Origin of the sequence: Brevundimonas sp. (assembly GCF_035626975.1) — a bacterium.
Taxonomy (GTDB): domain Bacteria; phylum Pseudomonadota; class Alphaproteobacteria; order Caulobacterales; family Caulobacteraceae; genus Brevundimonas.
Window position 1 is genome coordinate 1 of the sequence record NZ_DASPMQ010000041.1, and the last position, 54,269, is coordinate 54,269.

At 66.9% G+C, this 54,269-nt stretch carries 33 protein-coding genes, 1 tRNA gene and 1 pseudogene; 18 read left to right on the forward strand and 17 right to left on the reverse strand.

Annotated elements, in window-relative coordinates; all coding sequences use genetic code 11:
• Window positions 1-300: 300 nt before the first annotated feature.
• The gene (locus VEB62_RS11185; RefSeq protein ID WP_324799417.1) at window positions 301-2,115 is read left to right on the forward strand and encodes an aminopeptidase P family protein; all 1,815 of its coding nucleotides are present in this window, start codon (window positions 301-303) and stop codon (window positions 2,113-2,115) included.
• 72 nt (window positions 2,116-2,187) lie between these two features.
• Window positions 2,188-3,177 carry an aldo/keto reductase gene (locus VEB62_RS11190; RefSeq protein WP_324799420.1) on the forward strand — a complete coding sequence of 330 codons (990 nt, stop codon included), beginning with the start codon at window positions 2,188-2,190 and terminating at the stop codon, window positions 3,175-3,177.
• 3 nt (window positions 3,178-3,180) lie between these two features.
• Here VEB62_RS11190 and VEB62_RS11195 read toward each other — a convergent pair whose 3' ends face one another.
• Both VEB62_RS11195 and ligA read right to left on the reverse strand, forming a co-directional pair.
• On the reverse strand, window positions 3,181-3,603 hold the full coding sequence (locus VEB62_RS11195) for a DUF2147 domain-containing protein (protein WP_324799422.1): 423 nt from the start codon (window positions 3,601-3,603) through the stop codon (window positions 3,181-3,183).
• Window positions 3,604-3,621: 18 nt separating this feature from the next.
• Window positions 3,622-5,961: an NAD-dependent DNA ligase LigA gene (gene ligA / locus VEB62_RS11200; protein ID WP_324799425.1), complete on the reverse strand. Its 2,340-nt coding sequence runs from the start codon at window positions 5,959-5,961 to the stop codon at window positions 3,622-3,624.
• Between the two features lie 157 nt (window positions 5,962-6,118).
• Here ligA and VEB62_RS11205 point away from each other — a divergent pair, with 157 nt between their 5' ends.
• Together VEB62_RS11205 and VEB62_RS11210 are read left to right on the forward strand one after the other, a co-directional pair.
• Window positions 6,119-7,078, forward strand: coding sequence for a M28 family peptidase (locus tag VEB62_RS11205; RefSeq protein WP_324799428.1), 960 nt, complete (start codon window positions 6,119-6,121; stop codon window positions 7,076-7,078).
• Window positions 7,079-7,127: 49 nt separating this feature from the next.
• A complete protein-coding gene (locus tag VEB62_RS11210) occupies window positions 7,128-7,679 on the forward strand; it encodes a hypothetical protein (protein ID WP_324799430.1) in 552 nt (183 codons plus the stop codon).
• A 7-nt stretch (window positions 7,680-7,686) separates the two neighbouring features.
• On the opposite strand, the gene VEB62_RS11215 is transcribed toward VEB62_RS11210, so the two are convergent.
• The 3 genes from VEB62_RS11215 to VEB62_RS11225 form a co-directional block, all read right to left on the reverse strand.
• Window positions 7,687-9,195, reverse strand: coding sequence for a Ppx/GppA phosphatase family protein (locus VEB62_RS11215; RefSeq protein ID WP_324799433.1), 1,509 nt, complete (start codon window positions 9,193-9,195; stop codon window positions 7,687-7,689).
• Window positions 9,195-11,417: an RNA degradosome polyphosphate kinase gene (locus VEB62_RS11220; protein WP_324799435.1), complete on the reverse strand. Its 2,223-nt coding sequence runs from the start codon at window positions 11,415-11,417 to the stop codon at window positions 9,195-9,197. Before VEB62_RS11220 ends, VEB62_RS11215 begins: the two co-directional genes overlap by 1 nt.
• Before the next feature lie 106 nt (window positions 11,418-11,523).
• Window positions 11,524-12,387 carry an RcnB family protein gene (locus VEB62_RS11225; RefSeq protein ID WP_324799437.1) on the reverse strand — a complete coding sequence of 288 codons (864 nt, stop codon included), beginning with the start codon at window positions 12,385-12,387 and terminating at the stop codon, window positions 11,524-11,526.
• A gap of 480 nt (window positions 12,388-12,867) precedes the next feature.
• On the opposite strand from VEB62_RS11225, the gene VEB62_RS11230 reads away from it, so the two are divergent.
• Entirely contained in the window at window positions 12,868-13,170 is a 303-nt protein-coding gene (locus tag VEB62_RS11230) for a sel1 repeat family protein (RefSeq protein ID WP_324799440.1), read from the forward strand.
• A gap of 81 nt (window positions 13,171-13,251) precedes the next feature.
• Window positions 13,252-13,512, forward strand: coding sequence for a PilZ domain-containing protein (locus tag VEB62_RS11235; protein WP_324799442.1), 261 nt, complete (start codon window positions 13,252-13,254; stop codon window positions 13,510-13,512).
• Between the two features lie 30 nt (window positions 13,513-13,542).
• On the opposite strand, the gene VEB62_RS11240 is transcribed toward VEB62_RS11235, so the two are convergent.
• On the reverse strand, window positions 13,543-14,301 hold the full coding sequence (locus VEB62_RS11240) for a polysaccharide biosynthesis/export family protein (RefSeq protein ID WP_324799444.1): 759 nt from the start codon (window positions 14,299-14,301) through the stop codon (window positions 13,543-13,545).
• A 123-nt stretch (window positions 14,302-14,424) separates the two neighbouring features.
• Between VEB62_RS11240 and VEB62_RS11245 the strand changes: the two genes are divergently transcribed.
• Window positions 14,425-15,867 carry a GumC family protein gene (locus VEB62_RS11245; protein WP_324799447.1) on the forward strand — a complete coding sequence of 481 codons (1,443 nt, stop codon included), beginning with the start codon at window positions 14,425-14,427 and terminating at the stop codon, window positions 15,865-15,867.
• A 60-nt stretch (window positions 15,868-15,927) separates the two neighbouring features.
• A complete protein-coding gene (locus VEB62_RS11250) occupies window positions 15,928-16,629 on the forward strand; it encodes a P-loop NTPase family protein (RefSeq protein ID WP_324799450.1) in 702 nt (233 codons plus the stop codon).
• Between the two features lie 181 nt (window positions 16,630-16,810).
• Here the strand turns inward: VEB62_RS11250 and VEB62_RS11255 are convergent, their stop codons facing one another.
• From VEB62_RS11255 to VEB62_RS11270, 4 genes are read right to left on the reverse strand one after another with little or no spacing between them, the layout of a single operon-like run.
• Window positions 16,811-17,752, reverse strand: coding sequence for a glycosyltransferase family 2 protein (locus VEB62_RS11255; RefSeq protein ID WP_324799453.1), 942 nt, complete (start codon window positions 17,750-17,752; stop codon window positions 16,811-16,813).
• The gene (locus VEB62_RS11260; RefSeq protein WP_324799454.1) at window positions 17,752-18,690 is read right to left on the reverse strand and encodes a glycosyltransferase family 2 protein; all 939 of its coding nucleotides are present in this window, start codon (window positions 18,688-18,690) and stop codon (window positions 17,752-17,754) included. Before VEB62_RS11260 ends, VEB62_RS11255 begins: the two co-directional genes overlap by 1 nt.
• Window positions 18,687-20,138, reverse strand: coding sequence for an oligosaccharide flippase family protein (locus tag VEB62_RS11265; protein WP_324799457.1), 1,452 nt, complete (start codon window positions 20,136-20,138; stop codon window positions 18,687-18,689). The genes VEB62_RS11260 and VEB62_RS11265 overlap by 4 nt, the downstream gene beginning before the upstream one ends.
• 13 nt (window positions 20,139-20,151) lie before the next feature.
• On the reverse strand, window positions 20,152-21,735 hold the full coding sequence (locus VEB62_RS11270) for an exopolysaccharide biosynthesis polyprenyl glycosylphosphotransferase (RefSeq protein ID WP_324799460.1): 1,584 nt from the start codon (window positions 21,733-21,735) through the stop codon (window positions 20,152-20,154).
• Between the two features lie 134 nt (window positions 21,736-21,869).
• Between VEB62_RS11270 and VEB62_RS11275 the strand changes: the two genes are divergently transcribed.
• From VEB62_RS11275 to VEB62_RS11300, 6 genes are all read left to right on the forward strand, one after another.
• Window positions 21,870-21,961, forward strand: a tRNA-Ser gene (locus tag VEB62_RS11275).
• 652 nt (window positions 21,962-22,613) lie between these two features.
• Window positions 22,614-23,759 (forward strand): hypothetical protein, encoded by a 1,146-nt coding sequence (locus VEB62_RS11280; RefSeq protein ID WP_324799463.1) that lies wholly within the window; start codon window positions 22,614-22,616, stop codon window positions 23,757-23,759.
• Between the two features lie 274 nt (window positions 23,760-24,033).
• A complete protein-coding gene (locus tag VEB62_RS11285; RefSeq protein ID WP_324799466.1) occupies window positions 24,034-24,999 on the forward strand; it encodes a HamA C-terminal domain-containing protein in 966 nt (321 codons plus the stop codon).
• A 9-nt stretch (window positions 25,000-25,008) separates the two neighbouring features.
• A complete protein-coding gene (locus VEB62_RS11290) occupies window positions 25,009-27,567 on the forward strand; it encodes a DEAD/DEAH box helicase (protein WP_324799470.1) in 2,559 nt (852 codons plus the stop codon).
• 187 nt (window positions 27,568-27,754) lie between these two features.
• Window positions 27,755-28,522 (forward strand): Hachiman antiphage defense system protein HamA, encoded by a 768-nt coding sequence (locus VEB62_RS11295; protein ID WP_324799472.1) that lies wholly within the window; start codon window positions 27,755-27,757, stop codon window positions 28,520-28,522.
• Between the two features lie 85 nt (window positions 28,523-28,607).
• Window positions 28,608-32,009: a DEAD/DEAH box helicase gene (locus tag VEB62_RS11300; RefSeq protein ID WP_324799475.1), complete on the forward strand. Its 3,402-nt coding sequence runs from the start codon at window positions 28,608-28,610 to the stop codon at window positions 32,007-32,009.
• Window positions 32,010-32,340: 331 nt separating this feature from the next.
• Here the strand turns inward: VEB62_RS11300 and VEB62_RS11305 are convergent, their stop codons facing one another.
• Complete coding sequence (locus VEB62_RS11305) at window positions 32,341-34,017, reverse strand: endonuclease NucS domain-containing protein (RefSeq protein WP_324799478.1); 1,677 nt, start codon at window positions 34,015-34,017, stop codon at window positions 32,341-32,343.
• A gap of 321 nt (window positions 34,018-34,338) precedes the next feature.
• Here VEB62_RS11305 and VEB62_RS11310 point away from each other — a divergent pair, with 321 nt between their 5' ends.
• Both VEB62_RS11310 and VEB62_RS11315 read left to right on the forward strand, forming a co-directional pair.
• A complete protein-coding gene (locus tag VEB62_RS11310; protein WP_324799481.1) occupies window positions 34,339-35,526 on the forward strand; it encodes an Ig-like domain-containing protein in 1,188 nt (395 codons plus the stop codon).
• A 2-nt stretch (window positions 35,527-35,528) separates the two neighbouring features.
• Window positions 35,529-42,023, forward strand: coding sequence for an RHS repeat-associated core domain-containing protein (locus tag VEB62_RS11315; RefSeq protein ID WP_324799484.1), 6,495 nt, complete (start codon window positions 35,529-35,531; stop codon window positions 42,021-42,023).
• A gap of 642 nt (window positions 42,024-42,665) precedes the next feature.
• On the opposite strand, the gene VEB62_RS11320 is transcribed toward VEB62_RS11315, so the two are convergent.
• The 5 genes from VEB62_RS11320 to galA (VEB62_RS11335) form a co-directional block, all read right to left on the reverse strand.
• Window positions 42,666-43,322 carry a hypothetical protein gene (locus VEB62_RS11320; protein ID WP_324799487.1) on the reverse strand — a complete coding sequence of 219 codons (657 nt, stop codon included), beginning with the start codon at window positions 43,320-43,322 and terminating at the stop codon, window positions 42,666-42,668.
• Between the two features lie 904 nt (window positions 43,323-44,226).
• Window positions 44,227-44,442 (reverse strand): helix-turn-helix transcriptional regulator, encoded by a 216-nt coding sequence (locus VEB62_RS16730; RefSeq protein WP_414642038.1) that lies wholly within the window; start codon window positions 44,440-44,442, stop codon window positions 44,227-44,229.
• An 83-nt stretch (window positions 44,443-44,525) separates the two neighbouring features.
• Window positions 44,526-44,939 carry a hypothetical protein gene (locus VEB62_RS11325; protein ID WP_324799489.1) on the reverse strand — a complete coding sequence of 138 codons (414 nt, stop codon included), beginning with the start codon at window positions 44,937-44,939 and terminating at the stop codon, window positions 44,526-44,528.
• A complete protein-coding gene (locus VEB62_RS11330) occupies window positions 44,936-46,168 on the reverse strand; it encodes a tyrosine-type recombinase/integrase (RefSeq protein WP_324799492.1) in 1,233 nt (410 codons plus the stop codon). Before VEB62_RS11330 ends, VEB62_RS11325 begins: the two co-directional genes overlap by 4 nt.
• A gap of 342 nt (window positions 46,169-46,510) precedes the next feature.
• Window positions 46,511-49,381 carry a beta-galactosidase GalA gene (gene galA / locus VEB62_RS11335; RefSeq protein WP_324799495.1) on the reverse strand — a complete coding sequence of 957 codons (2,871 nt, stop codon included), beginning with the start codon at window positions 49,379-49,381 and terminating at the stop codon, window positions 46,511-46,513.
• 268 nt (window positions 49,382-49,649) lie between these two features.
• Here galA (VEB62_RS11335) and VEB62_RS11340 point away from each other — a divergent pair, with 268 nt between their 5' ends.
• Window positions 49,650-51,269, forward strand: a complete 1,620-nt coding sequence (locus VEB62_RS11340; protein ID WP_414642039.1) for a DUF5597 domain-containing protein — start codon at window positions 49,650-49,652, stop codon at window positions 51,267-51,269.
• Window positions 51,270-51,333: 64 nt separating this feature from the next.
• Window positions 51,334-53,850, forward strand: a complete 2,517-nt coding sequence (gene galA, locus VEB62_RS11345; protein ID WP_324799501.1) for a beta-galactosidase GalA — start codon at window positions 51,334-51,336, stop codon at window positions 53,848-53,850.
• Between the two features lie 162 nt (window positions 53,851-54,012).
• On the opposite strand, the pseudogene VEB62_RS11350 reads toward galA (VEB62_RS11345), so the two are convergent.
• Window positions 54,013-54,269, reverse strand: a pseudogene (locus VEB62_RS11350) (sugar MFS transporter); the annotation flags it as partial.

A 54,269-nucleotide genomic window follows, 5' to 3' on the forward strand; every position in this document is an offset into this window, starting at 1 on the left:
GTGACCGCTGTTCGCCCACGGGCAGGACAAGTCCGTCCCACGGCCGGTCCGCAAGGACGACGGGCCGGCGAGTCGAGGAGGTCCGAGAAGGGCCGGCAATCGACGGGCGGGTGGAAAACGGCCACGCGGGGCGGCCTGTCTTGTCGAAACGGTAAAACACATTCAGCACCGGGCGAGGCCCGGCCGCCCCGCACCCTCCCCAACTTGCGTCGGTCCGCCGCCGGAGGACGCGAACCGCTGTCCACCGCCCGGCGCGCGAGGGCACTCCCCAACCGCTTCGGCGAAGGCTATCTAACCCCGATGCGCCAGTCCTTCGATGAAACCACCGACCCGTCCTTCGGGGCCAGACACCTGCCGCGCGTTCGCGCGAAGATGGCCGAGCAGGGCCTCGACGGCCTGCTGGTCCCGCACGAGGACGAGCACCAGAACGAATACCTGCCGGAGGCCAACGACCGGCTGGCGTGGCTGACCGGCTTCACCGGCTCGGCCGGCGCGGGCGTGGTGCTCAGGGACCGCGCCGCGGTGTTCGCCGACGGCCGCTACACGGTGCAGGTCCGGGCCCAGGTCGACCCGGCGCAATTCGAGATTCTCGGCCTCGAGGGCGACGGCGTCGCCCGCTACCTCGAGGGCGCGCCCAGGGGGGCGGTGATCGGCTACGACCCGCGCCTGCACAGCCCGGACGCCCTGGCGACGCTGAAGCGGGCGGCCGCGAAGGCCGGCGCCGGGCTCAGGCCGGTCGAGCCCAATCCGCTCGATCTCGCCTGGGCCGACGAGCGGCCGGAGCAGCCGGCCGCGCCGGTCGTGCCGCACGAGGACCGCTACACCGGCGAAACCGGCGTCTCGAAGCGCGCCCGCATCGGCGACGCCATCGCGAAGGCGGGCGCCGCGGCCGCCGTCCTGACCGCGCCGGCCTCGATCGCCTGGCTGTTCAACATCCGCGGCGGCGACGTGATCCGCACGCCCCTGCCGCTGGCGCAGGCGATCGTGAAGGCGGACGGGACGGCCAGCCTGTTCATGGACCCGCGCAAGGTCACCAATGCGCTGCCCGGCTGGCTCGGCGACGCCGTGACGCTCGAGGCGCCCGAGGCGCTGCCCGGCGTGCTGGACAGCCTGTCCGGCCAGCCGGTGCTGATCGATCCGGGCCAGTCCCCGGCCTGGTATTTCGACCGGCTGGAGGCCGCCGGCGCGACGATCGTGCGCGGCATGGACCCCTGCACCCTGCCGCGCGCCTGCAAGAATCCGGTCGAGATCGAAGGCTCGCGGCAGGCCCACATCCGCGACGGCGCCGCCCTGACGCGGTTCCTGCACTGGGTCGACACCGTGGCCCAGCAAACCCTGCCGACCGAGCGCGAGATCGCCGAAAAGCTGGAGGGCTTCCGCGAGGCCACCGGCGCGCTCAAGGACCTGTCGTTCGACACCATCGCCGGGGCCGGTCCGAACGGCGCCCTGCCGCATTACAAGCCGGTCGGCGACAAGATCCGCCGCATCGAGAAGGGCAGCCTGCTGCTCGTCGACGGCGGCGGCCAGTATCTGGACGGCACCACCGACGTGACCCGGACCATGGCCGTCGGCGAGCCGACCGCGGACCAGCGCCGCATGTTCACCCTCGTGCTCAAGGGCCATATCGCCATGGCCGTGGTCCGCTTCCCGGCCGGGACGACCGGGCACCAGCTCGACGCCCTCGCGCGCCTGCCGATGTGGATGGCGGGCCTCGATTACGACCACGGCACCGGTCATGGCGTCGGCAGCTACCTCGGCGTCCACGAGGGGCCGCAGCGCATCGCCAAGGCGGTGAATACGCAGCCGCTGCTGACCGGGATGATCGTGTCCAACGAGCCCGGCTACTACCGCGAAGGCCACTGGGGCATCCGCATCGAGACCCTGCAGGTGGTGACGCCGCCCGAGCCGATCCCCGGCGGCGAGCGGCCGATGCACGGCTTCGAACAGCTGACCCTGGCCCCGCTCGACCGCCGCCTGATCGACGTCGCCCTTCTGACAGAGGCCGAGCGCGCCTACGTCGACGCCTATCACGCGGAGACGCTGGCCAAGGTCGGGCCGCTGCTCGACGGGGACGTGCTGGACTGGCTGAAGGCCCAGGCCGCCCCCTTGAAATAAGGCCGGACGGCGCCCAACTCCTGTAAGCCGGCGGATGCGTCGCCGGCTTCCCACATTTCAGGAGACGCGCTGATGAAGACGCGCAGGCTGGGCCGTTCGGGCCCTGAGGTTTCGGCCATCGGCCTCGGCTGCATGGGCATGGCGGCCTTCTACGGACAGGCCTCGGACGAGGCGCAGGCGACGGCGGTGATCCACCGCGCGCTCGACCTCGGCGTCACCTTCCTCGACACCGCCGAGATGTACGGCCCGCACACCAACGAGATCCAGGTCGGCAAGGCGCTGGCCGGACGGCGGGACCAGGCCTTCATCGCCACGAAATTCGGCATCGGCTACAACGCCGACCGCAGCGCCCTGACCGTCGACGGCTCGCCCGCCAATGTGCGCCGCGCCATCGAGGGCAGCCTGAAACGGCTGAACGTCAACCACGTCGATCTCTACTACCTGCACCGCGTCGACCCGAACACGCCGATCGAGGAGACGGTCGGGGCGATGGCCGAACTGGTCACCGAGGGCAAGGTGCGCTTCCTCGGCCTGTCGGAAGCGGCGCCCGAGACGCTGCGCCGGGGCCACGCCACCCATCCGATCACCGCCCTGCAGACCGAATATTCGCTGTGGAGCCGCGAGCCGGAGGACGAACTGCTGGCCGTTTGCGACGAGCTCGGCATCGGCTTCGTGCCTTACAGCCCGCTCGGCCGGGGCTTCCTGTCGGGCGAGATCCGGTCGGTCGACGACCTCGCCCCCGACGACTTCCGCCGCTCGAACCCGCGCTTCCAGGGCGAGAATTTCCAGAAGAACCTCGACCTCGTCTCGGCCGTGACGGAGATCGCCGCCGACAAGGGCGTGACGGCCGCGCAACTGGCGCTGGCCTGGGTGCTGGCCCAGGGGGAGCACCTCGTGCCCATTCCCGGCACCCGGCGCATCCGGACGCTGGAGGAAAACGCCGCGGCCGTCGACCTGGAGCTGACGCCGGAGGACCTCGCCCGTATCGACGCGGTCTTCCCCAAGGGCGCGGCCGCCGGCCATCGCTACGCCGAGGCGGCGCGGGCGGCCCTCAACCGCTGAGGCTCAGCGCACCCGGGTCCAGGTCTGGGTGCGGCACAGCGGGGCGACGACGCAGCCGCGCAGGCGCAGCGTGTTGTCGCCCTGCAGGGTGATCGTGCCGCGATAGGTGCGGCCGTCGGCGGGATTGTAGACGGTCCCGCCGCGCCACTCCGTCGGCCCCCCGGTGAAGCCGTTCAGCAGGGGCAGGTTGCGCAGGGGCCGGCTGCGCAGCGCGCGGTCCGAGTTGTTCTCGTCGGTCGCCGCCGGCTGTTCGCGGATGCGCTCCGAGGTGACCAGCACGCCGCACAGCACCTGACCGCAGCGGCTGATGCGCACCTGCCCGTCGTTGGTCTGCGTCCGCCACAGGCCGACCGGATCGCTCGCGAAGGCGGGGCCGGCGAGGGCGCAGGCGAAGGCGGCCAGGGTTGCGAGGAATGCGGGACGCATCGGTTGCTCCATCAGAAATCAGCCGCCGATCAGGGCCAGCCATTCGTCCTCGGTCAAAATCACAACCCCGTGCTTCTGCGCCTCCGCCAGTTTCGACCCGGCCCCGGGGCCGGCGACGAGATAGTCGGTCTTCTTCGACACCGAGCCCGACACCTTGGCTCCCAGGCTCTCCGCCCGGGCCTTGGCCTCGTCGCGGGTGAACCGCTCCAGCGCGCCGGTGAAGACCACGGTCTTGCCGGCCACGGGGGTGTCGGACTTCGGCTTCTCGGCGTCCTCGATCCGGTCCAGTTCGGCCACGAGGGCGTCGACCATGGCCCGGTTGTGGGTCTCGCGGAAGAACAGGGCCAGCGCCCGGGCCGCCACCGGGCCGACGCCGGAGACGCCGGCGATCTGGCCGAGGCCCTCGGACGGCCCCTCGTTGCGGGCCACCTCCGCCAGCCGGACCAGCCCGGGCCAATCGTCGGCCAGGGTGGCCAGCCCGCGGCGGGCGGGGGCGGCGAGGCCGGGGAAGGCGAGGGCGATCTTCTGGTCGATCGGCACCTCGGGCCACGGGTCGTCGGCGGGCGGCGTCGCCTCGGCCAGCGTTGCGACCACGCGCGGCGACACGGCGTGCGTCTCGCTCAGCCGCACCCAGTCGTCACCGGGCAGGCCCTCCGCCGCGGCGAGGCAGGCGGCCTCGAACGCCGGCCAGGTCTCGAAGGCCCGGGCCAGCACGATCGAGGTCTGTTCGCCGATGTCGCGCACCCCGAGGCCGTAGATGAAGCGGTCGAGCGCGATGGTGCGGCGGGCGTCGATGCCGGCGACCAGATTGCGCACGCTGGTCTCGCCGTACCCGTCCTCGGCGCGCAGGGCGTCCAGCTTCCCGTCGTCGCGGGCGAGACGGAAGATATCGGCCGGCTCGCTGATCCAGCCGCGCTCATGGAAGGCGATCAGCTGCTTCTCGCCCAGCCCCTCGATGTCGAAGGCCCGGCGGCTGACGAAATGCTTCAGATGCTCGATGCGCTGGAACGGGCAGGCCAGTTCGCCGGTGCAGCGCCGCACCACCGACTCGACCCCCGAGGCGTTGGTCTCCTTCACCAGCGCCGTCTTCAGCGGGCAGATGCAGATGTGCGGGAACTCATACGGTTCGCCGCGGCCCGGGCGGTCAGGGTCGACCACGCCGAGGATCTGCGGAATGACGTCGCCGGCGCGTTGCAGGGTGACCATGTCGCCGATGCGAACGTCGAGACGGGCGATCTCGTCCGCGTTGTGCAGGGTGGCGTTGCGGACCACGACGCCGCCGACGGTCACCGGGTGCAGCCGCGCCACCGGAGTGTGCGAGCCGGTGCGGCCGACCTGGATGTCGATGCCCTCCAGCACGGTCTGGGCCTGCTGGGCCGGGAATTTGTGGGCGATGGCCCAGCGAGGCGTGCGGGCGACGAAGCCGAGTCGGTCCTGCCAGTCCAGCCGATCGACCTTGTAGACGACGCCGTCGATGTCATAGCCGAGCGTGGCCCGGTCGGTCTGCAGGCCGTCGTAGAGCGCCATCAGCCCCGCCGCGTCCTCGACCCGCCGCGAACGGTCGTTGACCGGGAAACCCCACGAGCGCAGCGCCTGCAGCGCCTCCCACTGGGTTTCCGCGAACCGCGACGAGACCTCGCCCCAGGCGTAGGCGAAGAAGCGCAGGGGCCGTCTGGCGGTGACCGAGGCGTCCTTCTGGCGCAGCGAGCCGGCGGCGAAATTGCGCGGGTTGGCGTAGGTGCGGGTTCCGGCCGCCTCGGCCGCGGCGTTGAAGGCGTCGAAGGCGTCGTTGGGGGCGTAGACCTCGCCGCGCACCTCAATCACCTCGGGCCAGCCGGAGCCGGACAGCTGATCGGGAATGTCGTCGAGGGTGCGCAGATTGGCGGTGACGTCCTCGCCGGTGCGGCCATCGCCGCGGGTCGCGCCGCGCACCAGCACGCCGTTCTCATAGCGCAGGCTGGCCGACAGGCCGTCGATCTTGGGCTCGGCGACGAAGGCGACGTGCTCGCCGGCGGCCAGTTTCAGGAACCGGCGGATTCGGGCCTCGAAGTCGGCGACCTCGCCGGCGTCGAAGGCGTTGTCCAGCGACAGCATCGGCACGCCGTGGCGCACCGGCGCGAACTGGGTCGAGATCGCCGCCCCGACCACCTGCGACGGGGAATCGGCCATGGTCAGTTCGGGAAAGCGGCTCTCGATCTCGAGCGCGCGGCGCTTCAGGGCGTCATAGTCGGCGTCGCTGATCTCCGGCGCGTCGTGGCCGTGATAGAGGGCGTCGTGATGCGCCAGTTCGGCGGTCAGCCGGGTGAACTCCTCCCGGGCCTGCTCTTCGGTCAACTGATCGACGGCGGTGTCGGCCATGGGAATCGCGTTCGCTCCATCTCTTCGACCGACTTCTAGCATCCGGGGCGAACGCCGCGAGGGCGCGGTCCGTTTCCTGTCCCTCCGGCATGACAGGACGTTAATCTGACGCCGCCAGCTTCGCCTGCTAGCGTCTCGGGGTCTTGAGGGAATCTCCATGCGCCACCCCCGCTTCGCCGCCCTGTCTCCGCTCGCCGCCGCCCTGCTGCTCAGCGCCTGTGCGACCCCCGGGGCGCCGATCGCCCCGACCGCGCCGCCGCCGTCGGCGATGCAGGCCCAGCTGCTGGAGGATGTCCGCATCCTCGCCGCCGACGATATGCAGGGTCGCGATACGGGCGCGCCGGGCGGCGCCATGGCCCGCGCCTACATCGTGGGTCGCCTGGAGGCGCTGGGCGTCGCCGCGCCGGCGATGGGGCGCGAACAGCCGTGGGAGATGACCGGCCGCACCCGCGAAGGGCCGAAGACCTTCAACGGCGTCAATATCATCGGCGTCATTCCGGGCCGGCGCGTGGCAGACCGCTACATCGTCGTGACCGCCCACTACGACCACGTCGGCGTCTCGGACGGTCAGGTCTACAACGGAGCCGACGACAACGCGTCGGGCGTGGCGACCATGCTGGCCCTGGCCGCCGACCTGAAGCGGCAGGCGCCGGACCACAGCGTGCTGATCGTGGCCCTCGACGGCGAGGAGCGCGGCCTGCTGGGCGCGAAGCATTTCGTCGAGGCCCCGCCGGTGCCGCTCGAGTCGATCACCATGAACCTGAATTTCGACATGACCGCCCGCGCCGAGACCGACGGCAAGCTGTGGGTCACCGGGACGTATCAGCACCCGAACTTCCGCCCCATCCTCGAACCGATTCCGGCCAACGGCGCGGTGTCGCTGGCCTTCGGAAAGGACACGCCGCAGGACACCGGCGAGGACAACTGGGTGAATGCGTCGGACCACGCCGCCTTTCACCGGGCCCAGGTGCCGTTCCTGTATCTGGGCGTGAACTATCACCCCGACTATCACCGTCCGTCCGATGATTTCGAGAAGATCACCCCGTCGGTGTTCATCAGCGCGACGGAGTTGTCGATCGCCAGCTTCCGGGCGCTGGACGGGGCGCTGGACCGCTAGGGGTCGACAGGCGCGACGGGGCATGGTCCGGTCGCGCCCGGAGGGTTTCATGCACATCAGATTGTTCGTCGGCGCCGCGATTCTGACGACGCTCGCCGTCACGTCCTGCGACCGCCTGTCCACGCCGGCTGAGGCGCCGGAGGCGGCCGCCTTCAGCCACGCCACGACCGCCGACGTCTCGGGCTACTACATGCCCGTCGAGCCGGTCCGGATCGGCAAGTGGAGCCTGGACCACGTATTTGTCGGCCAGGCGTCGGAATTCGAGAGCTGGGAAGGCGGTTCACGCGGCGAGACCTTCGGTCCGGTCATGATCCAGCTCAACGACGCCAGCAGCCCGATGGTCGCGACCGAGCTCGGCGAGGCGCACAGCGTGACGGCCCGTGTCCTGCCGACCCGATACGCCGTCACCGATACGGAGGTGACGTTCGAAGGCCGGTCCCCCGAGCTCGGGCGGGTGGCATTCGAGGGCCAGCTGGATCAGGGGGCCCTGGCTACGTCGAAGCGCAACCTGGGTGGCGACGGAGTCGTGCTGACCGGAACCCTCAGGGCCGGCGGCCAGACCGTGCGGAATGTTCGTCTGACGTGGTGGATGGGCGACTGATCGACCTTCAGGCGCCGTTGCGGATATCCAGCTTCAGCGCGAGGGACTCCGCCAGGGCCTTGCCGCGCCGCCGGGTCTGCTCGCCCAGCAGTACGTCGGCGTAGCCGTCGGAGGCGGTCAGGACCAGCACGCCGTCGGTGATCGCGACATGGGCGTTGGCCAGCAGCTGCGGCGCGCGGCCGGAGAGGTCGCAGGCCAGCCGGATCGCCAGCCCCAGCGCGCGGGCCGCGCTGCGCTGTTCCTCGGTCAGCAGACGGGCCAGGGTCTCCGGTTCCGGCGTGCTCGCCGCGCCCCCGTAGCGGGCGTTGACGGCCGTCGCGAGGAAGGCGCGTTCGGCGTGGGTCTGACCCGGGATCGGCGCGCGCAGAACCTGGTCGAAGGCCAGTTCGACCCGGTGGTCCGGGTGCAGGCGGGCGCCGAGATCGGCCAGCCGGCAGGCGGCGTCGGCCAGGGTCAGGTCCCGTTCCCGGCCGAACGCCTCCGGCAGGGCGGCGACGATAGGCTGGATCCAGCCGAACAGGGCCCCCGGCAGACCCGGCGAGATGCCCTGTCGCGCGCCGAGGGCGGTGCAGCCGGCCAGCAGCGGGTCGGCGGCCACGGTCTCTTCGTCCAGCGCCTCGTAGAGCAGACCCTCGCGCACGCCCCAGGCGGACACCACGATCCGCTTGAGGCCGAGCCGCTCGATCAGCCCCTCCAGCACCAGGGCCGCGTGGGGCAGGGTCTCGGCCCGCTTCTTCGACAGGCCCTTCCAGCTTTCCAGCGAGGCGCGCGAGGAGCGGGCGATCAGGCGGGCGATGTCGCGGGCTTCGCCGGCCTCCATGACGTATTGGTGGACGATGTGAAGCGGGTAACGGGCGTGGCCCATGTGGACCTGCGCCAGGGTGCGCCAGGCGCCGCCCACGGCGTAGAGGGTGTCGGTCTCGTAGTCGCCGGCGGGCCTGAGTCGTTTGGCGATGGTCTCGCGCAACCTGCCGGCGTCGAAGGGCCCGGTGCTGGACAGGGAGAAGGGGCCGAGCGGCAGGGTGACGCCGCGGCCGACGCCGTCGTCGCCGATGCGGACCAATTCCAGGCTGGCTCCGCCCAGATCGGCGGCGACGCCCCGCGCGGTCGGCATGCCGGCGACGACGCCCAGAGCCGCATAGCGCGCTTCCTCTTCGCCAGAGAGCACGCGGATGACCAGGCCCGTCTCGGCCGCCACCCGTTCGCAAAAGGCCAGTCCGTCGGCGGCCTCCCGGACAGCCGCCGTGGCCGCCACGAAGGTCCGGGCCGGCTTGACCCCGTCGATCACCGCCGCGAACCGCTTGAGGGCGGTCATTGCCTGGGCGGCGCCGTCCTCGGAGAGGCGGCCCGTCGAGGCGAGGTCACGACCGAGACCCGCCAGCACCTTCTCGTTGAATACGGTCCAGACGGCGCGCCCTTCCAGTCGGTACAGCACGAGGCGCACCGAGTTGGAGCCGATGTCGACGGCGGCGAATTCGCGGGGCGCGCCGAGCGCGGCGGCCAGTGCCTCCGGCATCAGCGCTTCTTCCGCGACGGCTCGTAGCTGAGGTGGCCGGGCAGGGTCTTCACCTTGCGGCCGCGGCCCGAGAGGCTGGGGTTGGTCATGAAATACTGGTGGGCCGAGAACGGCCGTTCCGGGTCGGCGGGCGCGACGCGGCGGTAGTCGCCATCGGCGTCCAGCACCCAGCTCTGGGCGTCGTCCTTGAGATTGGCGACCATGATCTGGTCCAGCACCTGATCGTGCACGGTGGCGTTCCGCACGGGGGTCATCAGCTCCACGCGGCGATCGAGGTTCCGGGTCATCCAGTCGGCCGACGAGATGAAAAGCTTCGCCTTGTCGTGCGGCAGATCGCGGCCGTTGGCGAAGGCGACGATGCGGCTGTGTTCGAGGAAGCGGCCGATGATCGACTTGACCCGGATGTTCTCCGACAGGCCCGGCACGCCCGGACGCAGGCAGCAGATGCCACGCACCACCAGCTCGATGCGCACGCCCCACTGGCTGGCGCGATACAGGGCGTCGATGACACCGGGATCGACCAGGGAATTGAGCTTGGCCCAGATGGCGGCCGGCTTGCCCTTGGCGGCGGCGGCCATCTCCGCGCCGATCAGGTCGATCAGCGTCGTCTTCATGTTCAGCGGCGAGACGACCAGCGCCTCCAGTTCGTCGGGGGTGGCGTAGCCGGTGATGTAGTTGAACACCCGTGAGGCGTCGCGGGCGAGCACCGGGTCGCAGGTGAACAGGCTCAGGTCGGTGTAAACCCGCGCCGTCACCGGATGATAGTTGCCGGTGCCGAAATGGCAGTAGGTCTTCAGCCCTTCGCCCTCGCGCCGCACCACGACGCTGAGCTTGGCGTGGGTCTTGTACTCGACGAAGCCGAACACGACGTGGACCCCGGCCCGCTCCATGGCCCGGGCCCATTTCAGATTGGCCTCCTCGTCGAAGCGGGCCTTGATCTCGACCAGGGCGGTGACGTTCTTGCCGTTCTCGGCCGCCTCGATCAGGGCGGCCACAATGGGGCTGTCGCGCGAGGTCCGGTACAGGGTCTGCTTGATGGCGATGACGTGTGGATCGCGCGCCGCCTGGCGCAGGAACTGGACCACCACGTCGAAGCTCTCGAACGGGTGGTGGATCAGCATGTCCTTCTCGCGCACCGCCGCGAAGATATCGCCGCCGTTGTCGCGCACCCGCTCGGGGTAGCGCGGCTCGTAGCCGGGGAATTTCAGGTCCGGGTGGCCGGTCGGGATGATGTCCGAGACCTGGGCCAGGCCCAGCATGCCATCGACGAGGACGATGTCCTGCGGCGCGGCGTCCAGCTCGTTGGTGATGAAGGTGCGCAGGTCATCGGGCATCGACGCCTCGATCTTGATCCGGACCACGGACCCGAGCCGCCGCTGCTTCAGCGCCTCCTCGAACTCCATGACCAGGTCCTCGGCCTCCTCCTCGATCTCGATGTCGGAGTCGCGGATCAGGCGGAACACGCCGCGCTCCAGCACGTCGCAGCCGGGGAACAGGTGGTCGATGAAGAGCATCAGCAGGCTCTCCAGCGTCAGGTAGCGCTTGCGGCCCGGTGTCGACCGTCCGTCCGTGGCGAGGGGCCAGAACCGCTTCACCTGGGTCGGCACCGGCACCAGGGCGTAGAGGGTGCGGTTGTCCGAGCGCCGCCGCAGCTTGAGGGCCAGCGAGAAGCCGAGATTGGGCAGGAAGGGGAAGGGGTGGGCCGGATCGATGGCCATCGGGGTCAGGATGGCGAACAGCTGGCTGAGGAATTCAGGCTCGAGCCGTTCGCGCTCGGTGCGGGTGATCTTCGCGGGGTCGACCACCTCGATTCCGGCGGCGGTCAACTCCTTGCGCAGTTTGCGCCAGCGCCGCTGCTGCTCGTCCATCAGCAGGCCGGCGGCGACGCTGACCTGCGCCAGTTGTTCCGCCGGAGTCAGGCCGTCGGCGGACACGACCCGGACGCGCTCGCGCACCTGACCCTTCAGGCCGGCCACGCGGGTCATGAAGAATTCGTCGAGGTTGTTGGCCGAGATCGACAGGAAGCGCAGGCGTTCGAGCAACGGGTGGGCCGGGTTGGCGGCTTCCTCCAGCACCCGTCCGTTGAACTTCAGCCAGGAAATCTCGCGGTTGAAGAACCGGGCGGGGGAGGCGAGCAGGGCCTCGGACAGTTCGAGCTGGGGCGCGCGGGAGGACGGGACCTCCTCGCCCCGGGTGGTGTCGCTGATCGCCGCGTCGCTCATGGATCTGGTTCTGACGCGGCTCGAACGCGCCTGCAACCTTGGTCGTAAACAGGAAAACGCCGGCCGATCGTGTGATCGGCCGGCGTTCCATCCGTAGGCTGACGGCTTACCAGCTCCAGGCGTCGTAGATGACGTCGATGATGTAGCCGTCGTACTCGTCGATCAGATAGATGTGGTTGTCGACCAGCACCCAGCGCGTGCCCTCGGGCGGGAAGCCGAGGCCGTAGGTGCGCCAGTCGTCGAGGCTGTAGCGCCAGAAGATCGACGGCAGGTAGTCGCCGACATGCCAGCGCTGGCCCCAATAGTTGCGGGGAACGTTGTAGTAGCCGTAGCCGGGGGCGAAATAGAAGCCGATGCGGATGCCGCTGTAGCCGCGCCAGCGCCGGTCGTGCCGCCACCAATCCCGGCCATGACGCCGCGTCCAGTCGCGTCGCCAGGCGTCGCCGCTGAAGCGCTGGCGGAACTCCCGGTATTCGCGGCGGTCCTCGCGGCGGTCCTCGCGACGATCACGGCGATCCTCGCGGCGATCCTCGCGCCGGTCCTGGCGGTGGTCGCGGCGGTCTTCGCGGCGTTCCTGCCGGTCCTGCGGCCGATCGGGCCAATTGGGACGGTCCTCGCGGCGCTCCTGTCTGCGGTCCTGCCGGTCGTCGCGACGATCCTCGCGACGTTCCTGCCGATCCTCACGACGATCCTCACGGCGCTCCTGTCGGGGACCGTCGGGGCGTTGGGGCCGGTCAGGCTGAGCAGGGCGGGCGGGGCGGTCCGGCTGGGCCGGACGTGGCGCCGTCGGCGGGGCCGGGGTCTCGGCCCGACGTTCGGCGCGAGCCTCGGCGCGTGCCGCGCGCCGCTGTTCGCGAACCGCCTCGCGATCCTGCGTAGCCGGCGCCTCCTGCGCCAGCACCGCGAGCGGAGCGGCCGCGGGGACGACGAAAGCCGCGATTGCCGCGGCGACCATCAATGAGCGTTTCATTCTCGTTTTCTTCCTGCACGCCCCTGTCCGGCGGCTTGACGACACCGTCGCGCTGGACGGATGAACCGTGGCTGAACGAATGGGGTCGCCCACTGGCCGTTCGACGTGGAAGGACTCAGGGGCAGTCTCTCGAGGGGTTCCCGAACCTGAAGGCATGGATGGCCCGGGTCGGCGAGCGGCGCGGCGTGATCGCCGGTCGGGCCCTCAGCGATGAGTGCGGCGCGATCTGGCGGCTTAGGCAGGGCGGCCGGCAGCGGACCCGACAACGTTTCGGAAGCCATTCGGACACGTCTCGTTAGCGGGTGTGAATGAGGGATTTCGGAAGTATTTCAGAGATCTGAACGAGCGGCGAGTATTCGTAAGGTCTGGACTGAAAAGGCCGGGGATCGCCGCCGCTGTTAACTTTACCTTCAAACCACGGGTATTTGATCGTGTCTCGGAAGGCGGGGCCAGAAAGGCGCCGGTTCGGGAGATACGGTGATGATCGCGCAAGCAACGGCGCCCACGGCCAACGAAGAGCAGGGTCTGCCCCTGCCAACCGCCGACATGAGCGGGGATGACCTGTTCCGTCTGGGCATGATGTATTCGAGCGGCCAGGGCGGTTGCCCGATGGACCGCGTTTCGGCCCACATGATTTTCAACCTTGCGGCCATGAAGGGCTCGATCGAGGCGCGCGTCTATCGCCGGGAGATGAGCCAGGAGATGGAGCAGGACGAGATCGCCGAAGCCCAGAAAGCGGCCCGCCGCTGGATTGATGCGGGCGTCGTGCGGCTCGCCGCCTGAAGCAACACCTGGTCTGTTGCCCGTTAATCCTTCGCCGACGGGAAGGGATTAGACCGTCCGAAGGATACGGATGGCCGACCGATGCGAGGAACTGATAACCGAAGACGGGAAAGGCCGCGCATCGCGGTTACGGCCCAGATCGTCCATGGCCCGATGAAGGAAACCCACGCGGTCGTGGTGAGAAACATGCATGAGGGCGGAGCGAAGGTTCGTCTCACCTCCACGCGTGGCGTGATGCTTTCCGGCCCGGTGATCCTGAAACTGACGACGGAAGAGCGCCACTGCACCGTCGTCTGGCAAGCGGGAGATGAAGTGGGGCTTCGGTTCTCCCAGCAGTCGTGAAACTTCGCCGGCTCGAAAGCGGCCTTCGCCCTAGAAATTCTGGTACTGGCCGCCGATGGCGTAGCTGAAGCCGATCGGCAGGGCGTTGCGGAACAGGGTCACGAAGTTCGCCACCTCGCCCAGGTTGGAGCGCGGCACGAAGATGATGTCGCCGCGCCGCAGAGCCACCACTTCGCCGCGGCGGGGCCGCAGGTCGATCGCCCGCATCATCCGCACGCCGCCGGGACCCCGCCGGATCAGCGCCACCTCGTTCTGACGCGCCGTGGGCAGGAAGCCGCCGGCCTGGATCACAGCCTGATAGGCGTCGATGTCGCCGATCATGTCGTAGACGCCCGGCGTGCGGACCTCGCCGTCAACCCAGACCCGGATCGGTCCGGCGGTCTTCAGCGTCACCTCGACGACGGGCCGGCGCAACTGGCTGGCGTAGGCCGCCGCCGCATCGGCCTCCACCTCGGCGATGGTGCGGTCCGCCGCCATGATCTGTCCGACCAGCGGCAGGGAGATGCGGCCGTCGGGGCCGATTTTCTGCGTGCGGGTCAGTTCGACGGCGGTCGGCGTGGCGATCTCGATCTCGTCACCGGGGTAAAGGACGTACTCCGGCTCCATCTCGGTCCAGTCGGCGAAGCCGATCTCGGGGAAGGAGGACCGCCCGACCTCACGGACCCGTTCGCCCCCCGAAGCCATCGGCCGGGGCATGCGCGACCCGTATTCCCCGCCGCCGCAGCCCGCAACCAGCGCTCCGCCGGCCCCGGCGAGGCCCAGAAGCAGCAGGCGGCGGTCGATGGACATGGCGGATTCATTCCCGGAAACGTCGTTTCAAGCCAGCGTCGCCGCTTATACGTAACCGATGGTTAACGCCGGTAGTCCAAGGCTGATCCACGACACTTCAGTCGATGGAATCAGCCCGCCCGTATGCGTACGACGGCTTACACGACAGTCCGCCCGCGCTACGGCTTCGTCGATGTCGTCGGCCTGCTGTTCCGCGAGCTCCTGCTCATGGTGATCGTCTTCCTGCTGGTGTTCGCCCTCGGGACGGCGGCGGTGCTGACCCTGAAGAAGTCCTACACCGCCACAGCCAGCGTCTACGCCGGTGTCGGACAGGAATACGTCTACCAGCCGCGGGTCGGGACGACGGAGCGGGGCCAGCCGCTTGAGGCCGACGCCGTCGCCCAGTCGGAGGCGCAGATTCTCGGCAGTCTCGCGGTCAAGCAGATGACGGTACGGGCTCTCGGCGCCGACGAGATTCTTGGCCCCGGGGCCAGGGGCACGGCCGCCGAGAAGGAGGCCGCGGCCCTGAAGGCGCTGGACAGCGGCCTCGGCGTCGGCGTCACCGCCGGCAGCGCCATCATTTCCGCCTCCTATGCGGCCGACGATCCCTTACGCGCCGCGAAGATACTCAATGCGGTCATCGACCAGTATCTGGTGCAGCGCCGCGCCGTGTTCCGGGACCGGACCACGCCGGCGATCGCCGCCCAGCGCGAGGCCTTTGAATCGGACCTGGCCACGGCCGACGAGGCCTACAACGCCTTTATGACGTCCAACGACATCGGCGATTTCGCCACCGCCAAGGCGACGCTGTCGGCGAGTTACCAGACGACTTACGCCGAGGCGCTGTCGCTTCGGGCCCAGTTGAACCAGGCGAGCCGCCGGCTGTCGACGCTGGAGGCGCAACTGGCGCAGCAGCCGGCCGAAGTCGTGCTGCAGCAGGATCTCAACGTGTCGGCCCAGGATCAAATTCTGCAGCTGCGCACGCAGCGCGAGGCTCTGCTGTCGCGCTATACGCCTGACGCCCAGCCGGTGAAGGACATCGACCAGCAGATCGCCGATCTGCAGGCCTATGTCGCCACCGGCACGACGGTGGGCGCCAAGGAGGTCCGCACCGGGCCCAGCGCCATCTTCACCGAGATCGAGACCGCGCGCATCACCGCCGCCGCCGATCGGGATGGACTGGCCGCGCGCCTGGCCGTGGCCGAGGGCCAGCTGGCCCAGCTGCGCTCGCGCCTGGCGGAACTGACGCGGCTGGAATCGACCAACGCCAACCTGGCCGGCAACCGCGAGGTCCTGACGGCCAACATCCGCGAGTTCCAGCAGCGCGAGGTGCAGGCGCGCGCCGACAACGCCCTGGTCGCGGCCGGGGCCGACAACGTCACCGTCATCGAGCGGGCCGAGGCTCCGACGCGGGGCTCGAGCCTCAAGGCGCCGCTGCTGGCCCTTGTGTTCCTGTTCGCCGCCTTCACCGCCCTGTGTGTCGGCCTGCTGAGGGTGTTCACCCGACGCGGCTATGTCACGCCCGCCTCGACCGGCCGGACGCTGGAGATGCCGGTGCTCGCGGTTGCTCCGATGAAGGCGCGATAATGAATGCCCCCACGCCCATCATGGTAGCGTTGGAACCGGTAACGGGCGCGTAGCGATTCGATGGTCGATCTGACATCCGAAATGGCCGCGCTCTGGGCGGCGCTGGGTCCCGCGCCGGGGCACCGCGGACGCGTGATCCAGATCGCCGCGGCCAATTCCGGCGAGGGAGTCTCGACCGTGGCGCGGGAGTACGCCCGGCTCGCGGCCGTTCGCGCCCGCCGGCCGGTCTGGCTGATCGACGCCGACCTTGCCCAGCAGGGCCAGCTCGAGGCGGTGGCGTCCGCGCCCGACCGCTTCGGCGCGCTTGGCAAGGCGGCGATGGCCACCCCCGACGGCTCGATCTTCTTCGCGGTCACGCCCCGGATCGTCGACCGCGCGGGCAAGCCGGTGCATCCGGCGCGGCTGATGACCGCCCGGCCGTGCCTGGGCGGGCGGCTGTGGGTGACGCGGTTCGCGGCCGAACACCTGCGTTCCGGCCAGCGCGCCGAGGCGCTCGCCGATCCCCGATATTGGGACGCCCTGCGCAAACACGCCGACACGGTGGTGATCGACAGCCCGGCCGCCGACCGCAACGCCATGGCCATCACTCTCGCGCCCTTCGTCGACGCCACCGTGCTGGTGGTCGCCGCCGAGAGCACTGCGGCGGGCGATCCGCTGATCCTGCGCGACGAGATCGAGGCGGCGGGGGGCAAGATCGCTGGCGTGGTGGTCAACCGCTCGACCTACAAGCCGCCCGCCTTCCTGAGGCGGCTGACGGGCTAGGGTCAGGAAGTGTCCGATCGTCCGCGAAATTCGTGGGACACTTTCGGACATTTCGGACGACATTCGCCGCCGCTTTCACATGATGAACCGTTTCAAAGACCGGATCCCGAACAAGTTTCGGGACGCCGAACAGTGAAACACGCGCCTGCGTCAGAAACGGACGTAGCGGGAGACGGCGGCCTCAGATTCCCAGCGCCTCCAGCCGCGCAAGTTCGCGCGCGCCGTAAAAATGCGGCTCGAAGCCCTTCATCCAGAACAGTTTGCCGACGCCGCGCGCCGTCCGGTCATAGAACTCCGCCCGCTTCGGGCTGCGGATCAGGGTCAGGGCGGCGGCGGCGGCGCCCCAGATCACGGCCTGGCCGGCGCCGATGGTCATCCAGCGCAGCACGGCCGGCCAGTCGCGCGCCGCCGCCGCCGTCTGGCTCGGTCCTTGTCCGTAGGCGAAGGCGCGGGCGAGGGCGTATTTCAGCGTCGCGCGGTGAGCGGGTGCGAACTCCTCGACCCGGGCGTCGGCGGCCCAGCCGAACCGGCCGCCGCGGGCCCGCAGGGCCGCGAACAGGGCGTCGTCCTCGCCGCCGGCCTGATCCGAGGCGGCGTCGAACGGCGCGGCGCCGGGCAGGGCCGCGGCGCGGACCATCAACGAATTGCCGCAGCCGTAGGGGGTTTCGATCAGGCTGGTGGTTTCAGGACCTTCACGGCCGAAGAACCGCTCCAGATAGGGCTTCATCCAGGCCCTGGCCTCGGGGGCGCGGCCCGTGATCGGACCGAACACGGCGTCGGCGCCGGTCGCCGCCTGGGCCTTGAGCAGGGCGTTCAGCCAGCCGGGCGAGGCGACCTCGTCGTCGTCGAGAAAGGCGATCAGGGGCGCCCGGGTCGCGGCGAGACCGGCGTTGCGGGCCGTGGCCACGCCCGGGCGCGGTGCGTGCACATAGACCAGCGGCCACGGTGCGAAGGCTCTCAGCGCCTCGACACCGTCCCGGGCTGATCCCGCCGGATCATTATCGACGACGACGATCTCGGAGATCCGGTCGCCGACGGTTGTCTGGGCGAAGAGTGAGCGCAGGGCCCGATCGAGGCTTTCGGGCCGCCGCAGGGTCGGGACGATGATGGCGACGTCGGGCATCAGACGGCCTCCGCGTAGAGGGCCGCGCGGTAGAGGCGCAGCGAGAAGGCCCGCGCCGGGACCGGCAGCCAGCCCGCCTCGGCCGCTGCACGCATCCGGGCGCGCAGCCATGGCAGGCCAGGCAGGCGTTTCAGCAGCTTCGCCGCCTTGTAGCTCGGATAGGCGGCGACGATCTCGGGATGGCGCCTGGCCATGCGCGCGAAATTGGGCGCCGACTGCTCGTACTTGCCGGCCAGCGAGGCCACGGTGTCGAGGCCCATATGGGTGGCGGCGTTGTCGAGGTGCACGACCCGGAACCGGCGCGACACCCGCATCGCCCATTCCACGTCCTCCCAGCCCCAGCCGGTGAAGCCGGCGTCGAACGCCTCGGCCTCGAACACATCGCGGCGGACCAGCAGGTTGGAGGTGTAGACGTATTTCTCGGGCTGCTTCGCCCGCTCGCCGAAAGGCACGCACTCCGACTTCGCCGCCATGGCCCGGTGCACGGCGAAGCGGGCGTCGGTCGGGGCCTGCAGCAGCGAGAATCCGCCGAAGGCGACAGCCGGATCCTCGCGCGCCACCAGGTCGGTCCAGTCGCGCAGGAAGCGCCGATGGTCGGGGCGCATGTCGCTGTCGAGGAACAGCAAACTGCCCCCGCGCGCCGCGGCCGCCAGCCGGTTGCGGCCGACCGAGCGGCCCTCGTTGGCCGGCAGGGTGATCAGCCGGGCGGGCAGGGCCATGGCCCTGATCCGCGCCGTCAGCCGCGCCGTCAGTTCGGGGGCCTGGGTGCCGTCGTCCAGCACGATGACCTCGACCGCGCCGCCAACCGACGCCGCCTCCTCGTCGAGCAGGGCGAGCAATTCGGAGGGGTCGTCGCGCAGGAAGGGAGTCAGCACCGACAGGGCGGGCTTCGCCCCCTTCCAGGCGGCGTTGTCGATGATCTTCGCGCGCGCGCTCATGCCGTCGCCCTTCGTTCGCGCGTCCGCGCCAGCAGCCGCGTGGCGACGTCGCGCACGCCGGCCGCGTTCAGGGTCAGGGCGGCGGCGGCGTAGACGATCCCGCCGACCGAGGCGTCCAGCGTCAGTTCGGCGATCCCGCCGATGGCCGGGAGGCGCGCTACGACCAGCGCCATCACCCCCGTCGCCACGCCGCAGCGGACCAGGCTCTCCCACGGGATCGGCAGGGCCAGAACCCGACGCCCGATCACCTGCGTCGCCAGCAGGCCGAGCGCGAAGCTCGCCGCCGTCGCCCAGGCCGCGCCCATCAGGCCGAAGCGGGGCACGAGGATCAGGTTCAGGACCACGTTCATGCCGGCCGGGACGGCCATGGCGAGCAGCAGCCGCTTCGTCTTCTTGCCGAGGGTGAAGGCCTGGCCGAAATAATAGGCGGTCAGGCCGTACAGCAGGGCCGACAGGGCGATCCACGGGGTCACGCTGGCCGCGGCGAGGCGCAGATCCTCGCCGATCAACACCTCGGCCAGCGGCCGCGCCACCAGCGCCACGCCCGCCGCCGCGGGCAGGCCGATCAGCAGGAAGGTCGACAGCTGTTCGCGAGCGGCGACCTTGAGCCGCTCAAGCCCGCCACGCTCCAGCGCCATCACCAGCGCCGGCTGGCCGGCCGACCCCAGCCACAGGAACAGCACGTCCAGGGTCCGGTTGGCGATCGAATAGCTGGCGTGATAGGCGCCCACCGCCGCCTCGTCCATGAAGGCGGCCAGCAGGAAGCGGTCGGTCGACGACAGCACCACCGTCAGCGCCAGCGACGCCGCGATCGGATAGCCGTACACCGCATAGCCGCGCACACGGGCCGGCTCGAATCCGCCGCCGCGCGCCTGTCTCAGTTCGCCGGGCAGAACGAAGGGCAGGGCGGCCAGGGGCGCGAGCCCGAGGCCCAGCAGCGGCGCCGCTCCGCCCCATCCGGCCAAGGCGAAGGCGACGCCGATGACCAGCCCGCCGATGGCCACCGCGATGTCGAGGCCCGCGGCCCGGGCCACCTCTCCGGCGGCGCGGAATCGTTCCTGTCCCAGCTTGACCAGACAGCGCGCCGGCGCGCCGCCGAGGCCCGCAGCCAGTGCGATCTTGAACAGCGGATCGACCGGCCAGAGCCACACGGCCAGTCCGGCGACGACGACGAAGGCGGCGCTCAACGCGAAGGCGGTCCGGTAGAGGGAGGCGAAATGGCCCTGCGTCGCAGCGCCGGGCTCCTGCGCCGCCCAGAACCGGGCCATCGCCGCCTCCAGCCAGCTGAATACCGCCACATGGGCCAGGGTCATCACCGAGAAAGCCAGGGCGTAGCGGCCGAAATCCTCGGGGCTCAGCAGGCGGGTGAACAGGATGATGGCCAGGAAGCCGACCACGCCCTGGACGATGTTGGCGGGCAGATAGCCCCAGACGCCGCGCCAGAACATCAGCGGCCCCGCGTCATCGAACCGAGGCCCGGTCGCCGAGCAGCACCGGCACGGTGACGGCCATGATCCACAGGTCGAGCCACAGCGACTGGCGCTCGACGTAGTCGATGTCCAGCTGGACCCGGCGGCGCACGTCCTGCGCCGTATGCAGCGGCCCGCGAGAGCCGTTGACGGCGGCCCAGCCGGTCATGCCCGGCTTGATGCGGTGGCGGTGGGCGTATTCGGCGACGAGACGGGCGCTCTCGACATGGCCGGTCTTCATGCCGATGGCGTGCGGCCGCGGTCCGACCAGCGACATCTCGCCGGTGATCACATTGAGCAGCTGCGGCAGTTCGTCGAGGCTGGTCTTGCGGATGAATTTCCCGAGCCGGGTGACCCGGTCGTCGTCATGGGTGACCTGCCGGCTGGCGGTGGCGTCGGCGGCTTCCTGCTTCATGGAGCGGAATTTCCACACCACGATTTCCTCGTGGTTGAAGCCGTGGCGGCGCTGGCGGAAGAAGATCGGGCCCGGACTGTCCAGCCGGATCGCCAGGGCGATCAGCGCCATCACGGGGGCCAGCAGCACCAGGGCGATGAGGCCGATGACCATGTCCTGCAGCCGCTTGTTGAAGGCGCGGCGATCGTGGTCGACCGGGCCCTGCACATCGGCCAGCGGCGCGGCCGCCAGCCGGTCCAGCGCCGACCGCGTCTCGGCCTCGCCGTTCGGTTCGACCAGCAGGGTGACTTCGTTGGGCAGGGTCCGGAGCCGCGCGTTCAGCTCGCGCACCCGCGCCTCCGCCTTCGGATCGATGGCCAGCACCACCCGGTCGACATAGGGCGTCATCTTGTGGGTCAGCAGGTCGTTCGCCGTGCCCAGCACCGGCACGCCCTCGATCGCCTCGGGCGAGCGCGCCAGCCGGTCGTCGAAGATGCCCAGCACATTGAGGTCGCGCCGCTTCAGCGCCTCCCGGATCAGGGTCTCGGCGCGCCGGGTGGCCCCGACCAGCACGATGTTCGGCGTCAGCGCCCCCGAGGCCCGCCAGCGACCGACCATGTCGCTCCAGCCCATGTGCAGGGCGTTCAGGCTGATCAGCACCAGGCCGCTCCACACCAGCCAGGCCGACCATTGCGCTGCAGCCCCCTGCAGGGCCCAGCCGGTTCCCATGGCCACAGCCGCGCCCGTCGCGACGATCCCCGCCACCGAGGCGAGGTGCAGCGAGGTCTTCTGCCCGCGCGCGAACCGGTAGCGGCCCAGCGACCGCATCAACCCCAGCACCGTCAATGCGCCGAGACCGAACGGGGCCAGCAACGACACGTCGGCGCGCAGCAGGGGGCCGGGAACCGAGGCCCAGGCGCACAACAGGGTGACGGCGACGACCGCCAGCACGTCGAAGGCCCGGAAATAGTGCGCCGCCAGCCGCGAGGCGTGCCTTTGCCGCGCGTTCATCCAGACCTCGGGCCGGAAGGGGCCGCGCCGCGCCGCGCCGCTGGCTCTCGTCTCCGCGCGACGGCTCCCGGTCGAGGACGCCGCGGCCAGCGCCTGCAGTCCGGACACGTCGAGACCGCCGGCCGCGGCCGGGTCGGCATCGAACGAAAGGCGGCTGGCGGCGTCGGTCAATCGGGGCTCGTTCTGTCGGGTTCGCGCCACCTTGCACAGCCGCCCTCACTGTCGCGTTAACGGTGGCCTGCTCCAGACGGTTGTCCAAGACCCGTTGCGCCCGCTCGCCGGCTCCGCTATCCACGCCGCCTGCCGGAGACGTGGCCGAGTGGCTGAAGGCAACGGTTTGCTAAATCGTCGTACCCTGTAAGGGGTACCGAGGGTTCGAATCCCTCCGTCTCCGCCACGCCTTCCCGCCAGTGCTGAACCTGCGGGTTAGGCTGGATCGACACCCCTCATTAAGCCCATCTAAGAAACAGGCCTTCTTCCTCAAAATCCTGGAGGGGTGGGGGTCTCGTTGGTCGAGTTGGTCGCCCGCGAAAAATTATTTCAGAGTCAGACGCCTAACGGATGCATCCGCAATGCAAATGCATGCAGGGGACCACTGAATTCGCTCAGATTCCCACTTGAATGCCGACACGCAGCTAGGGCCTAGATCCGCCGCACTCTCCCGCTGCTGCCATGAACCCGCGGCAGATTGGCCCTCGTCCGACGGTGTGGACCCCATTGTTGCAATATCATAATCGACCCAAACGGTGCCAAGTCCTCGATCCAGCAAGCCCATCCGCCTAACATCCAAGGAGCAGGAAGTGCTTACCTGCGTCGCGCGCGACCCGGCAAGGTTACGAGCGTCGTGACCTGCTGGTCGCTACGCGGTTTAAGGACGTCGGGGGTTCCGCTTCTGACTCATAGCGGCGGTTCAAAACGACGGCTTTTGGTACCGTCATTCTTTGTGCCGCCCGCCGGGCCTTCTGGGGCTCAGCCCGCTGACCGAGCGACTGGGTTCAGGATCGAGGCGGATGCCGGTGCGACCCGACTGACAGTGCAGCCTTCCTTGCATGCCGCTGTCGACTTCGATGTGGCTCAGGAAGTCGAAGACCTGTGGCGGACGAACTGAGGGGGCCTCGTTCTTCGTCGTCGACCATGGCAGGCTCGATGACATGGAGACCGATGACGAAGACGCGGCGGAGAAACCGCCCAAGCTTAGCCAAGCTCAGGAGGAGGTCGAGTTCCTTCGTCGGTACGCGCTGGCCGGCGCCTTCTCCGCGCGGGGTCCGGTCGAGATCGATGGCGTCACCTTCGATTTCACTTACGACTTGGACAAGACGCTCTGGCGACCGGACTGCCCGCTCGGCCTCTACGGCGCGCCGACGATCCGCTTCGCGCCCCGGATCGCCTTTCCCTGGACGCCGCCCGAAATCCTCGAAGTCTGGCGCGCAGCGGGCGAGGTCGTCGAGGCGCCGGCCGGCAGCACCGTCCGGATCGCCGTCGTTCGCAGCGTTCCCATAAACCCGACGTATGGCGACCTGGACTTGGAAGAACACCGGGAACGCAAGCTGGTCTATCTGTGGGTGGTCCGGCCCGGGCATGATCTCCGGGTCGCCGACCCGCCGATGATGTTGCTGGCCAAGACCGCGACCGTCGCCCACATCGAGCTGGAGGACTATTCACACGCCTTCAACGGCTTGGTGACCCGGCTGGAGCGGCTCCTCGCGACGGAGGATTTGGAGGACACGTTCCACGGGCCTGCCTCAGACTGGCCGCCCATTCCGCTGGAGCTATCGCCGACACATCGACGCGCCCTTCTGGCTCTGCACAAGGCCTTCGTCGAGGTCGACGAACACGCCTATGCCGCCTTCGGCTATCTGATGGGGCGGGCCGAAGCCGAAGCGCAGCTTTTGCCTCAGGCCTTGCGGGAACATCAGGCGGCCCAGCACCGCGCCAAGGGTGGGCGGCGCAAGAGCGAACTCAGCCGCCTGGAGACCGAACCACTCCGCGCTGCGGCCAAGCGGGTGATCCGGGAGGATTCTCAGACGTCGCTGACCGCCTGCGCTCGCGCCGTGGGAGGGCTGTTCGCCACCGATCCCGACTGGAAGATGAGCACCGAAACCAAATGGATTTCGGACTCCATCAAGGAACTGTTCGAACAGCGCGAAATCGGCGGCAAGCTGGAGTATCGGCCCCGCCCGGAGTGGACTGCATGATCTGAGATCGTCCGGGGACGTTCAGTGATGCTGGGCTGAAAGGTCCTCTATGGTCGCCGACCCTCCTAGTCCTTGAAGAGGAGGGTTCCGATGCACCCCGCTTGGCTGTTCGCCGCCGCGGCGCTTGTCACCGCCTTAGTCAGGGCTCTGCGGTCTTGGTCCTCGTCGGACGAGGAAGCCATCGCTGCAAGGCCTTGAAATTGGAGAACGGAAGCGAGGGTGCTACCTACGGTATAGCTTGGGAACGGCGATGCAGGACACAGGGGTGACTACGATGGCCGAGACGTCCCTGGAGACCGCTCTGGCGGCGCTCCAGAAGGACTGGAGCTTCGTCCAGGCGCGTCTGCGCATCCTCGAGCACGACGTCGTCACGACGCACGGCCGGCTGACCCTGCGCCTACAGTATCCGTCCCTGCGCGACGGCCAGGCCACCATCGGCGATCTGGTCGAAGTGATCTCCACCTGCCTCATTCCGTTCAGCCTGCCGCGCAAACGGATCGAGGCGGTGACCGGGGCCAAGGATGCGCTTGGGGACTTTGACTATATGCGGGCGGTGGAAGGGCTGAGCCGGGAGGCGCGATCCCTGTTCATCCGCGCGCGCAAATCGGCCGATCGCAACGGCGAAGCCGGGGAACTGCTTCTCTATATCCTGACTGAATGGCTCCTGGAGGCACCTCAGATCCTGGCCAAGATGGAGCTGAAGACTTCCGGGCAGATGCCGGTGCACGGGTCCGACGGCGTCCACGTCCGCTATGATCCCAAGGCCAAACAGCTGCTGCTCTATTCCGGCGAAGCCAAGCTCCACGCCAACCTGGGCAAGGCGATCGACGCGGCCGTCGCCTCCATCAAAAGCGGCCTTGCGCCCGAAAAGCTCAAGCACGAGATCGACCTAGTTCAGCGCCATCTTGATCTGTCGGGACTGGACGACGAGGCCCGAGGCGCCCTTCTGGCCTATCTCGATCCGTTCGACGAGACGTCCAACGCCCGGATCGACGTCGTTACCTGTCTAATCGGCTTCAACTTCGCGGGCTATGCGGCCACGGCCGGCGACGAGGTCCCACCGGCCGCCTTCGAAGCGGCGGCGCTGGCGAAACTGGCGCAGGTCGGTCCCGAGCTCGCCCAAGCCTTCCAAGACGCGGACCTCGCCCATCAACGGATCGAACTGTTCCTGATGCCGGTGCCTTCGGTTTCAGATCTCCGGACCCTGTTCCAAAACCGAATCGGCTGGACTACAGGCTGAATGGAGGCGTTGGCGGACAAGGTCTGGGACAACCCCGCCTTCCAGGCCGCCGCGATCGGCCTGCAGCGGGCGTGGCTTTCGCGCGAGATCGGGACCGCCACGGAACCGCCGCCGGTCCAAGAGGCAGTCAGGGTGGTGCAGGCGGCCGCCATCCTTGCCTGCTCCAGACTGGTCGATCACCGGCTGCTCGCCTATCGCTGTGCGACGGCCGCGTTCGATCTCTACGGCGCTGCCGACTATCCCTTGGACCAAGCCGCGCGCGTCGTCTTGGCCCGGCTAGGCAACTTCCCGGCCATGCAGACCCGGACGCCGATCCGCGACGCCGCCGCGGCCTTGCCGTCCAGCCTGATCGCCGAAGAACTTTATGTCGCCGACCGTCGCACTATCCGGCGGGGCACCCGCGATATCCGACTGACCGACTATCAGTTCCGGCTCTGGCACAAGCTCAAGGCCGGCAAGCGGCTGGCCGTGGCGGCCCCGACCTCGGCGGGCAAGTCTTTCGTGCTGCAGACCTTCTTGGCCAGCCTGTTCGAGGACGTCGCCTCGCGAGTGGTTGCCTATGTCGTGCCGACCCGCGCCCTGATTGCCCAAGTCTCGACGGACATCCGTCGGCGATTCGAGGAAGACGCCTCCGGCCGGCCCGAGCCCGTCGAGGTGGTCACGGTGCCGATCGAAGCCGGCGAGGCGATTCCGGAGCGCGCCGTCTACGTGATGACCCAAGAACGGTTGCGGATGATGCTGGGTGCCCATCCGCAGTTCGCTGCGTCCGTGGTGATCGTCGATGAGGCCCACGCCGTTGAGGGCGGTGCCCGCGGTGTGCTTCTGCAATGGGTCGTCGATGACCTGCTGCGGCGTCAGTCCGATGCCCAGCTGCTCTTCGCCAGTCCGGGCATCCGCAATCTCGACGTCTTCGGGCGGATGTTCGGTCTGGCCGACATCGAACCGCTGCGTGGCCGCGAGCCCACCGTCGCCCAGAATTTCCTCACGGTGACCATCACGAACGGGGAGACGGGCGACGTTGCCATCCATCACCTGGAACCCGGCGGTTCACCTCACCTGCTGGCCGAACTTCCGCTGCAGCGCCGCGTCGTTACCCGCGTCGAACGCCTGGTTACGCTCGCCACCCACCTGGGCGAAGGCGCCTCCAACATCGTCTACGCCAACGGGCCGGGCGACGCCGAAGCGATCGCCCTGGCCATCGCGGAGCGCCTGGACCGGCCGCCGACGCTCCGGCGTCAGGCGCTGGCTCAGCTCGCCGCCGAAACCGTCCACCGGTCCTATGCCTTGGTCGCCTGCGCTCGAAAGGGTGTGGCCTTCCACTATTCCAACATGCCCACCCAAGTGCGTCAGGCCGTCGAACAGGCAGTCGCGGACGGGGATGTCGACTATCTGGTCTGCACCACCACCTTGCTCCAGGGCGTCAACCTTCCGGCCAAGAACCTCTTTCTGTGCCGCCCCGAGAAGGGCGACCACGAACCTCTGGAATCGGTCGACTTCTGGAATCTGGCAGGGCGCGCGGGCCGGCTGCTCAAGGAGTTCCAAGGCAACATCTTCCTTGTCGACTATCCGAACTGGAAGAAGAAGCCTCTCGAGCAGCCACGTGACGCGACCGTGACGCCCGCCATCGAGGCCGGCGTCCTGCAAGGGCGAGGGGCCCTGATGCGGTCCATCACGCCGGTTGGCCCCGAGCGCGAGGGTACCGGAGGTGCTGACGCAGTCTTCAATCGCCTGTTCAACGAGCACGCCAACGGAGCCCTTGATGAGTTGCTGGTGCGGATCCCCGGATTCGACGCCGCCGGCGAGGAAGCGAAAGCCATCAAGGCGGCCTTGGACGTGGCGTCCAGATCCATCCGTCTGCCAGCCGCCGTGCTACGCATCAGCCCCAATATCTCGCCGCATCGGCAGCAGGCGCTGTATGACACGCTGAGAGCGAAGGCGGCGGCGTCGCGCGAGGCTACGGCCGCCCTGATCCCGAAACATCCCGGCGAGCGCGACGCCTTCCAGTCCTATGTCAACATCTTGGAACTCTGCCATCGGATGATCCTCGGCCTGCCTGAAACCTCGCGGCTGCACCGGTTCCTTGCGCTGATCTCCGTCTTCTGGATGCGCGGCCAGCCGCTGCCACAGATCATCTACAATCAACTGAGGCGCAATCCGGAGAGCGATCCGCGCAAAGTCGTCCGTGACACGCTGGAGCTGGTGGAGAAGCGGGTCCGCTATCAGTGCCTCCGGCTGTTCAGCTGCTATGGGGCGGTCTTGGTGGAAGTGTTGCGAGACCTCGGTCGGGACGACTTAGCTCAGACCCTGCCGTCGATTCCTCTGTTTCTGGAGGTCGGAGCCTCCGATAGGACCACGCTGAGCCTCATGGGCATGGGCATGATGCGGGCCACCGCCACACGGATTACTCCCTTCGCTCCGCGCCGGGATCTGAACCCGGTCGATACCGCGGCCTGGTTGGCCGAAGCGAAACTGGAAGATCTTCGACTCTCGCCGCTGATGCTGAAGGAGGTGGAGGAGATTCGCGCCACCGTCCTGACTGCTGCGCGGCCGTTGTTGGGTCCGGGCTAAGGTGATGGCTTAGCCTTAGTCGCGCTAGCTCTGGCTGCATTCCCGAGACGCGTCCGACGCAAGCGGTGCCATTAAGCAAGGGCCGCCGTAAGCGGCACCGACCTGTCGACGCAGGGCCGTTTTCGACCTAAGGTGGCGAGAATAAAAAAGACGGTCGGCTTAAGTTGGTTGGTCGGGGGTGGGGGAAGTGGCGAACATCAACACTTGGTGCGACGTGGCAACCAGCGCGGTCGGCGCTCATGCACTGCATCAGATCACAGTAAAGCCCGGGCAGGCGGCTAACGGCGTCGATCTCATCGCCCAGGCGCTGCCTGAACACTATGTTGCCGCCCATCATCTCGCACGCGTGCTGCGTCGACAGGGGAAGCCCCAAGCTGCTGCTCTCGTGGAGGAACGGCTGCCGACCACCAAGCAGATTCGCTCAGGCGATCTGGGTGAGATCCTCGGCGTCGCCTACGTTAATGAGCTCACCGATTATGAGATCGGGGTATTTCGCCTGCAGTGGAAAGATCACCGCAACATGGCGATGCGGGGCGACGACCTGATCGGTATCGCACAGGGCGACGACGGCCGCGCCTACTTCCTGAAAGGCGAGGCCAAGAGCGGGGCCAACATGGCGGCGGCGACTATCACGGCCGCGCGCGCGGCGTTGGCGGGAGCGGAGGAACGGCCAACCCCGCACGCTCTGCTGTTTCTGTCCGAGAAGTATCTGTCCGCGGGCCGCGAGGAAATCTGCGACCTGATCGATGACGCCACGCTCGACCGGACGATCGATCTCGATCAAGTCGAGCATCTGATGTTCACCTTCACCGGAAATGCCGCTGGAGGGTTGCTGACCACGGATCTGCAAAACTACGCCGGAACGGTCAGCCAGATCGCGGTCAACTTCCACGTCCCCACACACCAGAACTTCATCCAGAACGTTTTCGACACGGTCATCGCAAATGCCCGCTAGTCTCGAAGCGATCACAGCCTCCGTTACCCGCGCTACCGAGCAGGGCTTCCGAAACCAACTGCTTGCGCGCGGGCAGGCTCGCGCCATGATCTGGCGCGACGGCGTTATGCCCGACGATGGGCCGCGGTTCGCCAGTGGCCTGAGTTACGATCTTCTCGCCTACGGCTATAGCCTTCTCACTCAGGGCCTGAGGCTCATGGAAGGCGACGGCGACCCGGAGCTGGCGCGCAGCGCTTGCGCTGCGGCGGCAGAAGCGATCGAAGCGGTCATCACCAACGGCAGCGCCGGATCCGATCAAGCTTTCCATCGGCTAATGGCTGCCGCGGCCTATCACATTGGACGCTTTTCAGCCCGAGCTTACTCGCTCCTCTCACCCTTTAATGCTGATGACTGGGAGACAGGCAATCTGGCGCCCGTCGAGCGCGCCATGGCGTTGCTGATGTTGCGAAAACTTGACCGCCTCGAGCTCCTCGTCACCGACTGGGCGACCCGGGCGGATGCATCGGATGCGCATCTCGCCGCGCTGCTGCGGGGTGCCCTGCCAGAACAGGCTTGGGAGGACGGAAGTCCGGAGGCCGCCGACACGGTCGTCGATGTAGCCAACATCGCGCTCACCCAAGCGTTCATGTCAGCTGTGAGCACCGCTTTGCTGGCATTTGAACGCGGTGACCCGGAGTTGTTGGACGGTGCTCTGGTGCAGTTCGATGAAGGACTGCAGGATGCCGAAGCTTTAAACCTTGTCCCCCAGTGGTGGGCGCACCGTCTGGGCCGCCATCTGTTCAGGGAGCTCTGGTCGTGCAGCTTCCATGAGGTGTTGCCCAAGGACAGCCCGCCTGGAATGGGCGACTGGGCAAGCCTGCGAGAAGTGTTCATCGCATCCTTGCACAATCGCTCTAGGGCGGAGATCGACCTGTGGCCGTCGCAGATCGGTGCGGCGTCCCAGGCGATCGAGACCAGCGAAAACCTAGTCGTCTCCCTGCCGACCAGCGCGGGCAAAACACGCATTGGCGAACTGTGCATCCTGGCGTGCCTGGCCGCGGGTAAGCGCGTGATGTTCATTACCCCGCTTCGCACCTTGTCGGCTCAAACCGAGGTGTCGTTGAACCGCACATTCAGGCCGCTCGGCAAGACCGTGTCAGGCCTCTACGGCAGCATAGGGGTCAGCGGCGCCGACAAGGGTTTGCTGTCGGACCGCGACATCGTGGTCGCCACGCCCGAAAAACTCGACTTCGCCCTTCGCAATGATTCGTCGCTTCTGGACAACGTCGGCCTGATCATTCTGGATGAGGGCCACATGATCGGCCTAGGCGAACGGGAGGTTCGTTATGAGGCCCAGATCCAGAGGCTGCTCCGCCGGCCGGACGCCGATCAGCGGCGCATCGTCTGCCTGTCGGCGGTCTTGCCCGACGGCGACAAGCTCCATGATTTCGTCGCTTGGCTATCCAACGACAGCGAAAACGGGCTGATCCAGAAAAACTGGCGTCCGACGCGGCTGCGCTTCGGCGAGGTTGAGTGGAGCGGAGCCGGGGCCAAACTCAACATCTCGCTCGGAGATGAGACGCCCTTCATCCCTCGCTTCCTGTCGCCTCGGGTTCCCCCGCTTGGCCGGCGCAAGTCTCCGTTCCCTAGAGATCAACGCGAGTTGGTTCTCGCAACGACATGGCGTCTGGTCGAAGACGGCCAGACGGTTCTGATCTACTGCCCCCGTCGGGTTTCGGTGGAGCCCTACGCGGCGGCGATCGTCGATCTGCACGCTCGGGGGCTCCTGAGCGCATTGATCGAAGACGACGAGCCGCGGTTGTCCAAGGCTCTCGCCATCGGCGCAGAATGGCTCGGCGAAGACCACGTCCTGCTTCAGTGCCTGCGCCTAGGCGTCGCTGTCCACCACGGAGCCCTGCCCACACCCTATCGGCGGGAGATCGAGGCCTTGCTCCGCGACGGGGTTCTCAAGGTTACGGTGTCGTCCCCGACGCTGGCTCAAGGTCTGAACCTAGCGGCGACGGCTCTGGTGTTCCACAACCTTCACCGGGATCAGAACCTCATCCAAGCCCATGATTTCCGCAACATCATCGGTCGCGCCGGCCGGGCCTTCGTCGATGTTCAGGGGCTGGTTCTCTATCCAATGTTCGACCGTCATGTGGGGCGGCGGGCGGATTGGCTTTCGCTGATCAACTCGACCGCCGGTCAAGAGATGGAAAGCGGGTTGCTGCGGCTGGTGATCGCGCTGCTGCTGCGTATGCAGCGCAAGCTTGGCACCACGGACATGCAAGCCCTGCTCGACTACGTGACAGGCATGCCCCAATGGGAATTCGAGGCCGTCCCGGGCGAGGCACCCGCTGAGACCGCTTTGGAGTCACGGACCTGGGCGTCCCACATGGCGTCCCTCGACACCGCTCTGCTCAGCCTGCTGGGCGAAGAAGAGGTTGCTGACGCCGACCTGGAAGCCGCGCTTGATACGGCGTTAGCCAGCTCGCTTTGGTCCAGGCGCGCCGGCCGGCGGACCGAGCGTCTGCAGGCGATATTCCGCAGCGCCCTGGTGCAACGGGCCCATTTCATCTGGGCCCAAACCACGCCGGCCCAGCGGCGCGGCTACTTCCTTGCCGGTGTAGGCCTTACGACGGGGCAGCTGCTGGATGCGAGGTCCGATGAGCTGATCGAGCTTCTACTGCAGGCGAACGGGGCTATCAGCATCCAGGAGCCGGATCTTGCGATCGAGGCTCTGACGGCGTTTGCGCAGATCGCCTTCGAGATTTCGCCGTTCACGCCGAACAATCTCGCAGACAACTGGCCACAGCTGTTGCGGGCTTGGCTCGAAGGTCGACCGATGAACGAGTTCGTCGCCGGAGACAGCAGTCTTCTGCAATTCATGGAAGACGCCTTCTTATACCGCCTGCCGTGGGCGTTGGAGTCGGTGCGCGTGCATGGACTGGCGCGCGGGTATCAGACGGCCGAAGGGTTGGAACTCGACGACTTCGAACTGGGGCTGGCATCCGGTGCCGCCGAGACCGGCGTGCTGGATCGCAACGTCATCTTCCTGATCCAAGCCGGATTTGCATCCCGCTCGGGGGCGCAGATCGCGGTCGCCCGAGGCGCAGGAAGGTTCGACAATCTGACCGAGTTGCGCGCCTGGACCCGCACGCCCCTCATCACCCAGCTCGGCGCCGATGTGACTTGGCCGACCCCCGAGAGCCATGAACTCTGGCATGAGTTCCTGGATGGCCTACGGCCTGAACGCATCGACACCTGGAGCCGCGAAGACCACCACGGCAGCGTCGTCTGGTCCAATGGGCCGGCGGCGGACGGCACGGCGTTGCGGATCGCCCGGGGTTCGGGAGATGTCATCCTTGATGCGGCTCACCGCAGGGTCGGCACGCTGTTCGGCAACATCAACGACCAGCGCAGCGGCTTGTTGAAGGTCACAGCCGCCAAGGGCGGGGTCGATCTCGCGTATCTGGGGCCAGACGATCTGGACGCCGTGTTGGTATGAGGCTTTCCCGTTGGGGACGAGGGGGCGGAGAGGCCGTAGCTACGCCGCACCTCGAATGTCTGCATGTAGGAGTTGAAGTAAGGTTGGCTTATGGCGCAAGGCCGACCGGCCGACCGGCCGACCGGCTGACCGGCTGACCGTCGCACACTCCGCTTCGGCGCCAGTTTCGCGGGCGGAGCATCGCACAGTTGCGGTAGCTCTGGCGTATGGCGGAAGAGCCTGCCAACGAGGCTTGCGGCACGCTCGCATCGTGACGCACGATGCGCCCATGGAGCGAGAATGATCGAGAGCGAAGACGCTTGTCTCCAGGCGCACCCCGCGTCGCGCGAGGTCAGCTCATGTCGTGGAACCCGCCATGCATCCTGGACCCTATGGCCTCGACCACCTCAGTGATCAGCTGACCGTTCTCGTTGAACCAAGGTTGTAAAGGCTGGAAAGGAAGGGGCGGGGAGAACGCCCTCCACCGATCGTCTCGCCAAGTGGACCATCGCGGAGTCCCTTGCGGGTCATCCAGCTTGAACGTGCGGTAGGCCAAGCCAAGGTCTTCCATGACGTCCGCATCGCGCGTCTCGAAGAAGCCAGTGCTGGCTAGGAACATCATCTGGCCAAGTCTTCCACCATAGTACTTGTCAACTATCGCTTGCAGCGAGAGAGGCTCATCACCGGTTGGCGCGAGAAGTCCTATGTAGATGGTCTCGACTTTCCCCAAGTCGTCGCTCACCACCACTTGGTAGCTAGGTAGGTGGTTGAGCGCAGGCGGGTCCGTCGCCATGAAGTAGAAGCTGAAGACCCCCGATGAGGGGTTGAAGACGTTGATGCTGGCTGATCGGCTTGGCGAGCCGGCGGAGGCTTCGTCGAGCGCCCGGCGGAATTGTTCCTGCCAGGCAGGATTGGTTCGAAGGGCTTCACCAGCGCCCTTCTTCGCTGAAGCGATATGCGCGGGATTATCGAGCCAGATTTCACGTTTGAACGCTTGATTGGAGCTCCCAGTCGAACCCTTGAGCTCCTCGAGGATAGCGTCGTCTGAAAGCAAGGTGTTCCTCGCGAAGGCACCGCGTCTGTCGATCCGTTCAACGACCCAACCTTCGTCGTTGAGTATCTTGTGCGCGAACTTGGCAGCGTAGCCGATCTCCAAGTGGTCCCGATGCGGACTCGGGATGAGATCGTAGACATTCTCGTGGAGCGTACAGAGCTCGGCCTCGGGCTCGTTAGGATCAGTGACGGCGAGAACCTCTTCCAGGATCTCAGGCTCCCGCTCCAGGAGCTTGAGGCAGGACTCTCGTGCAAGAAGCTGCGGTGCGAAGTAGATCATGAACTCGTATCGATCGAGCTCCTTCAAGGAGATAGGCGGAGTGGCTTCGTCCAAGTCACCTCCAAATAAAGCCCGCATGTTCTCCATCGCAGCAGCGACTGAAGCAGCTGCCTTGTCGTTGAAATCGTCGGCAGGACGGAGGACGACCAGCACGTAATCGACTACGCCTTTGTCCTTCAGGGTGGAGTCGTAGCTGGTGTGGCCCCGCTCGAAGCTGGCTTGATCTGTGTAGAGGTTGACCTCGTGCCAAGGCGCAAGATAGCGACCCTGCGACAACGTAAGCGGCTCGACTTCCTCGATCTTGACCAAGGTTGTTCCGGCGGCGTCCAGGACGAGACGCACGCCTCGGACCGCAATGCTCGTCTCGCTCACAAGGTCGGAGAAGGGCACGAGCAGCTCTTTCCATTCGACAGCGGCTACAACGGCGCGGATTTCATCAGGCCGCGCACCGAAATGACGTCGAACCGCTTCAACGTATTTGAATACCTCGTGTGCGGCTTCCCTCGCGGCCGCGTTGGTCTTCTTGACCTCGATGATCACCCAGTGACCTGATTTGTCCTTGGCGAGGATGTCGAGGAAGCTGCGAGTGCCGAGCTCACCGGACGGGATGAACTGTTCGATTTCGAGCAGTCCCAGTCCTTCTTCCAAGACGGACAAATCGCTCGCGAGAAGATCGCGTATTCCTACCTCGTCCATAACCTGTCCGCAAAGTTGGCGTCTGACGCAGGACGACTGTAAACCGCCGGAGCAGTGAAGCGAATGGCAGCTTGCGGGCTGGAAGCCAATGTCCGCTTCTGGCGCTGAACAGAAGCGTCCGGACGACAGTATCAAACTCCCAGCCTATGCCCGGAACGTCTGCTTCCGAGCGATACCGCGCGCTGACGCGTCGATCAGGGCGCGCTCCGGGCCCATCGGCGGGCGGCGGCGCGATGCGCGCGCCTTACGTCCTGGCGGAACCATTACGTCCGAAATTGACGCGTCGCGGTCGTACGCTGGTCTCCTATCAGAAGGGATCCAATGAAACTTCAGCAGGTTAGCCACCCAACTTCCGCGCTCACAAGGCCTGTCGCCGAGACATTCCAGTCATCGAATCGACCCAGCGATTTCACAACCCCCAAGCGACTCGACTCACTGTCAAGTTCGCGCTTAGGTCTCCTCACCGGAGGGCTGCCGATGAAGACGCTGAGCGTGTTGGGTGTGCTGGTGTGGGGCCTCATGGCGACCTCCGCGCTCGCCGGAGAATATCGGTACGACTCCGCCGGACGCCTGATCTGGGAGCGGCACGACGACGGCAAGGTCACGACTTACACCTATGACGCGGCGGGAAACCGCACGGCGGTTACAACGACACCTACGACTCCGGCTCTTCCGCCCTCCGCGATCGACGACGCCAGAGTTTGGAACGAGGGTTCCCCGCCGCTGACGATTGCGGTTCTGTCCAACGATGTCGCGAACGGAGGCACGCTTTCGCTGGCGACGATCTCTCCGCCGACGTTCGGGACCGCTTCGATCTCCGGGAACTCGGTCGTCTACACCGCTCCCGCGAACGGCAATCGGTTGGCCGTGACGGACAGCTTCACCTACGTCGCTTTGGGGGCTGGCGGCCTTTCCGACAGCGCCGTGGTCACGGTCGACCTGACCAATCTTCCACCGGTCGCCAATCCGAACGCCTTCACCGTGCCGCGGAATTTCCCCAGCACGCTCTCACCGCTTCTCAACGATACGGATCCCGGCGGAGATACCCTGTCGATCTCCAGCATAACGGCGCCCGCGCACGGCCAGGCGACCAACCTCGGGACTTCCATTCGATATCAACCGACCCAGGACTACGCCGGCCCGGACGGCCTGAACTACACCGTCAGCGACGGTGAAGGGGGGCAGGCGACCGCGGCGATCACCATAACCGTGACGTCTGTGAACAACCCCCCGGTCGCCGTCAATGACGACGGCGGGGCCTACTGGAATCAGACCGTCGAGATCGAGGTCCTGCTCAACGACAGCGATCCGGACGGAGACACCTTCAGGGTCCTTTCGACCACGCAGGGCACCCACGGCTCCACCGGGCCGACGCTGGACTTCAAGCGTGTGGCCTACACCGCCTCAAGCGGCTTCGTCGGCCAGGATTTCTTCACCTATACGATCCGGGACAGCCAGGGCGCCACGGCGACGGCGACGGTCCAGGTCTCGGTCGACAGCGGGAACTGAGCATGACGATCCAGACTCTCGCCCGCCATGGCCTGTCGTTCGCCTGCGGCCTGATCCTTCTTTGCTCAGGGGCGGGTCTCGCCCAGGCCCAGGACCTGCCTTCGATGCGGTTCGAGCGCGGCGACCTCGTCTCGCCGACCGCGGCGCAAACCTTCTACGGGACCGGAACGACCCGATCCTCATCGTTCACGGGCGTATCCGGTTTCGAGGGAAGGCCCCCGGAGATCGTCGAACAGGCCCGGGCGCTGAACGCCGATCCGGACCAGATTTTCGAGTATGTGCGTAATCATATCGAGGTTGAGTTCGCCTTCGGCCTGCGCAAGGGCGCTCTCGGCGCCCTGATCGACAAGTCTGGAACCCCATTCGATCAGAACGCCCTCTTCGTGGAGCTGGTCCGCCAGGCGGGCTATACGGCGCGTTACCGGGTGGGCAAGGCGACCCTCACGGGTGCGAACTTCGCGACCTGGACCGGGGTCTCCGACATCCAGGCGGCTTGCCGTATGCTCGCTTTCGGCGCCATCCCGGCGACCTTCAACGGCGCCGCGTCCACGCCAGCCGACTGCGCGATCAGCGGCGCCTTCAACACCGTCACGTTCACGCACGTCTGGTCGGAAGTTCAGATCGGCGGGGTCTGGTACACCTTCGATCCCAGCTACAAGGTCCATGCGATCGCACCGCAGAGGAACCTCCCCGCCGGGTCGGGGCTGACGCCGGGCGCGGCCTTGAGCCAGGCGGTTGCCGGCAGCAGCAGCGGGTCCCAGTCCGGCGCCGCTTACGTCCAGGCGCTGAACGACACGCAGCTGGATGCCTACCTGACCGCCCGTTCGAGCCAGCTGACGACCGATCTCGAGACCAACGCCCCCGCGGCCGACATGCGCGAGGTCGTGGGCGGGCCGGAGATCACCGCGGTCTATGAACCCGCAGGCGGCTTTCGCGCGGTCACGACGCCCTATCCCGCCACGCCGGACATCCTGATCACGACGGACATCCCGGATCAGTATCGCACCCGGCTGACAGTCGGGGCCGTGACCGGTTTCGGCAGCTTCTCAAGGCAACTGTTCATCGACGAAGTCTACGGGCGACGGCTTGAGTTCGACTCGAACTTCGACGCGGCCTCGATCGTCAGTCCCGATGACTATTTCAGCCCGGAACTGCGGCTCGAACTCGACGACGTGACGCTGGAGCGGGTGGCGCCGACGGGATGCGTCAATCCCCCGCTGGGGACCGGGTGCGTCCTGCCAGCGTTCACCTTCACCTATACGCTTGGCGTCAACCACCCCTATGCGGCGACCTCCGGCAACTATGTCGACGAGACCCAGACTGGTTCGCTCACGGGCATGGTTCCCGTCGCGATCCTGCACGGCTGGGGGCAGGTCTCGGATCGCCTTGGCGCGAACTGGGGACGGGAAAGAGACGAGGACAAGGCGCTGCCCAATCGGGTCGCAGGCTCCTACTTCTGTGACCCTGAGTGGCTGTGCCAGTCCGAATTCGAGACCCCTTCAGGCGACATGGCGCGACAGCAACTTGGCGCGTCCTGGCTGGCCCAGGCGTCGCGCATGATGGCGCTGCAAGGTGAGATCGGCGCGTCCGAAGTTCAGCACCACCATTCGCTGGGTCTGGTGGCCTGGCTCTATCGCCCCGTCACCTATGATCCGACTCCGGGCTATCCCGGACCGGTCGACTTCGGAATTACGGACCAATATCTGTCAATCAACGTCAGCAGTTCACTCAGCGTTTCCAGCCGGGTGAATGATGCGCCCCGCGAACGCGCAGTATCACGGTCCATCGCTCTGGCGGCCTCGACCTTGGAGGGCTCCGTCGTCGAGCAGGCGCAGGACCTGCCGGACGGCGCTTCCGTCGCCGCCCGCTTCGCTTGGGGCAATCGGCCGGACAATGAGGACCCGTGCTACGGGACGCTCAATCGCCGCCGGTTCTATGACTTCACCGGAACGGCCGAGAGCGCGCGACCGGGTCTGATCCTTGTCGAGGGCACGACGAACGACTCTTGCAACGCAATGCCCTTGGTCGAGCCCGGTGACCGCACCGCCGTCCGCGGGGCGTTCCAGGGCGCGTTGAAGTCCTATCTCGACCTGGGCTTCAGCGTTTCGGCCTCTGCGGAAGCGCTTCTGGGACCGGGCGGTCGGGTCGGGTCCATCGAAACGCCGTCTCGCTGCGGCGTGACGACGTGCCAGACCGCCGAGTACGCGGCGAGCGCCCAGCGAGGCGGCGCCCTCGTCGCCACCCGCCGCAACGCGACCGGAGACGTTCTGGAGGTCGCGCATATCGTGACCAACGCTTTCGGCGCGACCAAGGGCGGGGGCGGAAGTCAGCCCGAGCGCAGCGCCACGACCTACGACCCGCGCCGCGCTGCGGACGTGCTCAAGGACCGCTTTATCGACCGAAGCTCGGCGTTGGGCGTCAATCTGTCGAGCGGCGCGATCGGCTATAGCTCACCGACCCTGTTGTCCGTCGGCGCCGGAGATGCCGCTCCGCACCGTCTCGACTTTGGCGTCTCGTTCCAGGCCGCTCCGGACGGTTGCAGCCCCCAGTTCGGTCCATGTTCGGGACCGGTCCAGGGCGGCTGGAACCACAACTGGGCCATCAGCTTCTCTCTGTCCGGCTCGGGCCTGGAGGCCATGGGACGAACCAGTCCGCTGGCGGCCACAGACGCCCTCGTCGCCTTCATGGCGATGCAGGACACCTTTGCCCAGACCGGCAGCAGCGACCTGCAGCGTGATGTCTCGGCCGCCCTGGTCGCTGACTGGTGGCGTCGCCGCATGGTCGGCAACGTCGCCACGATCAATCGCGGCTTCCAGGCCCAACAGTACATCCGTCAGTCCGACAACAGCTGGCTGCCCCCCGTAAATGCACCGGGAGAACTCACACAGACCGGCCTGCGCGCCAAGGTGCGGGATGTCTGTTCGCCTCCGATCGACGGGGCTGTCCTGTCCATTTCCACCTCGCGCCGCTGGGACGCGGCGAATGTCAGCTTCGGCCTCCGCAACGCGGGCGGCGACGTGTTGAGCTTCGCGCCCTGGAACTACACCTACAGCACCGACGGCTGCGCCAAACTCTATGGCTTCGGCATAACCCAGTGGACCTGGCCGTCGGGCGTGTCGCTCACCTTCAACGACGGCTCGCCTGGCGCCACGGTCAGCAAAGTGACCTCAAGCTTGGGCCGCAGCATGGCGGTAACCTCTACCGGGGCTGTCTCCGGTGGCCGGACCGCGTCGCAGTCGGATGGCGTGGTGATCGACGCAAGCGGCGCGGCCTGGCGTCACACCTACACGGGACCGGTCGCAAGATCGGCGCAGCAGCGGCCCCGCCCGTTCCCGAGCCTGTTCGAGGTCTACGAGCCAGTCGAGCCGACGAAACCCAGCCTGCGGTATGTCTATGACGCCCTCGGTCGGGTGAGGGAGGCCTCTGACGCCACGGCCCTGCAGTGGGGAACGCGCGGAGCCCACCAATTCTTTATCGGCGACGGCGCCCGAGGCCAGCGGTTGGATCCGGCCGGCGGCCGATTCACCGTCTACTACGACACCGATGGCGACGCGGTGCGATTTCTGGACGAACTCGGTCGCGAGACCGGCTCGGCCTACGACGGCCGCCATCGCGTGGTGTCGCGAACCTATCCCGAAGGTGATCGCGATCTGTTCGCCTACGACCGGCGGGACAATGTCACTAGCCTGACCCGTCAAGCCAAGCCGGGCGCGGGTCTGGCCGACCTCGTCATGGAGGCCGCCTGGAATCCGACGTGGAATCGGCCCGACTGGATCGAGGATGCGCTGAATCAGCGGACGGACTTCTTCTACTACGCATCGGGCTTTGGTGCGGGCCAGGTCAGCGAGGTGCGCCAGCCGGCGATCGGTGGCGTGCGGCCGACCTGGCTTTACGCCTATGGTTCCGTCGGGCTTCCTACCACAGAAACTGATCCGACCGGGCGGACCACGACCCACGGATACGACGGGGCCGGAAATCGGACGATCACGATGATAGGCGCGGCTGCGGTTGGCGGACCCGCGCTGAATCTGCCCACCACCTTTACCCCCGACATCTGGGGAAATGTCACTGCGACGACCGATCCAGGCGGCGCCGTTACGGTCATCGAATATGACGCCATGAGGCGGTCCACGAGCCAACGGTCCCACCAAGGCGGGACCAGTAGTGTGGTGCTGGCGCGCTCAGAGCGGCAGTACGACGGCTTGGGAAGGGTGATACGCGAGCGCGGCGCGTCAGCGCTGACAGCCGCGGGCGAGGCCTCGGCCTGGGCCGAAACCTTCACCAACTATACTCCAACGGGCAAGCCTTGGCGGGTCACCGATCCCGATCAGCGCGTCACGACCACCACCTATGATCCTATGGACCGGCCGTTGCGGCTGGCGACGGCCGAAGGGGACGTGATCGGGTTCACGTACGACCTGGCGGGCCAGCAACTCACCGAACGCCGGGCCGTGGGGGCCCCCGGGGAGTTCGTCTACTCGACCGCGGCTTACACCCTGAACGGCCAGCGGGACTGGATTCAGGACGCGAACGCCAACCGTACCGACTACGTCTATGACGGGTTCGATCGGCTGGTGCAGACGATCCTTCCGCATCCGGGCACCGGCGCACCCAACCCGGCTGACTACGAGGCTCAGACTTGGGACGCGAACAGCAATCCGCTGACCCGCCGGACGCGGCGGGGTGTGACGCTCACCAGCACGTTCGACGTGCTGAACCGGTTGTCGACCACCACGGTTCCGGCACACGACGCGATCGCGGCCCGAACGACTACGCGGACCTACGACCTGGCCGGTCGGGCGGTTGGCGTGTCGGATACGGCGGGTCACGCTCTGGTCTACACCCATGACGCCGCGGGACGGCTGTCCAGCACCCAGACCTCGGGGCCGCAATGGAGCGGCGCGCGCACCACCTCATACCTGTACAACGCGAGGAGCAACCGGACCCATCTGATCTGGCCGGACGGGTCGCTGGTCCGCTACGAGTACGACGGCCTCGGCCGAATGGCGGCGGTGTACGACGGGACACAGTTCATAACGGCAGTCCGGTGGGATCCGCTGTCTCGTCAGAACCAGACGATCCATCCCGGAACGGCGAGTATGACCGTGACCTATTCCCTCGCCGGGGATCAAGCTACCCGAGCGTGGAACTGGTCGGGGAGTTCGACGGTCTGGACCAACACCCACGACGCAGCGCACCGGCTGACGGCAGCAACAATCTCGAACGCAGCCTTCCGCCACGTTCGCCCGACGACAGGAACGGAGGCCTATACGCCAGATCGTTTGAACCGCTACGCGACTGCAAGCGGGTCTGCGCTGACCTATGACGGCAACAGCAACCTGACGAGCCATGGTGGTTGGAGCTACGTGTACGACGCCGAGAACCGGTTGCTATCGGCGGCAGGACCGGGGGTTTCGGCGAGCTACGAGTATGATCCCTTGGGCCGGCGAGCGCGCAAGACGGTTGGCGGGGTGTCGACGAGCTGGCTTCTGGACGGTAATGGGGAGATCGCGGAGTACGATAACTCGGGCGCGCTGATCCGGCGATACGTGCCGGGTCCGGCAGTCGACCGACCATTGCTCCAGATCGAGGCGAACGGAACGCGCCGCTATTTCCTGCAGGACCGGATGGGCAGCGTCGTTGGGCTGGTCGCCGACGGCGGCGCCTTGGCCGAGGGACCGTACACCTATGACGCCTATGGCGTTCCCAATGTCACGACCGGTACTCCCATCCGTTACACTGGTCGCCGCCTGGATGCGGAGACGGGCCTCTACTACTACCGGGCCCGTTACTACAGCCCTGCGCTCGGCAGGTTCCTACAGACCGATCCTGTGGGGTACGAGGACAATCTCAACCTTTATGCCTACGTCGCAAACGATCCCGTGAACGGAACGGATCCCACTGGTCTAGCAAAGTGCACCGGCGATTCACGCTGCGAGGAGGTGCACGTCGCTGCGGACGAAGCGCGAGCTAACCTGAAGAACGCACAAGGTCAGCTAAACGCCCTAGCCCAGGCGATCCAGAATGGTGATTCTCTCACCCAGGATCAGCAAACTCTCCGTGATGCATTTTCAGAAAAGTTCGGAAACGCGGACGCAGCGACAATTAGCGGGGTCTCTAGTAGACTTGGAGCGATACACGACCGGATTGGAGCGCGAGGCGAAGGAGCTCAGATCTATTTCGGCGGAAAGGATGGCCCGCCGGCGAGTGCCTCGATAATCGGAAATCAAATTACAATACGAGGTACGTTCTTTGGTGATCTAGGCGGAAGCTCTCAAAGCTTGATCATGATGCACGAGGGTGGGCATCTAGACGGCCTTGATGATCTATTGATGCCCACTGAAGCGCCGTTGTGGTATGGCCGCGCCACTCGCACAGGGCAGCGAGCCTATGGCGATAGTGCCACCAGTTGGCTTGGACAAAACAGGCCCGACTTGGCAGCGGCGAATAACGAGAACTATGTTTGCATTGTCTATCGTCCTTGCGGAGGTCCGTAGTGATTAGTCGAATAGCGGCCCTAGGAGTGACATTGGCGATCTCCCTCCAAGGGGGGTGCGCAACTCTTACGAAGTCCGATCCCAGCGCTACTATCGATGTTCACGCATCAAGTAGCCTTCGAAGCGAGGGGGTGCTCAATGTGCAGGTAAGAAACCTGTCTGACAGAGAGCGCTGCTTGCGTATGGATGTTGTGCAACAGCCACGGTCCGAAGCGGTTATGATGAAGATGCGGAATAGAGGACGAGAAGTACCATTCATGCCCGAAGGGTACGTGCTCCCCCAGGCCGCGGGTTTCTATCGCCTTGATTCCGGAACAGAAATATCATTTGACGTCGATGTACGCGGCCGGTTCCAGATTGATCCGATTCATGCTGGCGATGAGGTCGAAGTGAGTGTTGGTATTCCCTTTTGGGACTGCTCTGACATTTCCACAACAAGTGGCGATACAACTTGGAGTCCGTGGACAAGCATAAAAGCGCCGTCCTAAGTTAGTCGTATGCGGGTGAGATTGATCACAACGATCCGGTGACCTTGATCGATCCGACGGGAATGGCGCAGGCGCAGGCCCGTGATGGTCCCGTGGTGGTATGCGGTAGCCGGGGATGCGTTCGGTCGTAGGAATGCGCCTTCAGGTTCGTTGCCTAGCGAATGTCGTGATCCGCTCGCCCCCTCATCTCGATCACGTCGCTGGCGCCGGTCAGAGAGTAGACATACTCCGCCTGACTGAACCGGAACCGGTTGGCCTGCCCGGCCAGTGTGTAGTGCGCTTCCATAACGACTTCGCGGGAGGTGAAGCTCGGTGACGCAGCCCGCAGGATCTTGCCGCCGGTGCCGACTGCCCGGAAGTTCGCGCCCGCGCCCGAGACCGCGTCCGACACGTATGCGGCGTAAGTTCTTCGCATAACCGGGAACAGCTCGCGTTGTTTCTGGATCAGAATCCGCTTGAGCTGGTCCTTGGCGGCGACGGCCTGGCTGGAAACGGGGATAGCGCCTTCCCGCGCCGCGTCCTCGACGATGCGAATATCCATCGCGGCCTGATCGAAGACGCGGATGGTGCTGGCGGCCGCTTCCATGTCCGAGACATCGCGCGTTGTAATCGACTCCAGATTGGTGATCATTTGCGGCGCTGACGCTGGGAAGGCCGCGATCTGTTCAGCCAACCTTCGCTGCTCCATGGCTTCATAGCGACGTGCAGCGTCCGCCTTTTCCTTGGCTGTCGGCTCACGCGAACCACAACCCGCCGATCCGACGACCGAGGCGCCAGCCAAGACCAGGAATCCGAGCTTGAGACTTTTCAATGTGGCCACTCCCCTTGGTGATCGGGGAGTTGGAAAGCCTCACGAGGTAAAGCCGCACACGCCTTTAGGCTTTCACCCTGGACATACGCGTGTGCCTCCCCGACCGCAGGGTCAGAGAGTGCTTTGACGGCAGCACTGAAGCCGCCTCGTGAGGGGTTTCCACGCCCCAGAACCGCCGACGCGGCTCCGCAACCAACCTAGGCTGGCAGACGCGTGATTGTCGAGCGACGAGAAGCCATTTGTAGGCAGGCGCTGCAAGGACCGGCTCCCGGTCGCCACGCCACCGGAAAGCCGGTTCAAACCAGGCGGGCCGGGACGGAAATTAAAGGTGGGTTCAGACAAGCCCAAAAAACCACAGTCGAGGCCGCAGAAGGGCTTGGGCGGCTTGGGTTTGGTGAGCATCGGCTCAGCGCCCCTGAGCTATACCTTGAGGGCACCCTCGCAGGCTCCCCCGGTGCTTGATTTGCTTTGCGTCTTGAAGCGGCTTTGCCGCTCCTTCGCCGGTTAGTCGGCTGCGCCGCAGCAAGCTGCGACTTGCCTAGGACGCCTGGCTGCGCCAGTCGCACCGCCGCCTTGTTTCTTCTGATCCCAGGAGCGGAATGGAAGCTGAAGCTGAGGGCTCAAGTCGACCATTCCCCGGCGCCGGGCGCCGGGGGCGGACTGAACTCGGAGCTGCCTCAGGATCGTATATGGAGGGCCTACGCTTCGTGCTCCCGACCTGACGACGCGTCGGTCGGGCTGGTGGCTACTATAACGGCGATGCGTCTCGCCGGTGACCGCGCTTCCACCTTAAGTCTGCGCTTCGGTTATGGTCACTTCCCCATGGTGCCGTACGATCAGCGCCCCACCGGTCTTTTATTTCCCGACGACGCTGAAAGCCGCGCTGGCCGCGGATGAGGGGTTGTTACTGCAGGCCGACGGCCGCGAGGGCTCGACGCAGTTCGCCCACATTCCAGACTGTGGTTTGAGGGCCGAGTTTCCTGGGGCGAGGGATGATGCCCCGCTTCACCCAGCGCCAAACGTTCGAGGCCGAGGTCGAGTAGAGTTCCGCCACCACAGGTAAACGGACGAAGGCCTGATCGGAGAGGGTATCGAAATGTGCAGCCGGCCCTTTTGACATGCGTCGCTCCTCGTTGAGAGGGCGAAGACATGAACAGCGATCCCGGATGTGTCAGCAACTTCCCAGCGCAAGTTGTCAAACAGCTATTTGCGCCGCCTCGCCACATGTGACCGGAGAGCGTCGAGCAATGCCTCCCGGGTTTCAAACCCGGGCAATGTGAGGTGCTTTTTGAGAGTGGCCTGGATGGTGCGGCGTTTGTAGCCGGTGGCGGCCTCCGCCTCGACGATCGCCGCCTCCAACGGCCCGCCGTTCACGATCTGCTGCCGAAGCACCCATGTCGCGATCGCAAGGTGATCAGCGATTTTCTGTTCCCGACGGAAAGCTGCCTTGTTGGGCCGGACGGCACCGATCAGGTAGTCCGCGATGAAATCGCGTTCCTCTTGCGATAACTCCGCACCGCTCCGCAGGCGCTCCGCCAATCCGTCCAGGTCGCCGAGCTTCGCCCGAGGGAGAGCCGTGACGGCATCCAAAGCACCGAAGCGAATTCTCCCGGTCATTGCCCGCGCACTTTGAGGAGGGCGATTTTGGAAGGCACAGCGTTTTCGCAGAAGCGCGACCAGTCCTCGGCAAGCCGGCGGCGCTTCTCGAACAGATCCCCGCGGCGATAGGCGGCTTCAACCGTGCTTCCGACGGCATGGGCGAGCGCCATCTCGGCGACCTCGTTGCTGTGATTGGTGCATTCGGCGACCCAGTCGCGGAAGGTCGAACGAAAGCCGTGCGGGACGGCGTTCACCTCCATCCGGCGAAGCACCGCGGAGAGGGTCATGTCAGACAGTTTACCGCCCCTGGGAGCCGGGAAGATAAGATCGGATCCGGCTATCCTCGGCTGAGCCGCCAGAAGCTCCAGGGCGGCCGCAGAGAGCGGAACACGATGCTCGCGCCCGGCCTTCATCCGGTCAGCGGGAACAATCCAGATCGCTTGCGGAAGATCGATCTCCGACCAGCAGGCCCCGCGGACCTCACCCGATCGCGCGGCCGTCAGGATGGCGAAATGCAGCGCCGAAGCGCCCACGCCGCCCTGGATTCTCAACCGCCTCATGAAGGCAGGAATATCTTGATAGGGCAGAGCCCGGTGGTGAACGGATTTGCTGACCTTGCCGGGCTTAGGAAGCACCTTGTCGAGCAGGCCTTTCCAGCGCGCCGGGTTCTGGCCCTCCCGCAAGCCCCGCACCGCGGCCCAGTCCAGCACCTGTTCGATCCGACCCCGGACCCGGCTCGCCGTCTCGGTCTTCTCGCGCCAGATGGGATCGAGCACCTTCATGACGTGGGGCATCTCCACATGGGCTACAGAGAGGTCGCCGATCACAGGGTGAGCGTAGCGCTCCAGAGTGCTTGTCCATTGAGCGCGATGCTTGGCGTTCCTCCATCCTGCTTCGTGAGATGCGACAAAGGCTTGGCAGGCCTGCCGGAAGGTCATTGCTTTCGACGTCTCGGCCTTGAGGGCGCTCTTTGCAGCCTTAGCCTGCTCGACGGGATCATCGCCCTCGCGGATCAGGGCGCGGGCCCTGCGAGCAGCGTCCCGGGCTTCAGCGAGGGGGACGTCGGGATAGCCGCCAAGACCCATGTCTCGCCGACGTCCTCCGATCATGGCGCGAAGGATCCAGGATCGCCCGCCGGTTGGAAGCACCTGCAACGCCAGTCCGGCAACTCCACCGACGAAATGAAGACCGGGACTTTGAAGTCGACCGACCGCGAGGGCGCCTAGTTCTTTGGCCTTGCGAGGCATCTCAACCCATTCATAAACCCATCAACGATGATGCGATGAGGTGAGACGAGTTGCAACGGGTAGTAAGGGCGCGACGCCGATAGATCGAGAATATTCAGAGGGATACGTTGCGGGAGGCGACAGGTCGGTGTTCGATGCAGGCGGACTCCGTCTCCGCCAGAACCTCCCGAGAAATCCGGGGCTCCGCAACGGGTTGGGCCGCGACGGCCGGATTGGCTCGCGATCCGTCCCGGAAGCGGGTCCGCGCGATCAACCGCCGGTACGGCGGGGCCGGGATTTTCGGACAACCTGGTCTCACAGCCGGGGCCATGGCTGACACCTGCCCCGGGGAACCGTCTGCTTTCAGGGCAGGCGCGCCGGGTCGGAGGCGCGCACGGTCACGACGTCGAGAAGACCGGTCGGCCGGCCCCGGACCGCCTGAAGCCGGATCACCAGGGATCGCTCCCCTTCGCGGGGGGGAAGCGGCACGGAGAGCTCGGCGCCGGGCCGGGTGTCGGCGACCTTGACGCCATCCAGCCACACCTCGCCGGCGGAGGTGACGCGGCCAAGGGCTATCACGCCGCCCCGTCTCTGGACCGCTGACCATGGCGTGAGGGTCGTGCGGTAGATGACGAAGCCATCGCTGTCGCCGGGGGGCAGGGTGGATCCGGGCTGCAGCCACTGCCAGCTGTTCTGGTCGCTGTCGGACGCAACCCAGTCCATGCCGGGCAGGGTCGGGCTGACGGGCGACATCCGCCAACCCTCGACCGTCATGACGGGTTCCGCGAGGGGCACGGACAGGGGCGCGGCTCCCGGATCGAGCGCTATCGACAGCCGCGCGGGTTGCAGACCGTCGGCTTCTGCGCGCAGGACCAGCGTCCTGGCGGCGCCCACGGGGCTCCTGACCACGACCTGCGCCAGGCCGTTGAACAGGCTCCGTCGATCGCCGGTCTCGGGCTCGTGGCTGTTCGGATCTCCGTTGCCCAGGCCGAGGATTTCGCCATTCTCGATGGAGAAGCGCACCATGGTGTTCGCCGTGGGCACGGGCCGGCCCCGACTGTCCAGGGCCTCGACGGTCACCGGCGTCACGTCAACGCCGTCGCGGGTCAGCCTCGACCTGTCAGGGGTCAGTCTCAACCGGGCGGGCGCCCCTGTCGTCTCGACCGAAGCGACGCTCACGCGCGCGCCGCGGACGAACCCGACGGCCTCAAGTTTCCCTGGCTCGTACGGCGCCGTCCAGCTGTTCATCAGGTAGGGATCGACGACCTGCCGTCCGAGGCTGCGGCCGTTCAGCGTCAGCTCGACCTCTTCGGCGTTCGAGAAGGCCATGATCTTGATCGGCTCGCCCTCGCGGCCCTGCCAGTTCCAGTGAGGCAGCAGGGCCAGCACGGGCTCAGTCCTGACCCACTGCGCACGGTGCAGATGGAAGGCGCCCTTTGGAAATCCGCAAAGATCCATGGCGCCGAAGAAGCTGGATGCGCTCGGCCAGCCGAATGGCGACGGCTCGCCCCGGTAGTCGAATCCGGTCCAGACGAAGGCGCCGGCGACAAACGGCCGCTCGGCGATCATCTTCCAGGCGTCCCGGTGGGTGGCTCCCCAGTCGGACGCCATGGTGTCGTCCTCGGCCATGACATGGGCGTCCAGATCCGTCTCCCAGGCGCCGCGGGTCTGGAAGGCGCTGGTGTCCTCGGTCGAAATGATCGGCAGGTCGGGGTGGGCGGCGTGGAAGGCGTCGTAGCGATTCTGCTGATAGTTGAACCCCATCACATCGACCGCGTGGGAGACGTTCACCGGCGTGAAGATGCCGTCGTTCATCGCCGCCGTCACCGCGCGGCGGGAGTCCAGCGCCTTGACCGTCGCGACCATGCGCCGGACCATCTCGTAGCCCTGTTCGGTGCCCTGCATCGGTTCTTCATTGAAGACCGACCAGAGAAAGACGCAGGCGCGGTTGCGGTCCCGCCGGACCAGCCACTCGAGTTGGCCGATGAAATCCGGGCTGGGGTTGAAGACCCGGTTTTCGTTGAGAACCAGCATTCCGAGCCGGTCGCACGCGTCGAGCAACTCGGGCGCCGGCGCATGGTGGGAAATGCGTATGGCGTTGCATCCCATCGCCTTGAGCCGCCGGATGCGAAACTCCCACAGGCTGTCCGGCACCGCGACCCCGACCCCGGCGTGGTCCTGGTGGACGCAAACGCCGTGGATCTTCATGTGCCGGTCGTTCAGATAGAACCCCGTATCGGGATCGAAGCGGAAGGTCCTGAGTCCCGTCTGGACGGAGGCCTGGTCACGCTCGGCGCCGTCCACGAACAGCCGGGCCTCGACCGTATAGAGATTTGGGTCGTCGACAGACCAAAGCGCGGCGTCGCCCAGCGACAGCTCGGTTTCCGCCGTCTGCGAGCCAAGGGGCTGCACCGCCGTCCGGGCCTGCCCCCGGGACACGATGCGGCCGCCGCCGTCGCGGATCGTGACGTCCACCACGGCGTCCGCGGCCTGTTCGGCGATGTTGTTGACGGTGACCTGCACGGGCACGGTCCAGCCGCCGTCGGCATTTCGTTGCGGGTCGGCGTAGATGCCGTCGGTCGCGATGTGGACGGGGTCCCGGCTGACCAGCCTGGCGTGGCGATAGAGCCCGCCGCCTTCGTACCACCAACCCTCCATGGCATTGGCGTCGATGCGGATCGCGAGGCTGTTCGTCAGCGTGCCGTAGCGGGCGAACGGGGTCAGGTCGATATTGATGCCGTTGTAGCCGCTGAAGTTGCGGTCGACGACGGTGCCGTTGAACCAGACGGTCGCGTGCGTGGCGGCCGCGCCGAGCTGAAGCTCGAGGTGGCGGCCCCGTTCGCTTTCGTCGAGGCGGATGGTCCGGCGGTACCAGGCCACGCCGCGCCGCCGGTAGCCCTGGGACAGGTTGGCGTCCTGCTCGAACGGCTGGGCGACGACGAAGTCGTGAGGCAGCCTGACCTCGTCCCACTGCGAGTCGTCGAAGTTGGTCGATGCGGCGCCCCAGGCGTTCCCCGCCTTGGCGTTGGCGTAGGTCCAGCCGTGTCCTCGCACCTCGGGCATCGGGATATCGCCCTCGTGAAAACGCCAGCCCTCATCCATGTAGCGACTGTCGCGCGACCGGATGACGGGGTCGGGCGAGAGAGCTGACGCGGCCGCCGCGGGAAAGGCCGCGAGCCCGGCCCCAGCGGCGCTGGAAAGAAGGACGGATCGTCGGGTGAAATTTCCACTCATGAAAAATGTTTCTCATCCGAAATGGAAGTTGTCGAGGCCGTAGCGACGCTATACTCTGACAAAATGGCCGGTGGCGCTCCAGTGGGCGGCGTTGGAGGGAGGTCGAGGCATGTCTGTCGCGTCGAATGCGAGGTCCGGGTCGACGACGGCCGGTGCGTTCGCCGGGGGTGAATCCGCTGTGCCTCCGGACCATCGGCGGGCGACCGCGACCGGCCGGTTCAACGCCCACGCCCGCGCTCTGCTGATGGCGGCGTTCGTCCTGCTGGCGATGGCGGGGGGGCTGCTGGCGCCGTCCCCGACCCTTGCCGACGAGCCGCCCCTGCCGCGCATCGTCGAGCAGGATGGGCGTCATGCCCTGTTCGTCGACGGCGCGCCGTTCCTGATGCTGGGCGCGCAGGTCAACAATTCGAGCAACTACCCGGAGATGCTGCCGGAGGTCTGGCCGGTGATCCGCCGGATTCAGGCCAATACGGTCGAGGTCCCGATCGCCTGGGAGCAGATCGAGCCGCGGGAAGGCCAGTTCGACTTCTCTTTCCTCGACACGCTGCTGGCGCAGGCGCGACAGAATGACGTGCGGCTGGTGCTGCTGTGGTTCGGGACCTGGAAGAACACCTCGCCCAACTACGCCCCCGCCTGGGTCAAGCTGGACAATGAGCGCTTCCCCCGGATGATGACGGCCCAGGGCGGCACCCATTATGCGCTTTCGCCGCACAGCCGCACGACGCTGGAAGCCGACAAACGCGCCTTCGTGAGACTCATGCGGCATCTGGCGGAGGTGGATCGCCAGCACACGGTCATCATGGTCCAGGTCGAGAACGAGCCAGGCTCCTATGGCAGCGTGCGGGACTTCTCTCCCCAGGCCCAGGCGCTGTTCGATGGACCGGTCCCCGCCGCCCTGCTCGAGCGGCTGGGCAAGTCCCCGGGAAACTGGCGGACGGTGTTCGGGACGGACGCCGACGAGTTCTTCAACGCCTGGGCCTTCGCCAGCTACATCGGCGAGATCGCCCAGGCCGGCAAGGCGGTGAAGCCCCTGCCGATGTTCGCCAACGCCGCCCTGGCCGCGCCCTTTGGCCGCCAGCCCGCGACCACCTACGCCAGCGGCGGTCCGGTCCATCATGTGATCGACATCTACAAGGTCGCGGCCCCGGCCCTCGATCTGGTGGCTCCGGACATCTATCGCCGCGACCACGCGAGCTATCTCGCCTATCTCGACCACTACCAGCGGCCCGACAATGCGCTGTTCGTGCCGGAGACCGGCAACGACGCCGAGTTCGCGCGCTACTTCTTTCCGGTCGTCGGGCGAGGCGGGCTCGGCTTCGCGCCCTTCGGCATGGACGACACCGGCTACTATAATTATCCGCTGGGATCCAAGTCGCTCGACGACGAGATTCTCGAGCCCTTCGTGCGCAACTACGGCATGTTCCGGCCCATGGCCCGCGAGTGGGCCGCCTGGGCCTTCGAGGGAAAAACCTGGGGCGCGGCCGAACCCGACGATCCGGCGGCCGAGCATACCCAGGTCATGGAGCTCGGGCCGTACAAGGCCGTTGCGACCTTCGGCCAGTGGCAGTTCGGCATGGACAAGCCCACGGGCAACCCCCAGCCGTCCGGCGGCGTCGCCATCGCCCAGCTCGGACCGGATGAATACCTGGTCGCCGGCTTCCTGACCCGCGTCAGCTTCCAGCTGGCGTCGCCCACGCCTGGCCAGGCGATGCTGTACGAACGCGTGGAAGAGGGCCGCTTCGAGAACGGCCGCTGGATCTTCAGGCGGGTGTGGAACGGGGACCAGACCGACTACGGCCTCAACCTCACCGACCGGCCGCGGCTGCTCCGGGTCAAGCTGGCGAGCTACCAGGGCGCCGCGGTGATCCCGGTCGGCAATCCGAACTGACGGGGCAGGGTGGGCTGCGAGGACGCCAGGGCGACCGGAAGGCCTTCGACCAGGGACGAGCAACATGATCAACCGCCGCAAAGCTCTGACGCTGCTCGGCAGCCTGCCCGCCGCCGCCCTGCCCGCCAGAGTCGCAGCCGGATCGCCGGGGATCGCTCCACCAGATGCGGCCGGGGCCGGCGGCGCGCGCGAGCGCATTGCGCTCGACGCGGGCTGGAAATTCCATCTGGGCGACGCGCATGAGGTGGATCGCGATTTCGGCTTCGGCGCGATGCAGCGCACCTACGCCAAGCAGGGCTTTGGCGTAGCGCATGTCGCGTCGCCGGATTTCACCGACATCCAGTGGGGGAAGGCGAACTTCGACGACAGCGGGTGGCAGGATGTGATCCTGCCCCACGACTGGGCCGTTTCGCTTCCATTCACGCCCAATGAACGGTTCACGGCCACCGGGCCCGGAAGCCAGGATCCGCGCAACGGCCATGGCTTCAAACCGCTGGGCCGTGAGTATCCGGCCACGAGCATCGGCTGGTACCGGTACAAGTTCGACCTGTCGCCAGCCGACGGCGGCAAGCGGCTGACGCTCGAGTTCGACGGGATCTTCCGCGACGCGCTCATCATCGTGAACGGCTATGTGATGGAGCGTAACGAAAGCGGCTATGCGCCCTTCGGCGTCGACTTCACCGATGTCGCCAATCTGGATGGCCACAACCTGATCACGGTCCGCGTGGATGCGACGCTGGGCGAAGGCTGGTTCTATGAAGGCGCCGGCATCTATCGCCGCGTTCACCTGGTGAAGACGGCGTCCGTTCATGTTCCCCAATGGGGCGTGGTGATCCGCGGACGCGCGGACGGGCACGTGGACATCGTCACCCGGCTCCGCCACGCGGACGACAGGGCCACCGACGCGGTGATCGTCTCGACCGTGCTCGATCCGGACGGCGAGGTCGTCGCCGGCGAGCGCTCGCCAGCCACGGGGCTGACCCCGTGGGGCGAAGTGGCGGTGCCGCAGACGCTGAGCATCGCGTCGCCGCGCCTCTGGGATGTGCACCGCCCCGCACTGTACACACTGCGCACCGCGATCGAGGTCGAGGGCGTCGTGGTCGATCAGGTGGAGAACCGCTTCGGCCTGCGCGACATCAGGTTCGATCCCGATCGCGGCTTCTTCATCAACGGCCGTCCGGTCAAGCTGCGGGGCGCCAATATCCATCATGACCATGCGGGCGTCGGCTGCGCGGTCACCAGGGAGCTCAATCGTTTCCGCCTGGAACGCATGGTCGAGATGGGCTGCAACGCCATCCGCTGCTCGCACAATCCGCAGTCGGCGGAATTCATGGACCTGTGCGACGAGATGGGCCTGCTGGTCATGGCGGAAACCCGCCAGATGATCTCGAGCGAGGAGGGGCTGGACCAGCTTGAGCGGCTCGTGCTGCGCGACCGCAACCGGCCGGGCGTCATCCTCTGGTCGATCGGCAATGAGGAGCCGCATGAGGGCAGTGTGCGCGGCGCCCGGATCGCGCGGACGATGATGCGCACCGTGCGCAGGCTCGATCCGACCCGGCTGATCGGCGCGGCGTTCGACAACAGCTTCACCAAGCCGGGAGCGCTCAGCACCGAGCTCGATTTTGTCGGCGTCAACTACAACCCGCCCGAACTGGTGAAGGTGCATGAGACCTTCCCGGACAAGATCGTCATCGCCAGCGAGACGGGATCGAGCATCGGCACGCGCGGCATCTATGTCCGCGACGAAGCGCGCCGCCACCTGCCGGCCTATGACAACGAAAAGGTGCCGTGGGGCCAGTTCGCGCACGAATGGCTGCCCGATGTCGAGGGCAAGCCCTATGTCGCCGGCGGCTATGTGTGGACGGGCCTCGACTATCATGGCGAGCCCTCGCCCTTCTACACCTTCCCCAGCGTCGGCTCGCAGTTCGGCGTTTACGACAGCTGCGGCTTTCCGAAGGACACGGCCTGGTACATCCGGGCCTGGTGGCGGCCGGACGAACCGCTCGTCCACCTGCTCCCGCACTGGAACTGGGCCGGGCGCGAGGGACAGCCGATCGACGTGTGGTGCTACAGCAACCTCGAGGAAGTCGAGCTCAGGCTCAATGGCAGGAGCCTTGGCCGCAGGAAGGTCGAGAAGTTCGGCTACGCCACCTGGCAGGTTCCCTTTGCTCCCGGCAGGCTGGAGGCGCGCGGATTGCGTCAGGGGCGCCAGATCGCCAGCTCAATTCGCGAAACGTCCGGCGCGCCCGCCGCCTTGAGGCTTTCGGCCGTGCGCGGCGACCTCGTGGCGGACGGGCAGGACACCGGGATCGTGCGCGTCTCCGCCGTGGACGCTGCGGGCAGGTCCGTGCCGACCGCGGAGCTGCAGGTGCGGTTCGCGCTCACCGGCCCGCTCTGGTTGGCCGGCACGGGCAATGGCGATCCATCCAGTCTCGAGATCGAAACCGGGCCGACGCGCCGGCTGTTCAGCGGCCTGGCCCAGGTGCTCCTGCGTACCCGTCCCGGCGAAACCGGCAGGGCGCGCCTCGTCGCCGAGGCCGATGGCGTCCGTCCGGCGCAGCTGGATTTCACGCTGGGATAGATGCTCCCGCGCTTCTTCGTCGTGGTCCGAAGTCCGGGTGAGGATCAGATGGCGGCGCCCGTCGCCGGCCGAAATGGGTGGCGTGACGGCGCCGCCCCCAAGCGCCCCGGACATCACCATCCCCGGCGGGCTCCAACGCCGTGGCGCCCGCCACCCACGCGCTCAGGTTTCTGCTGACAGGGCCGTCTCCGCCGACGGGACCTCCACGCTGGCGGGTCGGCTTCCCCGTATGGCGTAGAAGAGGACATAGAGTTCGCAGGCGGCGGTGAGCAGGAAGGACAGTTGCAGGCCGACGGTGTCGGCCAGCCATCCCTGGACGATGACCAGGGCTCCGCCGGCGATCGCCATGAGCCGGAGGCGGGAGCCTTCCTCGGTGAGGGGGCCCAGGCCGCGGATGGCCAGGGTGAAGATCGTCGGGA

Coding starts and splice junctions, on each gene's coding strand:
- VEB62_RS11185 (WP_324799417.1), top strand. CDS start 301: ATGCGCCAGTCCTTCGATGAAACCACCGACCCGTCCTTCGGGGCCAGA.
- VEB62_RS11190 (WP_324799420.1), top strand. CDS start 2,188: ATGAAGACGCGCAGGCTGGGCCGTTCGGGCCCTGAGGTTTCGGCCATC.
- VEB62_RS11195 (WP_324799422.1), bottom strand. CDS start 3,603: ATGCGTCCCGCATTCCTCGCAACCCTGGCCGCCTTCGCCTGCGCCCTC.
- ligA (WP_324799425.1), bottom strand. CDS start 5,961: ATGGCCGACACCGCCGTCGATCAGTTGACCGAAGAGCAGGCCCGGGAG.
- VEB62_RS11205 (WP_324799428.1), top strand. CDS start 6,119: ATGCGCCACCCCCGCTTCGCCGCCCTGTCTCCGCTCGCCGCCGCCCTG.
- VEB62_RS11210 (WP_324799430.1), top strand. CDS start 7,128: ATGCACATCAGATTGTTCGTCGGCGCCGCGATTCTGACGACGCTCGCC.
- VEB62_RS11215 (WP_324799433.1), bottom strand. CDS start 9,195: ATGCCGGAGGCACTGGCCGCCGCGCTCGGCGCGCCCCGCGAATTCGCC.
- VEB62_RS11220 (WP_324799435.1), bottom strand. CDS start 11,417: ATGAGCGACGCGGCGATCAGCGACACCACCCGGGGCGAGGAGGTCCCG.
- VEB62_RS11225 (WP_324799437.1), bottom strand. CDS start 12,387: ATGAAACGCTCATTGATGGTCGCCGCGGCAATCGCGGCTTTCGTCGTC.
- VEB62_RS11230 (WP_324799440.1), top strand. CDS start 12,868: ATGATCGCGCAAGCAACGGCGCCCACGGCCAACGAAGAGCAGGGTCTG.
- VEB62_RS11235 (WP_324799442.1), top strand. CDS start 13,252: ATGCGAGGAACTGATAACCGAAGACGGGAAAGGCCGCGCATCGCGGTT.
- VEB62_RS11240 (WP_324799444.1), bottom strand. CDS start 14,301: ATGTCCATCGACCGCCGCCTGCTGCTTCTGGGCCTCGCCGGGGCCGGC.
- VEB62_RS11245 (WP_324799447.1), top strand. CDS start 14,425: ATGCGTACGACGGCTTACACGACAGTCCGCCCGCGCTACGGCTTCGTC.
- VEB62_RS11250 (WP_324799450.1), top strand. CDS start 15,928: ATGGTCGATCTGACATCCGAAATGGCCGCGCTCTGGGCGGCGCTGGGT.
- VEB62_RS11255 (WP_324799453.1), bottom strand. CDS start 17,752: ATGCCCGACGTCGCCATCATCGTCCCGACCCTGCGGCGGCCCGAAAGC.
- VEB62_RS11260 (WP_324799454.1), bottom strand. CDS start 18,690: ATGAGCGCGCGCGCGAAGATCATCGACAACGCCGCCTGGAAGGGGGCG.
- VEB62_RS11265 (WP_324799457.1), bottom strand. CDS start 20,138: ATGTTCTGGCGCGGCGTCTGGGGCTATCTGCCCGCCAACATCGTCCAG.
- VEB62_RS11280 (WP_324799463.1), top strand. CDS start 22,614: ATGCCGCTGTCGACTTCGATGTGGCTCAGGAAGTCGAAGACCTGTGGC.
- VEB62_RS11285 (WP_324799466.1), top strand. CDS start 24,034: ATGGCCGAGACGTCCCTGGAGACCGCTCTGGCGGCGCTCCAGAAGGAC.
- VEB62_RS11300 (WP_324799475.1), top strand. CDS start 28,608: ATGATCTGGCGCGACGGCGTTATGCCCGACGATGGGCCGCGGTTCGCC.
- VEB62_RS11305 (WP_324799478.1), bottom strand. CDS start 34,017: ATGGACGAGGTAGGAATACGCGATCTTCTCGCGAGCGATTTGTCCGTC.
- VEB62_RS11310 (WP_324799481.1), top strand. CDS start 34,339: ATGAAACTTCAGCAGGTTAGCCACCCAACTTCCGCGCTCACAAGGCCT.
- VEB62_RS11315 (WP_324799484.1), top strand. CDS start 35,529: ATGACGATCCAGACTCTCGCCCGCCATGGCCTGTCGTTCGCCTGCGGC.
- VEB62_RS16730 (WP_414642038.1), bottom strand. CDS start 44,442: ATGTCAAAAGGGCCGGCTGCACATTTCGATACCCTCTCCGATCAGGCC.
- VEB62_RS11325 (WP_324799489.1), bottom strand. CDS start 44,939: ATGACCGGGAGAATTCGCTTCGGTGCTTTGGATGCCGTCACGGCTCTC.
- VEB62_RS11330 (WP_324799492.1), bottom strand. CDS start 46,168: ATGCCTCGCAAGGCCAAAGAACTAGGCGCCCTCGCGGTCGGTCGACTT.
- galA (WP_324799495.1), bottom strand. CDS start 49,381: ATGAGTGGAAATTTCACCCGACGATCCGTCCTTCTTTCCAGCGCCGCT.
- VEB62_RS11340 (WP_414642039.1), top strand. CDS start 49,650: ATGGCGGGGGGGCTGCTGGCGCCGTCCCCGACCCTTGCCGACGAGCCG.
- galA (WP_324799501.1), top strand. CDS start 51,334: ATGATCAACCGCCGCAAAGCTCTGACGCTGCTCGGCAGCCTGCCCGCC.